This window comes from Candidatus Methylopumilus universalis, from assembly GCF_006365315.1.
In the GTDB taxonomy this organism is placed as follows: Bacteria; Pseudomonadota; Gammaproteobacteria; order Burkholderiales; family Methylophilaceae; genus Methylopumilus; species Methylopumilus universalis.
On the sequence record NZ_CP040968.1, the window covers coordinates 1,204,659 to 1,262,329 of the forward strand.

General features: G+C 38.4%; 56 protein-coding genes, 1 pseudogene and 1 riboswitch (2 of these 58 cut by a window edge). Of the genes and pseudogenes, 23 read left to right on the plus strand and 34 right to left on the minus strand.

What is annotated here, in order from left to right; all coding sequences use genetic code 11:
* Window positions 1-56, minus strand: the 5' portion of a protein-coding gene (locus FIT79_RS06340) for a protein-L-isoaspartate O-methyltransferase family protein (RefSeq protein ID WP_223259634.1). It extends 670 nt beyond the left edge of the window; the window shows 56 of its 726 coding nt (coding positions 1-56); the start codon lies at window positions 54-56; the stop codon falls past the left edge of the window.
* A gap of 24 nt (window positions 57-80) precedes the next feature.
* Window positions 81-176: riboswitch (TPP riboswitch) on the plus strand.
* Window positions 177-213: 37 nt separating this feature from the next.
* On the opposite strand from FIT79_RS06340, the gene thiC reads away from it, so the two are divergent.
* Genes thiC through mutY form a run of 4 tightly spaced genes read left to right on the plus strand, consistent with a single transcriptional unit; the run spans window position 214 to window position 4,579 of the window.
* Window positions 214-2,109: a phosphomethylpyrimidine synthase ThiC gene (gene thiC, locus FIT79_RS06345; protein WP_139876018.1), complete on the plus strand. Its 1,896-nt coding sequence runs from the start codon at window positions 214-216 to the stop codon at window positions 2,107-2,109.
* Complete coding sequence (locus FIT79_RS06350) at window positions 2,110-2,910, plus strand: undecaprenyl-diphosphate phosphatase (protein WP_139876019.1); 801 nt, start codon at window positions 2,110-2,112, stop codon at window positions 2,908-2,910.
* A 2-nt stretch (window positions 2,911-2,912) separates the two neighbouring features.
* Window positions 2,913-3,560, plus strand: a complete 648-nt coding sequence (locus FIT79_RS06355) for an exopolysaccharide biosynthesis protein (RefSeq protein ID WP_139876020.1) — start codon at window positions 2,913-2,915, stop codon at window positions 3,558-3,560.
* Window positions 3,557-4,579 carry an A/G-specific adenine glycosylase gene (gene mutY, locus FIT79_RS06360; RefSeq protein WP_139876021.1) on the plus strand — a complete coding sequence of 341 codons (1,023 nt, stop codon included), beginning with the start codon at window positions 3,557-3,559 and terminating at the stop codon, window positions 4,577-4,579. Before FIT79_RS06355 ends, mutY begins: the two co-directional genes overlap by 4 nt.
* Here mutY and FIT79_RS06365 read toward each other — a convergent pair.
* Window positions 4,568-5,002: a GNAT family N-acetyltransferase gene (locus FIT79_RS06365; RefSeq protein ID WP_139876022.1), complete on the minus strand. Its 435-nt coding sequence runs from the start codon at window positions 5,000-5,002 to the stop codon at window positions 4,568-4,570. The genes mutY and FIT79_RS06365 overlap by 12 nt on opposite strands.
* 72 nt (window positions 5,003-5,074) lie before the next feature.
* On the opposite strand from FIT79_RS06365, the gene FIT79_RS06370 reads away from it, so the two are divergent.
* Both FIT79_RS06370 and FIT79_RS06375 read left to right on the plus strand, forming a co-directional pair.
* Window positions 5,075-5,503: a DoxX family protein gene (locus tag FIT79_RS06370; protein WP_139868658.1), complete on the plus strand. Its 429-nt coding sequence runs from the start codon at window positions 5,075-5,077 to the stop codon at window positions 5,501-5,503.
* 167 nt (window positions 5,504-5,670) lie between these two features.
* The gene (locus tag FIT79_RS06375; RefSeq protein ID WP_139868660.1) at window positions 5,671-6,270 is read left to right on the plus strand and encodes a cytochrome b; all 600 of its coding nucleotides are present in this window, start codon (window positions 5,671-5,673) and stop codon (window positions 6,268-6,270) included.
* Between the two features lie 4 nt (window positions 6,271-6,274).
* Here FIT79_RS06375 and FIT79_RS06380 read toward each other — a convergent pair whose 3' ends face one another.
* From FIT79_RS06380 to FIT79_RS06435, 12 genes are all read right to left on the minus strand, one after another.
* Window positions 6,275-7,498, minus strand: coding sequence for an ABC transporter permease (locus FIT79_RS06380; protein WP_139876023.1), 1,224 nt, complete (start codon window positions 7,496-7,498; stop codon window positions 6,275-6,277).
* Window positions 7,499-8,203 (minus strand): ABC transporter ATP-binding protein, encoded by a 705-nt coding sequence (locus FIT79_RS06385; protein WP_139876024.1) that lies wholly within the window; start codon window positions 8,201-8,203, stop codon window positions 7,499-7,501.
* A 3-nt stretch (window positions 8,204-8,206) separates the two neighbouring features.
* Window positions 8,207-9,409 (minus strand): efflux RND transporter periplasmic adaptor subunit, encoded by a 1,203-nt coding sequence (locus FIT79_RS06390; RefSeq protein ID WP_139876025.1) that lies wholly within the window; start codon window positions 9,407-9,409, stop codon window positions 8,207-8,209.
* Window positions 9,410-9,415: 6 nt separating this feature from the next.
* Window positions 9,416-10,825, minus strand: a complete 1,410-nt coding sequence (locus tag FIT79_RS06395) for a TolC family protein (RefSeq protein WP_223259635.1) — start codon at window positions 10,823-10,825, stop codon at window positions 9,416-9,418.
* A 118-nt stretch (window positions 10,826-10,943) separates the two neighbouring features.
* A complete protein-coding gene (locus tag FIT79_RS06400) occupies window positions 10,944-11,378 on the minus strand; it encodes a DUF2147 domain-containing protein (RefSeq protein ID WP_139876027.1) in 435 nt (144 codons plus the stop codon).
* 8 nt (window positions 11,379-11,386) lie between these two features.
* Window positions 11,387-11,782, minus strand: a complete 396-nt coding sequence (locus FIT79_RS06405; protein ID WP_139876028.1) for an EamA family transporter — start codon at window positions 11,780-11,782, stop codon at window positions 11,387-11,389.
* Between the two features lie 3 nt (window positions 11,783-11,785).
* Window positions 11,786-13,030, minus strand: coding sequence for a beta-ketoacyl-[acyl-carrier-protein] synthase family protein (locus tag FIT79_RS06410; protein ID WP_139876029.1), 1,245 nt, complete (start codon window positions 13,028-13,030; stop codon window positions 11,786-11,788).
* Between the two features lie 6 nt (window positions 13,031-13,036).
* Window positions 13,037-13,273, minus strand: coding sequence for an acyl carrier protein (locus tag FIT79_RS06415; protein ID WP_139876030.1), 237 nt, complete (start codon window positions 13,271-13,273; stop codon window positions 13,037-13,039).
* 30 nt (window positions 13,274-13,303) lie between these two features.
* Entirely contained in the window at window positions 13,304-14,041 is a 738-nt protein-coding gene (locus FIT79_RS06420; RefSeq protein ID WP_420898286.1) for an alpha/beta hydrolase, read from the minus strand.
* Window positions 14,042-14,147: 106 nt separating this feature from the next.
* Window positions 14,148-14,525, minus strand: a complete 378-nt coding sequence (locus tag FIT79_RS06425; protein WP_139876032.1) for an EamA family transporter — start codon at window positions 14,523-14,525, stop codon at window positions 14,148-14,150.
* 12 nt (window positions 14,526-14,537) lie between these two features.
* Window positions 14,538-15,911: an aspartate aminotransferase family protein gene (locus FIT79_RS06430; protein WP_139876033.1), complete on the minus strand. Its 1,374-nt coding sequence runs from the start codon at window positions 15,909-15,911 to the stop codon at window positions 14,538-14,540.
* A gap of 24 nt (window positions 15,912-15,935) precedes the next feature.
* Window positions 15,936-16,607 (minus strand): MtnX-like HAD-IB family phosphatase, encoded by a 672-nt coding sequence (locus FIT79_RS06435; protein ID WP_139876034.1) that lies wholly within the window; start codon window positions 16,605-16,607, stop codon window positions 15,936-15,938.
* A gap of 124 nt (window positions 16,608-16,731) precedes the next feature.
* Here FIT79_RS06435 and FIT79_RS06440 point away from each other — a divergent pair, with 124 nt between their 5' ends.
* Window positions 16,732-17,403, plus strand: a complete 672-nt coding sequence (locus tag FIT79_RS06440) for a response regulator (RefSeq protein ID WP_139876035.1) — start codon at window positions 16,732-16,734, stop codon at window positions 17,401-17,403.
* Window positions 17,400-18,800 (plus strand): sensor histidine kinase, encoded by a 1,401-nt coding sequence (locus FIT79_RS06445; protein ID WP_139876036.1) that lies wholly within the window; start codon window positions 17,400-17,402, stop codon window positions 18,798-18,800. Before FIT79_RS06440 ends, FIT79_RS06445 begins: the two co-directional genes overlap by 4 nt.
* Here the strand turns inward: FIT79_RS06445 and FIT79_RS06450 are convergent.
* Window positions 18,797-19,705 carry a LysR family transcriptional regulator gene (locus FIT79_RS06450; RefSeq protein ID WP_139876037.1) on the minus strand — a complete coding sequence of 303 codons (909 nt, stop codon included), beginning with the start codon at window positions 19,703-19,705 and terminating at the stop codon, window positions 18,797-18,799. The genes FIT79_RS06445 and FIT79_RS06450 overlap by 4 nt on opposite strands.
* A 72-nt stretch (window positions 19,706-19,777) precedes the next feature.
* Here FIT79_RS06450 and FIT79_RS06455 point away from each other — a divergent pair, with 72 nt between their 5' ends.
* The 7 genes from FIT79_RS06455 to htpX all read left to right on the plus strand — a co-directional run bounded on the left by FIT79_RS06455 (window position 19,778) and on the right by htpX (window position 28,053).
* The gene (locus FIT79_RS06455) at window positions 19,778-20,737 is read left to right on the plus strand and encodes a sodium-dependent bicarbonate transport family permease (protein WP_139876038.1); all 960 of its coding nucleotides are present in this window, start codon (window positions 19,778-19,780) and stop codon (window positions 20,735-20,737) included.
* 44 nt (window positions 20,738-20,781) lie between these two features.
* Window positions 20,782-21,996, plus strand: a complete 1,215-nt coding sequence (locus tag FIT79_RS06460) for a TolC family protein (protein WP_189644857.1) — start codon at window positions 20,782-20,784, stop codon at window positions 21,994-21,996.
* Entirely contained in the window at window positions 21,997-23,139 is a 1,143-nt protein-coding gene (locus FIT79_RS06465; protein ID WP_139876040.1) for an efflux RND transporter periplasmic adaptor subunit, read from the plus strand.
* A gap of 2 nt (window positions 23,140-23,141) precedes the next feature.
* Window positions 23,142-26,237 (plus strand): efflux RND transporter permease subunit, encoded by a 3,096-nt coding sequence (locus FIT79_RS06470; RefSeq protein ID WP_139876041.1) that lies wholly within the window; start codon window positions 23,142-23,144, stop codon window positions 26,235-26,237.
* A gap of 18 nt (window positions 26,238-26,255) precedes the next feature.
* Window positions 26,256-26,591 (plus strand): P-II family nitrogen regulator, encoded by a 336-nt coding sequence (locus tag FIT79_RS06475; RefSeq protein ID WP_139868699.1) that lies wholly within the window; start codon window positions 26,256-26,258, stop codon window positions 26,589-26,591.
* 67 nt (window positions 26,592-26,658) lie between these two features.
* The gene (locus FIT79_RS06480) at window positions 26,659-27,153 is read left to right on the plus strand and encodes a glycine zipper 2TM domain-containing protein (RefSeq protein ID WP_139876042.1); all 495 of its coding nucleotides are present in this window, start codon (window positions 26,659-26,661) and stop codon (window positions 27,151-27,153) included.
* Window positions 27,154-27,171: 18 nt separating this feature from the next.
* Window positions 27,172-28,053 (plus strand): protease HtpX, encoded by an 882-nt coding sequence (gene htpX, locus FIT79_RS06485; protein ID WP_139876043.1) that lies wholly within the window; start codon window positions 27,172-27,174, stop codon window positions 28,051-28,053.
* Window positions 28,054-28,058: 5 nt separating this feature from the next.
* On the opposite strand, the gene hemE is transcribed toward htpX, so the two are convergent.
* From hemE to FIT79_RS06520, 7 genes are all read right to left on the minus strand, one after another.
* Complete coding sequence (hemE, locus tag FIT79_RS06490) at window positions 28,059-29,123, minus strand: uroporphyrinogen decarboxylase (protein WP_139876044.1); 1,065 nt, start codon at window positions 29,121-29,123, stop codon at window positions 28,059-28,061.
* Between the two features lie 36 nt (window positions 29,124-29,159).
* Window positions 29,160-30,587, minus strand: coding sequence for a glutamate synthase subunit beta (locus tag FIT79_RS06495; protein WP_139876045.1), 1,428 nt, complete (start codon window positions 30,585-30,587; stop codon window positions 29,160-29,162).
* Window positions 30,587-35,215: a glutamate synthase-related protein gene (locus FIT79_RS06500; protein ID WP_420898287.1), complete on the minus strand. Its 4,629-nt coding sequence runs from the start codon at window positions 35,213-35,215 to the stop codon at window positions 30,587-30,589. The genes FIT79_RS06495 and FIT79_RS06500 overlap by 1 nt, the downstream gene beginning before the upstream one ends.
* 74 nt (window positions 35,216-35,289) lie before the next feature.
* Window positions 35,290-36,570 carry a glutamate-1-semialdehyde 2,1-aminomutase gene (gene hemL, locus FIT79_RS06505; RefSeq protein WP_139876047.1) on the minus strand — a complete coding sequence of 427 codons (1,281 nt, stop codon included), beginning with the start codon at window positions 36,568-36,570 and terminating at the stop codon, window positions 35,290-35,292.
* 6 nt (window positions 36,571-36,576) lie between these two features.
* Window positions 36,577-37,203, minus strand: a complete 627-nt coding sequence (gene thiE, locus FIT79_RS06510) for a thiamine phosphate synthase (RefSeq protein ID WP_189644858.1) — start codon at window positions 37,201-37,203, stop codon at window positions 36,577-36,579.
* Window positions 37,181-38,020, minus strand: coding sequence for a bifunctional hydroxymethylpyrimidine kinase/phosphomethylpyrimidine kinase (gene thiD, locus FIT79_RS06515; protein WP_139872268.1), 840 nt, complete (start codon window positions 38,018-38,020; stop codon window positions 37,181-37,183). The genes thiE and thiD overlap by 23 nt, the downstream gene beginning before the upstream one ends.
* A 42-nt stretch (window positions 38,021-38,062) precedes the next feature.
* Window positions 38,063-40,270, minus strand: coding sequence for a primosomal protein N' (locus FIT79_RS06520; RefSeq protein ID WP_139876049.1), 2,208 nt, complete (start codon window positions 40,268-40,270; stop codon window positions 38,063-38,065).
* A 76-nt stretch (window positions 40,271-40,346) separates the two neighbouring features.
* Between FIT79_RS06520 and argS the strand changes: the two genes are divergently transcribed.
* The 6 genes from argS (at window position 40,347) to FIT79_RS06550 (ending at window position 45,113) form a co-directional block, all read left to right on the plus strand.
* A complete protein-coding gene (argS, locus tag FIT79_RS06525) occupies window positions 40,347-42,020 on the plus strand; it encodes an arginine--tRNA ligase (protein ID WP_139876050.1) in 1,674 nt (557 codons plus the stop codon).
* A 14-nt stretch (window positions 42,021-42,034) separates the two neighbouring features.
* Window positions 42,035-42,604: an SPOR domain-containing protein gene (locus tag FIT79_RS06530; RefSeq protein WP_139870786.1), complete on the plus strand. Its 570-nt coding sequence runs from the start codon at window positions 42,035-42,037 to the stop codon at window positions 42,602-42,604.
* 9 nt (window positions 42,605-42,613) lie between these two features.
* Window positions 42,614-43,246 carry a thiol:disulfide interchange protein DsbA/DsbL gene (locus FIT79_RS06535; RefSeq protein WP_139870787.1) on the plus strand — a complete coding sequence of 211 codons (633 nt, stop codon included), beginning with the start codon at window positions 42,614-42,616 and terminating at the stop codon, window positions 43,244-43,246.
* A complete protein-coding gene (locus tag FIT79_RS06540; RefSeq protein WP_139876051.1) occupies window positions 43,218-44,012 on the plus strand; it encodes an SDR family oxidoreductase in 795 nt (264 codons plus the stop codon). The genes FIT79_RS06535 and FIT79_RS06540 overlap by 29 nt, the downstream gene beginning before the upstream one ends.
* Before the next feature lie 72 nt (window positions 44,013-44,084).
* The gene (locus tag FIT79_RS06545; RefSeq protein ID WP_139876052.1) at window positions 44,085-44,438 is read left to right on the plus strand and encodes a helix-turn-helix domain-containing protein; all 354 of its coding nucleotides are present in this window, start codon (window positions 44,085-44,087) and stop codon (window positions 44,436-44,438) included.
* A gap of 270 nt (window positions 44,439-44,708) precedes the next feature.
* On the plus strand, window positions 44,709-45,113 hold the full coding sequence (locus FIT79_RS06550; RefSeq protein WP_139876053.1) for a hypothetical protein: 405 nt from the start codon (window positions 44,709-44,711) through the stop codon (window positions 45,111-45,113).
* Between the two features lie 86 nt (window positions 45,114-45,199).
* Here FIT79_RS06550 and actP read toward each other — a convergent pair.
* The 4 genes and pseudogenes from actP to FIT79_RS06575 all read right to left on the minus strand — a co-directional run bounded on the left by actP (window position 45,200) and on the right by FIT79_RS06575 (window position 48,121).
* Window positions 45,200-46,728, minus strand: a pseudogene (actP, locus tag FIT79_RS06790) (cation/acetate symporter ActP).
* Window positions 46,729-46,731: 3 nt separating this feature from the next.
* The gene (locus FIT79_RS06795; RefSeq protein WP_139876054.1) at window positions 46,732-47,046 is read right to left on the minus strand and encodes a DUF485 domain-containing protein; all 315 of its coding nucleotides are present in this window, start codon (window positions 47,044-47,046) and stop codon (window positions 46,732-46,734) included.
* Window positions 47,047-47,215: 169 nt separating this feature from the next.
* Complete coding sequence (locus tag FIT79_RS06565) at window positions 47,216-47,530, minus strand: Cache 3/Cache 2 fusion domain-containing protein (protein ID WP_139876055.1); 315 nt, start codon at window positions 47,528-47,530, stop codon at window positions 47,216-47,218.
* A gap of 264 nt (window positions 47,531-47,794) precedes the next feature.
* The gene (locus FIT79_RS06575; protein ID WP_139870795.1) at window positions 47,795-48,121 is read right to left on the minus strand and encodes a hypothetical protein; all 327 of its coding nucleotides are present in this window, start codon (window positions 48,119-48,121) and stop codon (window positions 47,795-47,797) included.
* A 106-nt stretch (window positions 48,122-48,227) separates the two neighbouring features.
* Between FIT79_RS06575 and FIT79_RS06580 the strand changes: the two genes are divergently transcribed.
* Together FIT79_RS06580 and FIT79_RS06585 are read left to right on the plus strand one after the other, a co-directional pair.
* Window positions 48,228-49,550: a UDP-glucose dehydrogenase family protein gene (locus FIT79_RS06580; RefSeq protein WP_139876056.1), complete on the plus strand. Its 1,323-nt coding sequence runs from the start codon at window positions 48,228-48,230 to the stop codon at window positions 49,548-49,550.
* Complete coding sequence (locus FIT79_RS06585; RefSeq protein WP_139876057.1) at window positions 49,551-50,552, plus strand: NAD-dependent epimerase; 1,002 nt, start codon at window positions 49,551-49,553, stop codon at window positions 50,550-50,552.
* A 1-nt stretch (window position 50,553) separates the two neighbouring features.
* Here FIT79_RS06585 and FIT79_RS06590 read toward each other — a convergent pair whose 3' ends face one another.
* The 8 genes from FIT79_RS06590 to atpG form a co-directional block, all read right to left on the minus strand.
* Window positions 50,554-50,877: a hypothetical protein gene (locus tag FIT79_RS06590; protein ID WP_139876058.1), complete on the minus strand. Its 324-nt coding sequence runs from the start codon at window positions 50,875-50,877 to the stop codon at window positions 50,554-50,556.
* Between the two features lie 72 nt (window positions 50,878-50,949).
* Window positions 50,950-51,297 carry a lipid-A-disaccharide synthase N-terminal domain-containing protein gene (locus FIT79_RS06595; RefSeq protein ID WP_139876059.1) on the minus strand — a complete coding sequence of 116 codons (348 nt, stop codon included), beginning with the start codon at window positions 51,295-51,297 and terminating at the stop codon, window positions 50,950-50,952.
* Window position 51,298: 1 nt separating this feature from the next.
* Window positions 51,299-52,027, minus strand: a complete 729-nt coding sequence (locus tag FIT79_RS06600) for a glycosyltransferase family 2 protein (RefSeq protein WP_139876060.1) — start codon at window positions 52,025-52,027, stop codon at window positions 51,299-51,301.
* Between the two features lie 46 nt (window positions 52,028-52,073).
* On the minus strand, window positions 52,074-53,906 hold the full coding sequence (gene glmS, locus FIT79_RS06605; RefSeq protein WP_139876061.1) for a glutamine--fructose-6-phosphate transaminase (isomerizing): 1,833 nt from the start codon (window positions 53,904-53,906) through the stop codon (window positions 52,074-52,076).
* Between the two features lie 4 nt (window positions 53,907-53,910).
* Window positions 53,911-55,275 carry a bifunctional UDP-N-acetylglucosamine diphosphorylase/glucosamine-1-phosphate N-acetyltransferase GlmU gene (glmU, locus tag FIT79_RS06610; protein WP_139876062.1) on the minus strand — a complete coding sequence of 455 codons (1,365 nt, stop codon included), beginning with the start codon at window positions 55,273-55,275 and terminating at the stop codon, window positions 53,911-53,913.
* 88 nt (window positions 55,276-55,363) lie between these two features.
* A complete protein-coding gene (locus tag FIT79_RS06615; RefSeq protein ID WP_139868752.1) occupies window positions 55,364-55,786 on the minus strand; it encodes a F0F1 ATP synthase subunit epsilon in 423 nt (140 codons plus the stop codon).
* A gap of 19 nt (window positions 55,787-55,805) precedes the next feature.
* Window positions 55,806-57,233, minus strand: a complete 1,428-nt coding sequence (atpD, locus tag FIT79_RS06620) for a F0F1 ATP synthase subunit beta (protein ID WP_139876063.1) — start codon at window positions 57,231-57,233, stop codon at window positions 55,806-55,808.
* A gap of 37 nt (window positions 57,234-57,270) precedes the next feature.
* On the minus strand, window positions 57,271-57,671 hold the end of the coding sequence (gene atpG, locus FIT79_RS06625; protein ID WP_139868756.1) for a F0F1 ATP synthase subunit gamma. 466 nt of this gene lie beyond the right edge of the window; 401 of the gene's 867 nt are visible here — the last part of the coding sequence; its start codon lies beyond the right edge, outside the window — the gene reads right to left on this strand; the stop codon is at window positions 57,271-57,273.

Here is a 57,671-nt window from a genome sequence, read left to right on the forward strand (position 1 = left end):
TAACCAAAGAAAAGTTCATCATTTTGATATAGATTAAATATAAATCTAACTTGCATTTCACAGGGGTTTCGCGTAATTTTATGGGGTGCTAGGGGTCCACTTTATAAAGTGGTGAGAAAAACCCTTTGAACCTGATGCGGGTAATACCGCCGTAGGGAATGCAGTCCTCTAAAAGACTCCTTACGGTATGACAAAAAATTTAAGGAGTAATTCATGAACGCGACCGATAAACAATTAAAAAAAAATATTGATCAATTTTTAAATGAAACAGCGTCTCTCGATCCTGAAGCGCTCAAATCTTTTGCAAAATCTAAAAAAGTCTATGTCGCGGGTTCACGTCCTGATTTAAAAGTTCCTTTTAGAGAAATATCTTTATCCGATACGCCTTCATCTTTTGGTGCTGAAAAAAATCCACCAGTCATGGTTTATGACACTTCAGGCCCTTATACAGATCCTGATTATCAAATTGATATTCGTAATGGACTTCCATCATTAAGATCCCAATGGATTGATGAAAGAAATGACACTGAATTTTTAGACGGTCCTACATCGGTCTTCGGACATGAACGCAAAACAAATCCTGATCTCACCAAAATGCGTTTTAATTTATTAAGGCAGCCACGACGGGCCAAGACAGGTAAAAATGTGTCGCAAATGCATTACGCTAAACAAGGGATTGTTACGCCTGAAATGGAATACATTGCCATTCGAGAAAATCAAAGACGCGAAGATATGTCTGCTTTATTACAAACACAACATGCAGGTCATGATTTCGGTGCAGCTATTCCTAAACTTATCACGCCTGAATTTGTAAGAGATGAAGTGGCACGCGGTCGCGCCATTATTCCTGCCAATATTAATCACCCTGAAACAGAGCCCATGATTATTGGTCGTAATTTTTTAGTGAAAATTAATGCCAACATCGGCAATTCGGCACTAGGCTCTAGTATCAGTGAGGAAGTTGAAAAAATGGTTTGGGGTACACGTTGGGGTGCGGATACCGTGATGGACTTATCAACAGGAAAAAATATTCATGAAACACGTGAATGGATTATTCGTAATAGTCCGGTACCCATCGGTACTGTCCCAATATATCAGGCGCTCGAAAAAGTAGATGGCAAAGCTGAAGATCTTACTTGGGAAATTTTTAAAGACACACTCATCGAACAAGCAGAACAAGGTGTCGATTATTTTACGATTCATGCGGGTGTGAGATTAAGTTATATACCGATGACTGCAAAACGTATGACTGGTATTGTGAGTCGCGGCGGATCGATTATGGCGAAATGGTGTTTAGCACATCACAAAGAATCTTTCCTCTACACACATTTCGAAGAAATATGCGAAATTATGAAAGCTTATGATGTCAGCTTTAGTTTAGGTGATGGCTTAAGACCTGGTTCTATTTATGACGCAAATGATGAAGCCCAGTTTGCAGAACTTAAAACTTTAGGTGAGCTCACACAAATTGCGTGGAAACATGATGTGCAATGTATGATTGAAGGCCCAGGACATGTGCCAATGCACCTCATTAAAGAAAATATGGATCTTCAGCTTGAGCATTGCGGTGAAGCTCCTTTTTATACATTAGGTCCACTGACCACCGACATTGCTCCAGGTTATGATCACATCACATCCGGTATTGGTGCCGCGATGATTGGCTGGTATGGATGTGCGATGTTATGTTACGTCACACCTAAAGAGCATTTAGGTTTACCTGACAAAGAAGATGTAAGAGTCGGCATTATCACTTATAAGATTGCAGCGCATGCGGCTGATCTTGCTAAGGGTCATCCAGGCGCGCAAATCCGTGACAACGCACTATCCAAAGCCCGTTTTGAATTTCGCTGGGAAGATCAATTTAATCTAGGATTGGATCCAGAAAAAGCAAAAGAATTCCACGATGAAACCTTGCCGCAAGAAGGTGCTAAACAAGCGCACTTTTGCTCCATGTGTGGTCCACATTTCTGTTCCATGAAAATCACACAAGATGTCAGAGACTATGCGGCATCTAAAGGCATGAAGGAAGATGAAGCCTTGAAAAAAGGTATGGAAGAAAAATCGATTGAGTTCATTAAAAAGGGTGTTGAGATCTACCAAAAAACATAAATGGACCTCTCACTTTATTTTTCGAGTTTCATTCTAGGCCTCATCGAGGGAGCTACCGAATTTTTACCTGTGAGCTCTACGGGCCATTTAATTATTGCAGCTGAACTTTTAAAATTTAACCAAACGTCTGCTAATGTTTTTGAGATCTTTATTCAGTTAGGATCGATTTTGGCAATTGTCGTCGAATATCGCAAAACACTTTTCAAAGTTGCAAGCAATGCACTTCATGATAAAACTTCAAAAAACTTTGTATTACGTCTCTTCATTGCATTTTTACCAGCAGCAATCTTAGGCCTTTTATTTCATAAAGCGATTAAAGCTTATTTATTTTCGCCACTTTATGTGTCACTCGCTCTCATCTTAGGTGGCATAGTGATGATGGCAATTGAAAAACGTCCCTTAAAAATCAATACAAAAACCACAAACGATATTAGCATGATGCAAGCATTTCAAATTGGTTGTGCACAATGTTTATCATTAATTCCTGGCGTATCAAGAGCTGCTGCAACAATCATGGGTGGCATGCTTACAGGATTAAATCGTAAAACAGCCACTGAATTTTCTTTTTATCTTGCGATTCCTGTCATTGCAGCAGCTTCACTATTTGATTTACTCAAAAATTTCCAAGATTTAACTTTGCAAGATTTACCTATTTTTGCAATTGGTTTTGTCACTGCATTTTTAAGTGCTTATGCTGTCATTAAACTTTTTATTCGTTTTGTCGCCACACATACCTTTATTGTTTTTGCCTGGTATCGCATTATTTTAGGTATCATCGTTTTTATTTATTTTAGTGGGTGATCATGTCTAACCATCAAGCACTCATTCAAAAACTCCATGGCATAGCCAAGAAAGCGGAACGTCAATCGGTTAGCATCGAAGAAGGATTATCAGCGCTCAATCATTTTGGATTTTCATTCATCAGTTTTTTATTGGCACTACCTTTTATGCAGCCCTTTCCAGTGGGGCCTATCAGTGTATTAGGGGGTGTTACTTTCGCTGCCTTTGGCTGGCAAATTATAAAGGGATATACCGCTCCGCATTTGCCTCAGAAAATAAACGAGATTGTTCTAAGTGCTGACAATTGGCGACGTATTACAAATGCTGCCATTAAAATTATTCGATGGACTGAAAAGTTTACAAGGCCTCGTTTAGCTTTATTAATTCGAGGCTCATTAGGCATTAGAATTGAAGCTTTCATTCTCATTCTCTCAGGTGTACTCATGGCAGTACCTTTTGGCATACTCCCTTTAAATAATTTTTTTCCTGGCCTTGCCATTGTATTTTGTGCATTAGGACAACTCCATAAAGATGGATTTTTTATTTTAATCGCATTTTTTTGGATTCTTTTTACCATCCTTTATTTTGCTGCATTTTTTATAGGTCTTTATCTTTTAGGGCTAGAAGGTATGCATAATTTTAGTCACTGGCTCCATCAACTTGTTTCATGAAATCATTTGCTGACCTTTTAATTGCTTGGCATGCCAAGTCAGGTCGGCACCATTTACCCTGGCAACAATCTAAAAATCCTTACTCAGTTTGGGTCTCTGAAATCATGTTGCAACAAACACAAGTTACAACCGTCATTGATTATTACAATTGCTTCATGAAAAAATTTCCGACAATCAAGGCATTAGCTCATGCCAATGAAGAAGAGGTCATGCAATTATGGAGTGGTTTGGGATATTACCGACGTGCACGTTTTTTATATGAAGGTGCACAAATGATTATGGAAAGGATGGAGGGTAATTTTCCATCTGAGTTTGACATGATGATGAAGATACCTGGGATTGGCCGTTCAACCGCAGGTGCCATTGCTGCATTCTCATTTAATCAAAAGAAAGCGATTCTTGATGGCAATGTAAAGCGCGTTTTAAGTCGTTATTTTTTAATTTCGGAGTGGACTGGCTTACCTAAAACAGAAAAAAAATTATGGCATTACGCAGAATCACTTCTTCCAAATAAAAACATCGACACTTACACACAAGCACTTATGGATTTAGGGGCGATCTTATGCAATAAAAAACCCCAATGTAACTTATGTCCTCTAAATAAAACATGCCTCGCATTTCAAAAGAGCAAAGTCCATCTCATACCCACCCCTCGCCCTCAAAAAAAGATACCTACAGAATCTACCCATATGATAATCATCAAACATCACGATGAGATCTTGCTTGTTAAACGTCCTCAAAGTGGCATATGGGGAGGGCTTTGGTCGCTACCTCAGTATGAAAATACATCAATCACACCTAAAACATGGGTGAAAAAAAACTTTGGATTAGAAGCAAGTTTGCTAGAAAAAGATTTAAAAGCCTCAACAACGTTCACGCATTTTAAACTTGATATTACTTATAGCATCCTTGAAACCAAATCGCAGCACTCCAAAATCCCACACACTTGGCTCTCGTTAAATCATATTGAAGGCGCAGCCATTCCCTCGATCATTAAGAAAATACTTTTAAAAATTTAATGTCATATCTCGATGTGGAATCTCTGCGTCCAAATAAATATCGCTCGTCACTTCAAATCCAAATTTTTTATAAAAATCGATCGCATGACATTGGGCGCTGATATAAATCGCTGAGAGTTGATTAAGTTTTGCTGTCGTCATAGCCTTTTCTATTAAGGCACTTCCAATACCATCTCCACGATATTCTTTTAAGACAGCGATGCGTCCTAATTGCATACAATATTCAATTACAAGAGCTCTCGCACATCCGATAGCCTTTTCATCTTTAAATGCTAAGAAATGAATCGCCTCTTTATCCATGCCATCCCACTCTAATTGAGACGTCACTTTTTGTTCCTCAATAAATACTTTTTCACGAATCATGGTGAGCGAATCATACCCATCTATCCATTTTACGACCTCAACTTTCAGATTATTTTCCATAGGTGAAATGCTTGCATCTTAATACTGTTAGAGGCATGATGTGTTTTCTATATATTTATATTTAAGGATTGTATGAATAAATTTTTACCTGCTATTGCACGTGTATTTATTGCACAAATTTTTCTTGTATCTATTCTCATTTCACTGAACGGCATTATGAATACACCGGATGGTTATATTGCTTACCAAAACGGATTGATGAGTCATGGTCTTCCAGGTATTTTTGCACCGATCTCAGTCATTGTGCAACTTTTAGGTGGTTTAGCTCTTTTTGTAGGCTTTAAAACAAGATTAACTGCGCTTGTGTTAACTATATATACACTCATTAACGCATTGTCTTATTTATATACATTCACCATCTTACCTTCTCCTGTATATCTCATCCCACTCCAACAAGCGCTTCAGTATTTAGCAATTACAGGCGGCCTGATTGTTTTAATGCAAAATCCTGTCACCACATTTGCACTTGATAATGTAACTAAAACAAAAAAGCGCAAATAAGATTCATTGATATTTAAAAAAGCAGCCATCAAGGCTGCTTTTTTTATATTGATCTATGTCACATATTGTTATCAATCATGGTTATCATTAAAATGATTTAAGTATGCTCAATATTTTTGAGTGCGTTAGAATAGAAGTTAAGCTTTACTAAATATAAGGAATTTATTATGGCAACAGCATCCACAAAATATACAAAGACCGCGATTATTTTGCACTGGCTTATTGGTTTTGGCATTATTTTTATGTTTTTATTTGGCTGGTATATGGAGGACTTGCCGAAAGAAGCTCCTAAAGCTATGAGTTTTGATTTATTTGATTTAGGTTTTTATACATGGCAATTGAGTGAAGAAGTCTCTCCTCGCACATTTTACTTTAATCTTCATAAATCACTCGGTATCACAATCTTAGGTCTAATTGCGTTTAGAGTTTTTTGGAGACTGACACATCCAGCACCAGCCCTTATTAAAACGATGAAGGCTTGGGAGAAAAAATTAGCGAATGCTACCCATCATGCTTTATACCTTATTATGATTTTAGTGCCTGTATCTGGTGCAGCGATGGCACTCTATAGTAAATATGGCATTAAGTGGTTTGGTATCCCATTAGCTGAAGGTTTGGGAGATGATGCTATGAGAGATATCTTTAAAAATGCTCATGAGATTATTGGCATTATTCTTCTTGTCTTATTGGGACTTCATATTCTTGCTGTCCTCAAACATACATTTGTGAATAAAGATGGCACTCTAAAACGTATGACGTTTAAATAAATTCTTATTGATATCTTAAGGCTTCAATTGGATGAAGCTTGGCGGCCTTACTTGCTGGATAATAACCAAAGAAGACACCTACACTTGCAGCCACTGAAAAAGCCAATATGATGGACTGCATAGAAATTAAAATTTCAGCGCCCACCATTTTTTTAACAAGAAGTGCGCCACCTAATCCAAGTGCGACACCAATCACACAACCTACAATAGAAATTACACACGCTTCTAAAAGAAACTGAAGCAGAATATCTTTTTCACGCGCACCTATCGCCATACGAATGCCGATTTCACGTGTGCGCTCAGTCACCGATACCAGCATAATGTTCATAATGCCGATGCCACCTACAAGAAGGGAAATGGACGCAATCGCACCTAACAACATTGACATTGTTTTTGCCGTATCACTTGCGGTCTTTGCCATCGCTGTTAAATTTCTCACTGAGAAATCACTTTCCGCATTTTCACGGATATTATGTCGCTGACGAATCAAATCATTAATCGCGTCTTCAGCAACCCCCATATATTTTTCTGATTTAGCTTGCGCCATGATCATGCGCACACTTCCTGGAATTTGATTGCCAAATAATTTTCTCTGTGCTGTTGTGATAGGAACAATAATAGTATCGTCCTGATCGCGACCATCGAAGCTTTGGCCTTTGCTTTCTAATACACCCAAAATTGTAAATGGGCTTTTTTTAATACGAATCGTTTTACCGATAGGGTCTATATCATCACCAAATAAATTTTCAGCAACTGTTTTTCCAATCAGAGCCACACGATTTGCAGAGCGGATATCAGCATCTGAAAATAATTCCCCGCTATCAACATTCCAGCCTCTAATAGAAAAATAGGTAGGAGAAGTGCCAATAATTGATGTATTCCAATTATTACCTGAAAAAATGATTTGCGCATTGCCAGTGCTTATCGGTGCAATAGCTGCAATATCTTCCAAATCCCCAATGGCATTCGCATCATTGATATTGAGCGCTGAAGAATTACCTGACCCACTTCTCGAACCTGAGGTGCTAGAAGAGCCTGACAAAATTACGAATAGATTACTACCCATCGAATCAATAGATCTTTTAATGGATTGTTGGGCACCCTCACCAATAGCCATCATCAATATCACAGCACCTACACCAATCACCATGCCTAACATAGTTAAGAAAGTGCGAAGGCGATTTGCACTCATGGCATGCCAGGCTTCACTTAACATAGAAAAAAACATTTAAGCTTCTACCTTTTCTTTGTTGCGAGAATCTTCTACAATTTTTCCATCTAAGAAGCGTACTTGTCGGCTCGCATGTTCTGCAATATCATTTTCGTGAGTGACAATAATGATGGTGTTTCCAATTTGATTAAGCTCATCAAATATTTTCATAATTTCATCGCTCGTTTTACTATCTAAATTGCCTGTCGGTTCATCGGCTAAAATTATGCGTGGCTGATTAACAAGAGCTCTTGCAATAGCGACTCGCTGCTGCTGCCCTCCTGAAATTTGACTTGGCTTAGAATCAAAATAATTGCCTAGCCCCATTCTTTCTAAAATATTCTTTGCTATCTTGGTTCTTAATTCTTTTTGATCTTCAGCATAAACTAATGGTAAGGATACATTTTCAACCAATGTTGAACGCGCAAGTAAATTAAAGCCCTGAAAAACAAACCCAATAGTTTTGTTTCTAAGCTTTGCTAGCTCATTACTACTTAAAGATTTAATGGAATGGCCATCGAGGATGTATTCGCCTTTGGTAGGTCGATCTAAACAGCCTAGGATATTCATAAAAGTCGATTTACCTGAACCTGAAGGCCCCATGATAGCAACATAGTCACCATCATCGATGGTGAGATTCACATCTTTGAGAACAGGAAAAACGCCTGCAGCAGTATTGTAATCTTTATAAAGACCCTGAATCTCAATGACTTTTTTTGTCATAGATTAAAACACTCGTGGCGGACGATTAGGGCCTTGTGCATTTGAGCCGGCTGGTTTTTGATCTGTTGCCATGTCAGCCGTAATCACAAATTCATTAGGTTTAATATCTGAAGTCACAATCTCGGTATATTTGCCATTGGTAATACTTGTCTTAACCCTAATCATTTCCGGCTTATTATTTCTTAAGACATAAACTTTGCCAGAACCTAAGCCATCATTTTTGGTTTTAGCTTTATTGTCATCTGATTTTTTATCTTTCTTCATGGCTAATTTCATTTCTTCATTTTTAGGTCGATAACGTAAAGCCGCATTAGGCACTAGTAACACATTGTCATGTTTTGCAAAATTAATATTCACATAAGCTGTCATGCCTGGTAATAAGAGTTGTTCTGGATTGTCCACTGAAATCACAACGTTATAGGTCACGACATTTGCTGTATTTGTTGGATTGAGTCTAATTTGCTTCACCACACCTTCAAAATTTTGATTAGGAAATGCATCCACATTAAATTTAGCTGTTTGACCTACTTGAATCCTGCCGATATCTGCTTCTGCATAACTTGTGTCGATTTGCATCTTGGATAAGTCTTGTGCAACTTTAAATAAGGTCGGTGTTTGTAAGCTTGCTGCCACCGTTTGACCGACATCCACCTCGCGATCTACGATAACGCCTGAAACAGGTGACTTAATAATTGAATAACCATAATTTGTTTGGTCACGTTTGAGCTGTGCTTTAGTCGTGCTTAATTGCGCTTCTGAAGATTTTAAAGCTTGGGTCGCTTGATCGAGCTCTTGTTTAGACACATATTCTTGTTGAAATAAGTTTCGCATTCTTGCTTCATTCGCTTTGGCTAATTCGACTGAGGCTTCATTATTTTTTACATTACCTAGAGATTGTGCAATTTGTGCTTTAAATAATTCATCTTCAAGCTCTAAAAGAATTTGGCCTTTTTTTACTTGATCGTTATAGTCCGCGTAAATTTTTCTAACGCGACCTGAAACTTGCGTACCCACATTCACAAGTGTCACAGGCTTGATCGTTCCATTTGCTGTGACATTTTGTTCAATGTCTCCCATCGTGACAGGCTGGAGTCGATATAAATCTTCAGGTTTCTTTTTATGCGAGAGTTGATACACATAATAAGCACCAAATAGAAAAGCTAAAATTAAAGCAATATTAATTAAATGGGTGGCTAGCTTTTTCATATGTTTTTATTGTCTTTTCTTTTCGGGTAATTTCTGAATCATTGCATTATCAAGGACGCCTATCGATTGGGCAAGAGTTGTTCTTGCAATATTCCAATTTAAAACCGATTGTATTTTTTGTTGTTTCGCATTAGCTAAAGCACTTTGTGCATTGAGCGTATCAATGATATTTCCAACACCTTCTTTGTAGCGACCTAATGCCAAACGCGATGACTCTTCGGCGCTTAAAAGTAGAATATTAGAAGCAGTAATCGATTCATTAGCTGTCTTTAGATTTTGATAAGCCGTCCAAACGTCTAGGGATACCTGCAGTTTTAGCTGGTCTCTTTTTGAGGCATTTAATTCTGCAGTAGCTTCAGCTGAACGAATAAGGAATGTAGGTTTGTATCCTTCAAAAAGAGGGATACTCAAGAAAATGCCAAGCTGTGAGGTATTTTGAGAAGTTTGTCCTAATAAATTTTCATCATATTGGTTGGAAGCATCAATTCTCACTTTAGGTTTAGCATCTGCTTTTACAGCTTCAATTTTAGCTAATGAAGCTTTTAATTGCGCTTCGCTAGCAATTAGGTCTGGTCTTTGGAGTCTCGCTTGCTCAATGAGAGCATCAATATCTTGATCTACTAATTCAGGAATATCATCAAGCTTGCTGTCAGCTATTTGAAAATTAATGTTTGCAGGGGCTCCCATGACGTTCGCAAGATTTCCATAAGCCACTTTTAATGTGCCTTCGTTTCTAAGTTTCGTAAGTGTGGCACTGGCAAATGAAGTTTGTGCTTGAAGTTTATCTGCAGGCGTTGCAACACCTGCGATATATTTAGCCTCTGCTGCTTTAAAACTTTCCTGAGAGAGACGCTCAGTCTCAATCGACGCATTGAGAATTGCACGATTTGCATGGACTTGATAAAAAGCATTCACTGCAGTTAATAGCACAGTTTGAACTGTTGCGTTTTGACTAGCGCTTGCTGCTCTTAAAAGCTGATTCGCATTTTCAAAATTAGCATCACGACTTCCAAAATCATACAAAAGATAAGATGCAACAATTCTATTGGTAGCATTCGAATAGTTCGTTGTCCGATTTTTATTTTCTGTCACGGATAACGTGTCTGTCACTGATGGAAAAAAGAGTGATCTCGCTACGCCAACTTGGGCTGATTGAACTTTAGCGTTTGCATAAACTTCTCTAGTTTGAGGATTATGACAAAGTGCCGCTTCAGTAACTTCAACCAAAGATAAAGGTTTGTCATAAGTCTTCTGACTGCATGGATCACTTACCGACGGATCAATATAACCTTGGGGAATAAGTTGAATATTATCTTCTTTTAAATCCTTATCTGAATACCATATGGATTCAAGCGCATAGGCTGGAATTAGGGCTCCCAATAAAGAAAAGGTAAGAAGAAAGCGAGGAAAATTCAAATGTAAAAATCTTTTTAAAAAACAGCTTGTTAAGTGCTTCATATCGACAAAATCTTAACATGGGACTATTAAGTATAGACTAGTTTCAAGCCTATTTAATTCAAAAAATTAGGGGTAATTATTTAGCTAAACTTAAATACCGGTCTTGCGTAATAAGTCGATTTACAATGACATGCAATTCAATACGATTATTAGGGAGTGGCTTTAACTCGCACTTATAAATTTTGCCGGAATCCGGGTCTAACACCTTGCCTACCAATTCTTTTTTGGCATTCATCTTAAGCTGTTTAAAAACAACCAAACCAATGATAGGTTTATTTTTATCTGGTCCTACGCATGGCTTACATACATCTACAGGATCATCTTCTGGGTCAGGAAAGACCTCGATAATCTTCCCTTCAAACCCCCCATTTTTTAAAGCGCTAATTTGAATAGTTGCCTCAGGGAGTTCTGTAAAATCATCCAACATGTTCCATTTTCCTACCGGCCACACATCGGCAGCAAAAAGCTTGGATGAAACAAGGATTAATATTAAAAATAAATATTTTTTCATTTTGGGTTTTAAGCAGATGCGATTAATGCACCTAAGCTAATGAGCAAAATACCAAACAGTTGTTGAATAACTATAGTTTCACCTAGAAAAAAAATTGATGCAAGAGGGACAGTCACATAGACCAGAGAATTCATAAGTTGGGCTTTAGATAAATCGACTTTTGATAAAATGGCAAGCCATGAAAAAAACGCAATCAACACAAATACCACACCTATTATGATGTTGGCGTTGGTGAGAATATTTAATACATAAAGAATAACGTGACTTAATTGATCTAAAGGAATCTCACCAAGATTGGTCGCCCCTTTTTTTAAGAAAATTTGGGTAGCCGTGTCACATAAAATGAAGAGCAGAAATAAAAAAAAGATTTCTACATTGTATTTGATTTTTAATTTCTGAAGCATGTTTTAAACCTTGCTCATAATAATGACGCCACTTGTTCCACCAAACGCAAATGAATTTGACATCACATGATTCAATTCATTGAGAACACGCTTTTGATTGGGCACATAATCTAAATCACACGCCGGATCAGATTCTTTTAAATTAATCGTCGGCGGTAATTCTTTTTTGACCAACGCCATGAGGGTTGCTGAAATTTCAATGGCACCTGCAGCACCCATTAAATGGCCATGCATCGATTTCGTTGAGCTCACAGGGATTTGATATGCATGACTACCAAATACATTTTTAATGGCGGCGGTTTCTGTCGCATCGTTAAGTAAAGTACCAGTCCCATGAGCATTAATATAACCAATGTCATTCGGATTTAATTTTGCATCAGTCAATGCTGCTTTCATGGCGCGCGATTGACCTTCAACGGAAGGTTGTGTAATGTGATCACCATCGTTAGTTAAACCATAACCTGTAATCTCACCATAAATTTTAGCCCCTCTCGTTTTTGCCATTTCCATCTCTTCTAAAATAAGAACTGCGGCTCCCTCACCCAACACCAAGCCTGTGCGGTTAAGTGAAAAGGGCTTGCAAGAAGCCCTGGGATTAGCCGGATCTTCTTCAGCTAAGGTTCGCAATGCTTCCCACGCTTTAATCGTTCCAAAAGTAAGAAGCGCTTCAGTGCCTCCTGCAAAAGCCGCATCGGCATAACCATGTTTGATTTGTCGATAGGCTTCACCAATAGCAACCGCCGAAGATGAGCATGCCGTCGTATAAGTTATATTAGGGCCTTTCAATTTAAAGTGCATCGCGATTTGAGATGCGGCTGCGCCATTCATGGCCATAAGCACTGTAAAGGGCTTTAGGCGTCTCGCTTTTTGATTAAATAAACGGTCGTAACCTTCTTCAGTGGAGCTCGCTCCTCCCATACCGGTACCAATAAAAGAACCGACACGATCTAAATTCATGGCAGTTAAATCTAAGTTGGAATCCTTCAAAGCTTCGCGTGCGGAATATAAAGCAAATTGACTCACACGATCAAGTAATGCTAATTCTTGTTTGGTGAAATATTGTGTGCCATCAAAAGTGGCTTGCGCTGCAAGCTTAGCCTCTAATTGATCAGTAAAATCTGAATCTAAATGTTTAATACCCGATTGGCCATTTAGTAATGCATTAAAAAAAGTATCGGGTGTATTGCCAACAGGTGACACTACCCCCATCCCTGTAACAACGACTCTTCTTAGTGAGGTGTTGCTCATTGATGTTTAAACTTTTTTAGCTAGCAATTGATCGAGAAGATTCGTCATATCTTGAATCGTTTTTACATCAACTTGATCGTTAGGTACTTTAATACCTAATTTATCTTCGGCTTCAAAAATAATATCGAACGTATCGAGTGAGTCGAGGCCTAATTCTTCAAGAGTGCTTTCAGGCTTAATAATCGTTACATCAATTTCTAATTTCTTTGCAATTGCATTTGACACCATTTCAAATGAATTCATTTTTTTATCCTTAAACGTCAATAGTACTTATTATAAACCTTGAATGGCATAACAAAATTCAGCCATGCGTTTACCAATATCATCTTTTCTTTTATCCAATGTCACAACATGGTAAGTATCATCGATATACATCGTTTCAATATGTGTAGATGAGACATGTTTTTCTACATAATAGGCATTTTTGATACTTGCCATTTCATCTTCAGTCGAATGCACAATAAGGAGCGGGCATGTCACATCCTTCATAATATTTTCTGTTGCTTTAATTAAATGAAAGCTTTCTAAAATTACAGTGGCAGGAGTTTTGAAGTAACCAATTTTATCAGCCGTTCTTGCATCTTTGTTTTGTAAAATAGAATGCACAAGCGCTCGCGTTCTTTCACATTTAATCCCGTAGGGTGATTTTTCTTCCCACTCTAAAAAATATTTCAACGGTGAATAAAGCACAATAGGTAAAAGTACTTTCTGTTGAAATTTAGAAATATTCCACCCGTCGTAAAAGAAGGTGGATGATAGAGGAATCACGCCTGCCACTTTTCCTGGTCGTTTAGCAGCAATCATCATCGCCATCAATGCGCCCATCGAAAGGCCTGTTATAAAAACATGTTCAAATTCTTCTCTTAATGCATCAAAAACTTTTTCAACGGAAATATACCAATCTTGCCACTTGGTTTTTTTTAAATCTTGAATCGATTTACAGTGGCCTGCCAATTCGGGACACGCTACTGAAATACCTTTTCGAGAAATGACGCGGCCTAAATGTTTCATTTCGGAAGGAGTGCCTGTCAAGCCGTGGATTAGCAGAACTATTGTAGTTAGGTTTTTACGCTCAATAAACCCGTTAGGGCCTAAAAGTGAATCAACTGTCGTCAATTTAAATATTGCCCCCTACCAAATAAATGCCCACGATAATTAAAGAAGCTCCCAACCAGCGATATCGATTGATATGTTCTTTTAAAATGATTCGAGATGCTACGAGTATTAAAACAATTTGAACGCTTGATAGTGGAAATGCTTTACTGATATCTACAGAAGCTAAAAAAGCAATCCATAATACATATTCAATCGCGTAGAGAAAAATACCAAAAGCAATTTCTTTAGTTCTTAAAGCATTAATGATGTTATCAATATGAGACAACCAGCCTTGACGGATTGAATTAGCTAATCGACTGGTACCTTTTTTAAATAGAACGGTTGCCATCACCTCCAAGATGATGGCAGACATAAATAACATTAAGGATTTAGCATCCATCAGTTGCCGAAATTATTCAGCACCACATCTTTTTAATAGTGCTTCAAAGAGCTGGATGCCTAAATCAATTTCTTCTTCCGAAATAAGAAGTGAAGGAGCGAGTGTAATCACATTTTTTTCGTAACCGCCAATATCAAGGACTAAACCATAGGTTTTGTCGCCAATTTTGATGTCGCCTTTGAGTCCTTCATTGAACATACGATCGGCTAACTTTCGACTTGCCTTAAAGCCATCATTTTCGCAAAGTTCAATTCGAAGAGCTAAACCTAAACCACTTACATCGCCCACGACTTTCCAACGTGATTTTAATTCTTGAATACGCTTTAAGAAGTAAGCGCCACGATCATTTACTTTTTTACCAAAATCATCTTCTTCTGTCATCTTCATTACTTCAAGAGCTACTGAAGTGCCCAACGGATTCGATGCAAAAGTTGAATGTGTAGAGCCTGGAGGAAATTTTTGTGGGTTAATTAACTCTTCTTTTGCCCAAATGCCGGACAATGGATTTAAACCATTGGTAATTGCTTTACCAAATACAAAAATGTCAGGAATGATGTCAAAGTTTTCCCAAGACCATAATTTACCTGTGCGGTAAACACCCATTTGAATCTCATCAGCCACAAGAAGCACTTTACTTTTTTTAAAAGATTCTGCTATTTTTTTCATGTACCCTTTAGGTGGCACGATATAACCGCCAGTCCCTTGCATAGGCTCAATATAGAATGCACCGAATTCACATTGACCTGCTTTTTCATCCCATACGGATTGATATTCAGTATCAAATAATTTTTCAAATTCCTTATGGCAGTAGGTATCACACGTCTCCACTTTCATGCTGTAAGGGCAACGGAAGCAATAAGGATAGGGAATAAATTGCGCACGATCGGCAAAGTTACCAAAACGTCGGCGATAGCGATAACTTGAAGTGATTGCAGATGCTCCCAATGTTCTGCCATGGTAGCCGCCCATAAAAGCAAATTGATGTGTTTTGCCTGTGTGGTTTCGTACAACTTTTAATGAGTCTTCAATCGCCTGCGCACCGCCTACATTGAAATGTACGCGACCTTTTACGCCATATTTATCTTCCATGTATTTACAAATGATTTCAGCAAGATCAACTTTTTCTTTATGTAAATACTGGCTTGCTAATTGAGGGAGTGTATCGATTTGTTTTTTTAGAGTGTCTGCAATCCGTTTATTTTTGTAACCGAAGTTAACGGCGGAGTACCACATCTGCCAATCAAGATAAGGAATACCTTTTTCGTCAAATAAAAAGCTGCCGTCACAATTTTCAAATACTTTTGGAGGGTCAGCATAATTTACCGTATCTCCATGTGAGCAATACTTTTCATTCTTATCTAAGATTTCAATGATTTTCTGATCCATCGTATAACCCTCTACTTTTAAAAATTAATTAAATACATAACCTGGAATATTTTGCTCTTCAGGCTTCCAAGTCTTCACAACCTTTAGGACATCATCAAACGTATTAAACGTATGATGTTTGACATTATTTTTTTCACAATGATTAATCAGCGATGACTTTGCAAACACAATGTCGGCATGAAGAGATAAACATGCATCTGATTTTCCATCCCCAATCAACACCACTGGTCCACCTACTTTTTTGCTCACATAATCAGCGACTGCACATTTACACATACCATTTCCCCCTTTACATTCAGGATCTCTTAAGGGAAATGTAATTTCAATACCACGTTCTTTGTAATTCAAGCGATTAGAGTATGTTGGAATTTCAGGCCAACCTGCCTGCCTTGTCGCGACTTTAATCGAATGATCTAACCCATCACTTGCAATCACTAATTTAGCAAACTGTTTCACATAATCATAAAAAGGTAAGAAAGTGTCGTCCAGCTGAATGCTACGGAAAAAATTTTCTAGGCTTAAAAGATCGGAATCCACCATATCGATTTGTTTGGACATGCATTCAAGCGCTGTCATCTTACCGTCAAGCCAGTCTTTTTCTAAAGCTTCCCAGCTAGGGTCTGCAAATTTTTCGAGCAATTGATCAATCGTATCGCGCTTTGAAATCGTTCCGTCAAAATCAACTACAAAAAGCATAAACATCCCTGGTGAAATGAGGCTTTGTAGCCTTTAAAGACTACGCATAATTTAAAACAATATATGCCTAAATCCTTTCAATTGACTTACAATTTTGGGTAAGTCATTAATTTAAAAGGTTGACATGAAGATTTTACTGATCGAGGACGATTCCATTATTGGTGACGCGATCAAAAGCTCGCTTGAAAAGGCCGATTATCTGGTCGAATGGGCTAAAAATGGTCTGGAAGGTGAAATTGCACTCACAGACTCTCAATTTGAAGCGGTCATTTTAGACTTAGGTTTACCTAAAAAACATGGCCTCGATATTTTGAAAAATTTACGCTCTAAAAAAAACCAGCTTCCAGTCCTTATCATTTCAGCCAATGAAAATATTGATAATAAAATTTTAGGTCTTGACTTGGGGGCGGATGATTATTTAGCTAAGCCTTTTGAGCTTCAGGAACTTCATGCAAGACTTCGCGCTGTGATCAGACGAACCAACCAATCAGCCGACAACGTCATTCAATTTGGTCCTTTAAGTTTTAATATTAAAGACCGCAAATTTTTAGCACAAAATAAACAGCTGAGCCTTTCGAAGCGTGAGCTTAATTTGTTAGAGCTTTTTATGCTGAAAAATAATCGCTCTATCTCCAAAGAAAATTTATTAGAAAAGCTCTATAGCTGGGATGAGGATGTTTCTGAAAATGCAATTGAAGTTTATATTCATCGCGTCAGAGCAAAACTTAAACCTTTTGGAGTTGAAATCATTAATCGTCGAGGCTTAGGTTACAGTCTAGGACTCCAAACGCCTTGAAAAAAGACTTATCCACAAAGAAACTGATTTTTCAGTGGATTCTCATTCCTATGGTCGTCATTATTTTGATCGACTCTTCGTTTCTTTTTTATCAAGGCGACAAATTAAGACAGGAAACCTTTGATAAAGATTTGGTAGATACAGCCAAAACACTTGCAGTGATCTTTAAAAAATCAAGTGCTAAAGAAATACGCGATATAGATCGCAACACTATTTCACTTCTCTTAAGTGAGCCTCATGATGAAATGTTTTATTCCATTCGAGACAATAAAGGTCAATTTATTTTTGGAAACCCGAAAGTCGCTTATCAAGAAGCCGATTTAGAAGATCTAGCAGATAAAGATTTTCTAAATGTTTTTTTTGATGAAATTGATGGAAAGAGTGTGCGTGTCGTATCCATTCCGATTGAACATACCATTCAGAATAAAACAGCCACTTTTCATATCCAAGTCGCTGAAACGAGAAATCAGCGAAAAGAGATCCAACGGCAAATTATTTTTTGGATCGTCATTCCACAATTGATTCTTCTTATTTCTGCCATGATCTTGGTAAGATTTGCAGTCACTAAGGGCTTAAGCCCGATTCTTTTTCTTAATGAAAAAATTTCCTCACTTTCATATAAGAATTTAACTCCTATCGATTTGCAGGGTGTGCCAAAAGAAGTCGATCGCTTAGTCGGCTCATTAAATAAACTCATGCAAGAATTAAATCTTTCCGTAAAATCACAAAATCGATTTGTCAGTGATGCGGCACATCAATTAAGAACTCCACTTGCTGGGATATTGGCACAAATTGAATTAGCGCTTGATACTAAAAATGCTGCTGAAATTCAAAAACGGCTCGAAAATATTAATGAAAGTTCAAAACGTCTCATTCATATCATCAATCAATTACTCTCCTTATCCAAGAGCCAGAGTGATGCGCTTCATCATGCTGAATTGCAACCTTTGGATTTAGTCTCTTTCACCAAAAAAATCACCTCAATTATGTTGCCTGCCGCTGACTTAAAACATATTGACTTAGGGTATGAAGGCTCTGAAGCTGCCATATATATCATGGCAGATGAAGCACGTCTTTATGACCTCATTCATAATCTTATCGATAATGCGATTAAATACACAGATGACTATGGAAAAATTACATTAGCTGTTGAATTGAAAGATAACAAAGTAAGACTTACCGTTGAAGATAATGGTGTTGGAATTCCTAAAGAAAATCAGACGATGATTTATGAGCGATTTTACCGAGGAGATAATGTTAATACTGCTGGTGCAGGTGTTGGTTTATCAATTGTCAAAGATATCGCAGAGTTTCATCAAGCGACAATAGAAATTGATAGTCGAAACAGCGAAGAGGGGACACGCTTTTATATTGATTTCAATTTGATGAAATCTTAATTTGAGTTTATGTAAAAATGTTTTGATTCGCTTAAAACATGTTCATGAAAAGCTCTTGCAATCGGTGACAATTGTTTACCTCTCAAATATACAAGATGCCACTGCGAATTAATTGGAAAATCCTGTAACTTTAAGACTGAAATTTCATTATCGTAATCAAATTGGTCTAAAGCATGGATTGAAATTACCGCCACGCCTAAACGACTTGCGACTGCTTTTTTAATAGCCTCATTATTTCCCAGTTCTAATAAAAGACTAGGGGTGAATTTCTTTTGTTTAAAATGAATATCTACGCTCATCCGCGTGCCTGATCCTAGCTCTCTTAAAATAAATCTTTCATGCTTTAAATCTTGCAATCGAAGATTTTTTTTGCTTGCTAATGGGTGATCTTTACAAGCAATCATACAAAGAGGGTTAGGCATAAGTATTTGGTCTTCGAGATCAATATGCATGGGCGGCCTCGACATGACATAAAGGTCGTCACTATTATCTTCAACTCGTCTTATAACCCCGTCCCGATTTAATATTTCAAGGGAGATATCTACTTCTGGATATTTACTACAAAAAGAACCTAGTAGTTTTGGAACAAAATATTTCGCAGTACTCACAACCGCAACTCTTAATCTGCCTTTTGTTAACCCCTTCATTTGTGTCGCGTGTTGCTCAAAAGCTTCCCATCGATTCGTCATCTCTCTTGCTGTTTTTGCGAACTCTTTACCTAATCCTGTTAAATGAATTTTTTTTGAGATCACCTCAAATAAGGGAGATCCAATATTTTCAGTCATCTCTTTCAATTGCATAGAAGCCGTAGGCTGGGTGATATGCATCATGCGCGCTGCCTTGGTAACACTCTCTGTTTGTTCGAGTGCTAGAAATAATCGTAACTGTCTAAAGGTTATATTCATAGATTAAAGTCTATATATATAGTATTAATTATTGATTTTACACTATGTAATTATATTCATACAATCTCGACTATGAGTAATTTTCTTGACCCAGCAATTTTATTTTTTATATTCGGTGTGTTGGCTGGATTTGCTAAATCTAATTTAGAAATTCCTCAGCCGATTGCTCGATTTTTATCGCTTTATCTATTAATGGCCTTAGGCCTTAAAGGTGGCTTTGCGCTCTATGAATCAGGCATTACATCAGAAGTCCTGACAAGTCTAGGTGGCGCTATTTTTATGGCTATACTTGTTCCCTTATTGGGATACTTAGTTTTAAGTCAAAAACTTAAAAAATTAGACGCGGCTGCGGTAGCTGCTACTTACGGATCTATTAGCGCTGTAACGTTTATTACCGCATCTCAGAATTTAGACGACTTAGGCATTCATTACGGCGGCCATATGGCGGCGGCTATGGCGCTGATGGAATCTCCCGCAATTATTTTTGCCATCATCATTGCAAATAAAATAAGAAGCCATCATCAACCTGAGTCTGAAACGAGACCAACGCTTGGTAAAATTTTTCATGAGTCTTTCACTGACGGTGGTCAGCTTTTACTTTTAGGCTCCATGATCATTGGTATCATCAGTGGCGATGTTGCTCATGAGGTATTGGCTCCTTTTTCAATTGATTTATTTAAAGGCATCTTGTCTTTCTTCTTACTGGACATGGGACTTCATGCCGCTCGAAATATTTCTGAACTAAAAAATAAACCTACAATATGTTTTTATTACGCCGTATTGGCTCCTGTGACACATGCAATTTTGGCACTTCTTTTGGCAAAATTACTCGGGCTTGAATTGGGCAATACAATTTTATTAATGGTCTTAGCTTCAAGTGCATCTTACATTGCAGTCCCCGCAGTTTTAAGGCAAGCCTTGCCAGAAGTAAGTCCTGCGTTATATATGGGTATGTCGTTAGGACTAACATTCCCATTAAATATTATCTTTGGTATTCCTTTTTATACGTACCTCGCGCAACAGGGGATATAAAGTATAATTTTAAGATGCGCAGCGTATTTATATTATTTTTGTTTATGTTAGAACTAGCCTCAAAAAGTGCATGGGGCGAAGCTCAATACGGCCTTCAAGATCTTATTGATATTGCAAAAAGAGAAAATCCTATTTTAGATGTTCTGAAAGCCAAGGAGGATGCAGCTAGATCAAGTGTTGTAACTGCTGAATCTTATCTTAATCCTGAAATTGAGGTCGGTACAGGACCCTCCCGATTCAGAACTCCAAATACGAGCACCAATCAACGCAGAAATTATGGGGTCAATATATCCCAACCTCTCGAGTTTCCAAATGTGCGTGGTGCAAAAAAAGCGGTTGCTGAATCAAGAGTTAATTACGCTTCATCTGTCACTGAGGCAACAATGATTAATTTGTCATTGCAAATTAAAAAGGCTTTCTATGATGTGCTTCAAAATGAAGCTGTCTTAAAAATTGCTGAGGGAGACCGTGATGCATTGAAAAATATCCGCGAAAAAGTTGCGCTCCGAGTAGAAGTTGGTGAAGCGCCGAGATATGAATTAATTAAAGCAGATACAGAATTAGTTGCAGCTCAAAGAGATGCAGATGCAGCTTTATTAAGAATCTCTGAGAGTAAGTTTTATCTTAGGGGCTTGGTCAGTAAATCACTTACAGATTCATTTGGTTTAGTAGGCTCGCTCCCTCCAAGCGATATAAACCTTAATGCTGATTTTTTAAAAAATGAGATTTCCAAAAGTCCTAAATTAAAACAAATTAAAGCCTCCGCAGATGTTGCGGAAAATCGATTGCGCCTAGAGGAAAAACTTATTAATCCAGGATTAACGCTTAATGCTGGAGTGGATCAAGATCCAGATATTACTAGCTACCGTTTTGGCATAAGCATTCCTATTCCTATTTGGAATCGAAGACAAGGTCAAATAGGAGAAGCGGCGGCTGGATATAGGGAACTGCAGGCTCAATATACAGACCAAGAATTAGCTCTAAAGCGAGATATTGAGTCTGCTTTTCAGCGCTACCTCATCGCTCAACAACAGGTAAAAACTTTTGAGTCGGGTCTTCTGGAGCAAGCAGAGTCAGTCTTAAAAGTTGCTGAGTCAGCTTATCGCTATGGGGAACGAGGTATTCTCGAATACTTAGATGCACAAAGAACTTTCCGTTTGGTTCGTAAAGATTATCTAGCATCAAAATATGATTACGTTGTAGCTATTTTAGAAATTGAACAATTATTAGGTATGGATATCCTGGAGAATAAAATTTAAATGAAAAAACTAGTTACCCAATTATTTTTGATCCTCGTGAGCATATGCTTACTTTCAGCTTGTTCGAAATCGGATAAAGTCAGCGAGCAAAAAAAAATAGATCCGTTAGAGATTATTATTACCCCGGAAATCCAGAAACAAACTAAAAATGAAGTCGTTAAATATCAAGATATCGGAGAAACGCTTATGATTCCCGGTCGCCTTGAAACACAAAATCGAAAACTTGCAAAAATTGGCTCCCCTATTACAGGTAGAGTTAGCGATCTTTATGTCAGCCTTGGTGATGTGGTAAAAAAAGGCCAGGTGCTTGCAAAAGTAAATAGTATTGAACTCACTCAAACACAACTTACACTCATTAAATCAACTCAGCTCATTGGACTTAAAACAAAAGCGGTTGAGCGCGCTAAGCTTCTATTCGAAGCAGATGTCATTAGTAAAGCTGAGATGTTACGTATTGAAAACGAGCTTGAAGCAGTTAAAGCAGATTACAGAGCGAGTCGCGACCAGCTTGTAGTATTAGGTATGAATGAAAAAGCGTTAGAAAAATTAGAATCTTCAGGTCAAATCAATTCATATGGTGACGTGATTAGTCGGTTTGACGGCATCATCATTTCTCGCACAATTAATTTAGGTCAAATTGTGAATCCTCAAGATAATTTATTCCATGTAGCTGATCTTACAAAATTATGGGCTGTTGCTAACATTCCTGAACAGCAAGCATCTTTTATTCAAAAAGATGAACTGGTGACCATTGAAATTCCTGCACTAGATCATAAAAAAATTGACGCAAAGATTATATTTGAGGGAAGTATTGTTGATCCAGAAACTCGTACTGTGATGGTTCGCGCTGAAATAGATAATCAAAATTTGTCTTTAAAACCCGATATGCTCACTTCGATGTATATCCAGTCAAAAAAAGTTTCAAAGCTTGCTGTTCCTGTCTCAGCTGTTGTGAGAGAGAACGATCGAAATTATGTTTTTATCCAGAACAGTCCAAAAACATACAGACTGAGAGAAGTTCAATTAGGACATAAAGATGGAAATCTCATTACTATATTAAGTGGCATAGCTGAGGGCGAAACCATTATCTCAGACGGTGCTTTTCATTTGAATAGTGAACGCAAGAAAAAAGAGCTTGAATAAATATGATTGAAAAAATTGTTAGGGGCTCTCTCCAGCAAAGACTTGTAGTTTTAGTCTTTGCCATTGCATTACTCGTCGCAGGATTTTTTGGTGTCAAAAAATTATCTGTAGATGCTTTCCCCGATGTGACAAATATTCAGGTACAAATTGCAACACCAGCCCCGGGTAAATCACCTGAAGAAGTGGAACGGTTTATTACCATTCCTATTGAAATTGCAATGACTGGCTTGCCAGGCGTGACCGACATGCGCTCGCTCAATAAAAATTCACTTTCTCTTATCACGCTAGTTTTTAATGACCATACAAATGTCTATTTTGCAAGACAGCTTGTCATGGAAAGATTAATGGAAGTCATGGAGAAAATGCCTGATGGCATTGTCCCTGTTTTGGGTCCAGTTTCTACAGGTTTAGGTGAAATATTTCAATATACTCTTGATAAACCAGGGGATGAAAATAAAGAAATTTCTCAAGAAGAGCTTACAGAGAGAAGGACGATTCAAGACTGGGTAGTTCGCCCCATGTTAAGAAGTGTCCCAGGCGTTGCTGAAATCAATTCATTTGGTGGCTTCATCAAACAATATCAAGCCCTCGTAGATCCTGATCGTTTAAATCATCACGGATTAAAACTACATGATGTTTATGTGGCTTTAGCCAAAAATAATGCCAACAGTGGTGCAGGCGTTCTGCCGCAATTTGATGAACAGTTTCTCATTCGCGGTGTAGGTCTTATTCAAAGCTTAGATGATATTCGCTCTATTGTTTTAAAAGAACGTAATGGCGTCCCTGTCTACATGAAGGATGTTGCGGAAGTCAAACTTGGTCATGAAGTGCGCGTAGGTTCTTTAGTTAAAAATGGTAACACCGAATCAGTCGGGGCTATCGTCATGATGATTAGAGGGGGTAACGCAAAAGAAGTTGTGACGCGTATCAAAACTAAAGTTGATGAAATTAATCAAAAACAATTACTCCCTGGTGGTCTTCAAATCAAATCATTCTATGATCGAAGTCAGCTTGTGGATTCTGCATTATTTACTGTGGTTAAAGTACTTATCGAAGGTGTGATCCTCGTTATTGCAATCCTATTTTTATTTTTAGGCGATGTGAGATCAAGTTTAATTGTAGTCATGACTTTACTTTTAACGCCACTTATCACATTTATTGCGATGAACTATTTAGGTATCTCAGCGAACCTTATGTCGCTTGGGGGTCTGACGATTGCAATCGGTCTCATGGTCGATGGCTCGGTGGTGGTGGTAGAAAATACGTTCCATCGGCTAGGGCACGATAAATCCAATAGTAAGCTTCGCGTTATATTAGAATCTGCCACAGAAGTTGGTAAGCCAGTTCTGTTTGGTGTAGGCATTATTATTCTCGTATTTATTCCGCTCATGACATTAACTGGCATGGAAGGAAAAATGTTTAGTCCTTTAGCGGTCACAATCGCAATAGCACTTTTCATTTCACTCGTTCTTTCTTTCACGCTCACTCCCGTGCTGTGCTCATACTTCTTAAAAGGAGGGAGTGGTGAGGACACTAAAATTATTCAAATTATCAAGGCGCCTTATCTTAAGCTATTGGATCTATCATTAAATAATGAAATTAAAACCATTACGATTGCTGTAAGTGTTTTCGTATTATCTATTGTGGTTTTACCATTTTTAGGCACTTCCTTTATTCCTGAAATGAAAGAAGGAACGCTTGTAGCGAGCATTACTCGTATGCCCAATATTTCTTTAGACGAGTCTATTGATATGGAGAAAAAAGCGACTAAAGAAATCGTAAGTGTTCCAGGTGTTTTAAGTGTTGTTTCTAATATAGGTCGGGGCGAAAGTCCTGCGGACCCTCAATCGCAAAATGAATCACAAGCAGTGGTAAGTTTAAAAGATAAGGATGAATGGCCTAAAGGCTGGACACAAGACACCATCTCTAAAGAAATCCAAAGCAAATTAAAAACATTGTTAGGGGCACAAATTGTCATGATGCAACCTATTTCTGCAAGAGTTGCTGAGCTGTCCACTGGGGTGAGAGCTGACGTAGCCGTTAAAATATTTGGTGAAGATATTAAGCTTCTTAAAGCTAAAGCAGATGAAACGGCAAAATTAGCAGGAAGTATTAAAGGTGCGGCAGACATTAAAATTGAAAAAGTATCAGGACAAGGATATTTAAATATTAATTTAGATAGACAAGCAATCGCGCGCCATGGATTTAATGCTTCTGACATTAATGATCTGATTGAAACTGCTATTGGCGGGAAGATTGCAACTCGCGTTTTTGAAGGCCAAAGAAGCTTTAGTGCTGCAATAAGATTTCCTGAAGATCATCGTAGCGATGTTGAAACTATTAGTAATACACTTCTTACTTCTCCTAACGGATCTAAAATTGCACTAAGAGATTTAGCTTCGATTGAAATTAAAGATGGCCCAGCTCAAATTAGTCGAGAGTATGCGAAAAGAAGAATTGTCGTTGCTATGAACGTTAGAGATAGAGATCTTGGCGGTTTTGTAGCCGAGTTGCAAACTAAATTAGAATCTAAATTAAAACTGCCTGATGGTTATTATTTTGTTTATGGCGGACAGTTTGAAAATATGCAACGTGCATTAAATCACCTCGCGCTCATTGTGCCTGTGACTATTCTTGCCATCTTTTTCTTGCTGTTCATTTTATTTAATTCCATTCGTTATGCCACGATGATTATTACTGTTCTTCCTTTTGCCGCTATTGGTGGCGTATTTGGGTTAGCTGTCACAGGGGAGTACCTCTCAGTGCCTGCGTCTGTTGGTTTTATTGCCTTATGCGGCATTGCCGTGTTAAATGGTGTTGTTTTAATCACCTGCATTCAACATTTACGAACAGAAGGTATGTCACAAATAGATGCTATTCGTGAGGGCTGTAAACAAAGATTAAGGCCTGTGCTCATGACGGCAACAGTTGCACTTCTAGCGCTTGTGCCATTCTTATTTTCTACAGGCCCAGGTTCTGAAGTTCAAAAACCCCTTGCTATCGTTGTCATTGGGGGTCTTATTACTTCAACGTTATTAACGCTACTTGTTTTACCTACGCTTTATAAAAGATTTGAAGAAAAAAATATTGAAGCTTAAATTAATAGGATCTCGACTATGAAAGAAATTAAAGCCATCATTCCCCCTCATCGGTTACCTAAAATTCGCTCAGCCATGAGAAACCTTAAAAATTTCCCTGGCATGACGGTCACTAAAGTTGATGGTTGTGGCCACGGTTTAAAAAAAGTCACTGATGATTTAAAACAAGAGTTAACAGACTACACACCAAAAATTCTCATTCAAATGCTAACACCTGATGATCTAGTTGAAGGTATTTTACAAATTATTGTCGAAGTTGCACATACAGGACAACAAGGCGATGGACTGGTATGGGTGACTCCCATTGAGCGTATGATTCGTCTATCCGAAAAAATTATTGTTGAAGAAGCTTAATTTTTTGTAGAATTGAACTTAAGATCTTAAAAACTCATCTAATAATTATTTATCAATAGGATACATCATGAAAAAGCTATCGATCGCTCTTATGGTTTTAGCTTCAAGCTTTGCGAATGCAGCTGAATTTTCAGATATGGCAACCGTAAAAAGGGTGACGCCTCGTTATATTGAAGTGAATCATCCTATTTCTTCATGCCAAACTTCGACTGAAGCTGCGCCCCCAAAAGAAAAAGGTATTGCAGGTGCCATTATAGGTGGTGTCGCTGGAGGCTTACTTGGAAGCCGAGTAGGAAAAGGGAATGGAAAAGTAGCCGCGGGTGCAGTTGGTGCAGCAGTAGGTGCCGTCGTTGGTGACCGTATGCAAAATGACGATACAACTGCGGACACTCGCAATGTAGAACGTTGTACACAGCGTGATAATTACCAAAGAGTTCAAGAAGGCTATACCACTGTATTTTCATATAATGGCCATGAGTTTGAAGAAGAAACACAAACAAAGTACCGTGTAGGTCAGAAGGTATCAGTCCAAGTAAATGCAGTTGTTGATCAACCTAACTAAAGAAAGTGTATTTTTAAGATGAAGCGTATCTTTTATTTTCTTGTTACAAATCTTGCAATCGTTTTAGTTCTTTCTATCACCATGCGACTGCTTGGTGTAGAACCCTTTCTTAACGCGAACGGACTTAACTTAAATAGTCTATTAATTTTTGCAGCGGTGATGGGCTTTGGCGGGGCTTTCATTTCTCTCGCCATTTCAAAATGGTCAGCCAAACAAATGTCGGGCGCTGTGACGATTGAAAACCCAAAGACGCCTGATGAAATTTGGCTAATGAATATAATCAAAAAACAATCTCAAGCCGTTGGAATTCAGATGCCGGAAGTGGCTATATTTAATTCTCCTGTGGTCAATGCGTTTGCAACAGGCATGAGTCGCAATAGCTCTCTTGTAGCAGTTTCCTCGGGTTTACTTGAAATGATGACAAAAGACGAGGCAGAAGCAGTTATAGGTCATGAAATATCACATATTGCAAATGGTGATATGGTCACACTGACTTTAATTCAAGGTGTCGTGAATACATTTGTATTATTCTTTTCTCGTGTCATTGGTTATACGGTAGATAAAGTCGTTTTCAAAACTAGACAAGGCACTGGCCCTGCATTTTTTATTACAATGATTATTTCGGAATTACTGTTGGGTGTTCTAGCTTCAATCGTTGTCATGTGGTTTTCTCGTCAACGTGAGTATCGAGCTGATTTTGGTGGTGGGCAACTCGCAGGAAAACAAAAAATGATTGCAGCCCTTCAGCGCCTTAAAACACAATATGAAACAAGCGCTTTACCAAAATCAATAGCAGCATTGGGCATTTCGGGTGAACAAGGAATAGGGCTCAAGGAATTATTCTCGACACATCCAAGCCTAGATGATCGTATCGCTAGACTTCAACAAAGCACAAATTAAATTTATTAAGCGTGAAACTGTTGGCTATATTCACGCACAGTGTTGAGCATCACATCGACATGCTCGGGTGGTGCGTGCTCTGTAATGCCATGACCTAGATTAAAGATATGCCCTGATCCTTTGCCATATCTATCTAATATTCTTTTTACTTCTTTTTCAATTGCTTCAGGTTTAGATAACAGAATCGCAGGATCTAAATTACCCTGAAGGGCGACTTTTTCACCCACTTTTTGGTGTGCCATTCCAATATCGGTTTGCCAATCAAGTCCTAATGCATCAGAACCTGCTGTTAATTGATCCTCTAACCAAAGGCCGCCGCCTTTAGTAAACATGATTGATGGAATTTTTTTAGTATTCATCATTTTCAAATTGGATAAAATCACTTTCATATAAGGCAATGAAAATTCTAAATAGCCTTGATGAGATAGTGCACCACCCCATGAATCAAAAATCATAATCGTATCGACACCAGCTTCAATTTGCGCGTGCAAATATTGCGTCACTGCTTCTGTTGTTGTTTTTAAAATATGATGAAGTAAATCAGGACGGCTGTAAGCCATTTTTTTGATCGTTAAAAAATCAGTCCCGCCTTGACCTTCCACCATATAAGTCGCAAGCGTCCAGGGGCTTCCAGAAAATCCAATCAAAGGCACACGCCCTTGTAATGCTTTTTTGATTTGTGAAACTGCATCAATCACGTACTTTAAGTCTTTATCTATATCAGGTATTTTTAATTTCTGAATATCTGCCTCAATACGTAAAGGTCTTTCAAATTTAGGGCCTTCACCGGCTGCAAAGTATAAGCCTAATCCCATCGCATCGGGCACTGTCAAAATATCCGAAAATAAAATGGATGCATCTAAAAGCGGGTAACGATCAAGCGGTTGCAATGTCACTTCAGTTGCTAAATTTGGATTCTTACAAAGGCTTAAAAAGTCACCTGCCTTTTGACGTGTGGCACGATACTCAGGTAAATATCGTCCTGCTTGACGCATCATCCATACAGGTGTGTATGGTGTGGGTTCTCTATGAAGTGCTTTTAAGAAGTTATCGTTTTTGAGTTGTGTCATAGGTGATTTTAAAACTTAAAAATAAAGTTTTAAAAATTAACGTGGAAGGGTAGATATTCCCATCAAGAATTCATCCACTGCGCGTGCGCATTGACGACCTTCGCGAATCGCCCATACAACTAAAGATTGACCACGACGGATATCGCCTGCTGCAAAGACTTTAGCTTTCGATGTAATATAAGCATCTTTACCTTCTGTAGAAGCTTTCACATTACCGCGCTGATCTTTATCTACACCAAAAAGGTCTAACATTTTTTGTTGTGGGCTCACAAAACCCATTGCGAGCAATACAAGATCAGCTTTCAATGTAAATTCTGAATTGGGTACTTCCACCATCTTGCCATCTTTCCATTCAACGCGAGCTGCAATGATTTCTTTAACCTTGCCGTTTTCACCTACAAAACTTTTTGTAGTGACTGACCAATCACGATCACAACCTTCTTCATGAGAGCTTGATGTGCGGAGCTTAAGTGGCCAATTCGGCCATACCATCTCCTTGTTTTCTTTCACTGGGGGCTGTGGCATCAATTCGAATTGCGTGACTGACGTTGCATGATGACGATTTGATGTGCCCACACAGTCAGAGCCTGTGTCACCACCACCAATGACAACGACGTGTTTATCTGTCGCTAAAATTTGATTTTGTAATTTGTCGCCTGCCACCACTTTATTTTGTTGTGGTAAAAAATCCATCGCAAACATAACACCATTAAGTTCACGTCCAGGCACAGGTAAATCGCGAGGATGCTCTGCACCGCCAGCCAAAATGACTGCATCGTAGTTATTTGTAAGTTCTTCAGGCTTAACATTTTCACCGATGTTTTGGTTTACTTTGAAAAGAACGCCTTCAGCTTCCATTTGTTTAACCCTGCGATCGATATGTGTTTTTTCCATTTTGAAATCAGGGATACCATAACGAAGAAGCCCGCCAATGCGATCATTTTTTTCATATACAGTGACTGCATGTCCGACGCGAGCGAGCTGCTGTGCCGCTGCCATACCTGCTGGACCGGAACCCACAATGGCAATTTTTTTATTAGTTTTTGATGTTGAAATTAAAGGTTTTACCCAATTATTTTCCCAAGCCTTGTCAATAATGGCATGTTCGATCGATTTAATTCCGACAGCATCATCATTGATATTAAGTGTACATGCAGCTTCACATGGAGCGGGACAAATACGGCCCGTAAATTCTGGAAAGTTGTTTGTAGAATGTAAAACTTCTATCGCTTCTTCCCAATTTTGGTTATAAATTAAATCATTCCAGTCAGGGATGATGTTATTAATTGGGCAGCCTGTTGTGCAAAATGGAATGCCACAATCCATGCAACGCGCACCTTGTTTTTTAGCTTCGTCATCACTTAGATGAAGCACAAACTCTTTATAATTTTTTAAACGTTCTTGTGGTGGTATGTTTTGTTCGCTGATGCGATCAAATTCCATGAAGCCAGTGACTTTACCCATTATGCAGCTTCCTTTGTAAGTGACGCATGAAGTTCATTTAATGCACGTTTATATTCGTTTGGCATGACTTTAATAAATTGAGGTCTTACTTTATCCCAGTTATCTAGAATAAATTTAGCACGTTCACTCTCAGTGTATTTGAGATGTTTTTCGATGAGTGCTTTTAAAATGACTTCATCAGGTTGGTTTAAATGTTGAGGCACTTTGGGTTGTGCTTGTTGTGTCTCTACTTTTTCTAATGACACCATAGATGGATTGCAACGTTTGCTAAACAAACTATCTTCATCATATACGTAGGCTACCCCTCCTGACATACCTGCTGCAAAATTTTGTCCGGTATTACCTAAAACTACGACAGTACCTCCTGTCATGTATTCGCAACCGTGATTACCAACGCCTTCTACCACTGCGGAGGCTCCTGAATTTCTCACACAGAATCTTTCCCCTGCCACGCCACTAAAATAGCTCTCTCCTGTTGTTGCACCATACATCACAGTGTTACCTACAATAATATTTTCATGTGATTTCGCTTTAAATGCTTTAGGAGGTTTAATCACGACCCTGCCGCCACATAAACCTTTAGCAACATAGTCATTACCTTCGCCAATCAATTCCAAGGAAATACCTTGTGCTAAGAATGCTGCAAAACTTTGTCCAGCGGTACCATTTAAAGTAATTTGAATGGTATCTTGCGGTAAACCTTCATGACCAAAACGTTTTGCAATTTCATGCGACAACATGGTACCCACAGTGCGATTTGTATTGGTAATCGGTAAATTAATCGATACTTTTTGACGTTTATCTAATGCAAGTTTTGATAATTTAATAAGTTCGTTATCAAGCGCATGTTCAAGACCATGGGATTGTTCTTCTGTATGACGACGTGAAACTTCTTTTTCAACATTGGGTTGATAGAAAATTTTACTGAAATCAAGTCCTTGAATTTTCCAGTGCTCAATACCAGCTTGTGTATCAAGCAAATCGGTGCGACCAATTAGATCATCAAATTTTCTAATGCCAAGTGATGCCATCCACTCACGCACTTCTTCAGCCACAAAGAAGAAATAGTTCACGACATGTTCAGGTTGACCAGTGAAACGTTTACGTAATTCTGGATCTTGAGTTGCCACACCGACTGGGCATGTATTCAAATGACATTTACGCATCATGATGCAACCTTCAACCACAAGCGGTGCTGTCGCAAAACCAAATTCATCTGCACCTAACAGGGCGCCGATGACGACATCGCGACCTGTTTTCATTTGTCCGTCGACTTGAACAATGACGCGTCCGCGTAAACGATTTAATACTAACGTTTGTTGTGTTTCAGCGAGTCCAATCTCCCAAGGCGTGCCAGCATGCTTAATCGATGAAATAGGCGAGGCTCCTGTACCACCGTCATGGCCTGCAATCACAATATGATCAGATTTGGCTTTTGCAACACCGGCAGCGACAGTTCCTACACCTGTTTCAGATACAAGTTTGACTGAAATACTTGCACTTGGATTTGCATTTTTTAAATCATGAATGAGTTGAGCTAAATCTTCGATCGAATAAATGTCGTGATGCGGTGGTGGTGAAATAAGACCGACACCAGGAACAGAGAAACGAAGTTTTGCAATGTAAGGGCTCACCTTGTGACCTGGTAATTGGCCGCCTTCGCCTGGTTTTGCGCCTTGTGCCATCTTGATTTGAATTTGATCGGCTGAACTTAAATATTCTGCAGTCACGCCGAATCGACCGGAAGCGACTTGTTTAATTCGCGAGCGAAGTGAATCCCCTTTTTTAAGTTTAATATCACTTTCAATTAAGTTAAGGCCAATCACATTTGCAACGGTATTGTCTTTATCTAAAGTTAAGAAGCGTTTTGCATCCTCACCACCTTCGCCGGTATTCGATTTGCCACCAATACGATTCATCGCGATCGCTAATGTTGTATGGGCTTCTGTTGAGATTGATCCTAAAGACATCGCGCCTGTTGCAAATCGTTTAACGATTTCTTTCGCCGGTTCTACGTCATCTAAGGAAATTGCTTTGTCATTCGTTTTTAATTTAAATAATCCACGTAAAGTCATTTGACGTTTCGTTTGATCATTAATGAGGGCTGCATATTCTTTATAAGTACTATATTGGTTCGTTCTTGTCGCATGTTGTAATTTTGCAATCGAATCGGGTGTCCACATATGTTCTTCGCCTCTGACTCTAAAGGCATATTCACCACCTGCATCTAATGCATTAACTAAGACTGGGTCAGCTCCAAAAGCGGATTGATGAATACGCATGGTTTCTTCTGCGATTTCTTCAATGCCGATTCCTTCGATATTGGTGGCTGTTCCTTTAAAGTAAGCATTAATGAGCTGAGAGTTAAGGCCCACTGCTTCAAAAATTTGTGCGCCACAGTAAGATTGGTAGGTTGAAATGCCCATCTTAGACATGACTTTGTAAAGACCTTTACCAATCGATTTTATAAAGTTCTTGTGAGCAAGAACATGGTCATTTGTCATGGCATGCATAGACTCATATGCCAACCAAGGACAAATTGCCTCCGCACCATAACCACCTAAAAGGGCAAAGTGATGCACTTCACGAGCAGAACCTGTATCCACCACTAAGCCTGTATTGGTGCGCAAACCTTCACGCACTAAATGTTGATGTGTAGCCGAAGTGGCTAACAATGCCGGGATCGCCATACGATCTTTGGATTGATTGCGATCCGATAAAATCAGAATATTGTAACCATCCTTCACTGCTTTATAGACATCTTGACGAAGAGTGTCGATTGCTTTTTTCATACCATACGCGTCGTCTTTTTTAAGGCCCTTCACATTGTATGTAATATCAAGTACTAAAGATTTGTAAGCATCTTTTGTGAGTTTAGAAATATTTTTTAATTGTTCTAAATCATCAAGCGTTAAAACAGGCTGACTTGTTTCAAGTCTTGTAGTTGGTTTTGTTTCATCGACTGCTAATAAATTAGGCTTGGGTCCAATAAATGTCACAAGTGACATCACTAACTCTTCACGGATTGGATCGATCGGTGGATTAGTTACTTGTGCAAATAATTGTTTAAAGTAGTTGTAAATAAGTTTTGGTTTTTTTGAGAGTACTGGAAGTGCAGCATCATTACCCATCGAACCTGAATTCTCTTCCCCATTTGCCACCATTGGTTGCAAAATAAATTTAATATCTTCTTGTGTGTAACCAAAACTTTGTTGTGTATCGAGTAAGGTCGCTTTAAGTTCAGTCTTGCTATTTGTTTTTGGGAAGTCACCTAAGAAGTAACGAGAACTATCAATCCACTCGCGATAAGGCTTATGTGTTGCGAGTTCTTTTTTCACTTCTTCATCATCAATGATGCGGCCTTTTTCCATATCGATAAGAAGCATTTTGCCTGGTTGCAAACGCCACTTCTTAATAATTTTTTCTTGTGGGAATTGCAGCACACCCATTTCAGATGCCATCATGACGACACCATCATCGGTCATTAAATAGCGTGCGGGACGTAATCCATTTCGATCTAAGGTGGCACCAATCATACGACCATCGGTAAATGCCACTGCTGCTGGACCATCCCATGGTTCCATCAATGCAGCGTGATATTCATAGAATGCACGACGATTTTCATCCATCATAGGATTACCTGACCATGCTTCAGGAATTAACATCATCATTGCGTGCGGTAGACTGTAACCACCTGCAACTAACAATTCTAAACAATTATCAAAACATGCGGAGTCAGATTGGCCTTCGACAATGAGTGGCCATAACTTTTCTAAGTCATCACCTAATAATGCGGATTGCATACTTTCATGTCGTGCACGCATCCAATTGACATTGCCTTGTACCGTATTAATTTCTCCGTTGTGCGCAATCATTCTAAATGGATGTGCTAAATCCCATGCAGGGAACGTGTTCGTTGAGAAACGTTGATGAACTAAAGCTAATGCCGATGTCACACGCTCGTCTTTTAAGTCTGGGTAGTAAGTATCCACTTCGTTTGCAAGGAGCATGCCCTTATACACAATGGTGCGACTTGAAAGAGATGGAATATAAAATTGTGCAGGATCGTCAAGCCCTAACTTTTTAACGCTATGTTCAATGCGTTTACGAATGACAAATAGTTTTCGTTCGAAATGATTTTGATCTTTGATGTCGCCGCCTTGACCAATGATGACTTGTTTGATTTTAGGCTCTAGTGCTTTCGCAGCATCTGCGATATTAGAATTATTGGTAGGTACATCACGCCAAGCTAAAAATGTTTGGCCTTCTTCTTTGATAATGTCAGTGATGATCTTTTCACATTGAGTGCGATGCGAATTTGATTGTGGAAAGAAAATAAGACCACATGCATATTGACCAGATAGAGGTAAATCAACAGATAATTTTTTAGCCTCATCTCGAATGAGACCATCTGGCATTTGAATGAGGATACCAGCACCATCACCTAATTTTGGATCATAGCCTGTCGCACCACGATGCGTTAGGTTGGTTAAGATCTGAAGACCCTGAGCCACAATGGTGTGACTTTTGGTGCCATGAATGTTAGCCACAAAGCCAACGCCACAGGCGTCATGCTCATTTTTAGGGTTATAGAGACCTTGTTGCTCAGGTCTTTCGAATTGAGTCATAAACTGCATTAAAAAGATTAAACGGAACCTTCAATAATAAAGCCTAACGCCCTGTAATTCAACAATTATTGAGCCTATTTAAGGACTTGAAAAACTTCTTTTGCGGCTTCAACCGTTTGATGAATGTCCTGATCTGTATGGGCTATAGATACGAAGCCTGCCTCGAATGCTGATGGGCCAAAGTAAAAACCTGACGTTAACATGTGATGGAAGAATTGATTGAAATGTTCTTTATTGCTTTTCATGATTTCATCGAAGCTTGTGGGCGCTTTTTCACTAAAATAAATGCCGAACATACCGCCTACGGATTGCGCACTAAATTTCACATTCAATTCATGTGCGGCTTTGGTGAGTCCGTCCACGAGTGATTTGGTTTTTTTCGTTAACTCTTCATAGAAATTTGGAGCTTGCACGAGTTTGAGGGTAGCTAAACCTGCCGCTACTGCCACAGGGTCTCCAGACAATGTGCCCGCTTGATATACCGCACCTATGGGGGCCAAACATTGCATAATATCGCGTCGTCCACCAAAAGCACCCACGGGTAACCCACCACCAATCACTTTACCAAGTGTCGTTAAATCAGGCGTAATGCCATAAAGCGCCTGAGCGCCACCTATATTGACTCTGAAGCCTGTCATCACTTCATCAAAAATGAGCACGGCGCCGTGTTTAGTACATAACTCACGAAGTGTTTTTAAGAATTCCATGTGGGGAATAATGAGGTTCATATTACCTACGACTGGCTCAATAATGACAGTCGCAATCGTGTCGCCTTTTTCTTTAAATAGCGCTCTTAAAGCTTCGACATCGTTATAAGGTAACGTTAAAGTATGTTTTGCGACATCTTCTGGAACGCCTGCTGAACTTGGTTCTCCGAAGGTTAAGAGTCCTGAACCTGCCTTAACTAATAGCGCATCTGCATGACCGTGATAACAACCTTCGAATTTAACTAAAGTATCTCGCTTCGTAAATCCACGTGCGACACGAATCGCACTCATCGTAGCTTCAGTGCCTGAACTCACAAGTCGCACTTGTTCAATACTGGTGACGAGTTTCACGAGTAATTCCGCCATCTCGAGTTCTCGTTTTGTGGGAGCACCAAATGACAAACTATCGAATGAAGCTTCTTGAACTGCTTTTAAGACTTGTGGGTGTGCGTGGCCTAATATCATGGGGCCCCAGGAATTGATGTAGTCAATATATTCGCGCCCATCTTCATCCCATAATTTGCTACCTAAGCCTTTTTTGAAAAAAATTGGCGTACCGCCGACAGACTTAAATGCACGAACGGGAGAATTGACGCCACCTGGAATGACTTTTTGTGAGCGTTCAAATAGCGTTTTATTTTGACTCATATCGATTTAATGAAACATCTTTAAAAATGTTTCTGCAGTTTCCTTTATTGATTTAGCTTCGTAAAGACTTGTAATGACAGCGATCGCGTCGATTCCTGTTTCAATAACATCATGAGCATTATTCACGGTGATGCCCCCAATTGCAACGATGGGAATATGAATCTCACGTTTTGCTTCACTTAGAAGTTCTAACGTGGCTCTCGGAGCGTTAGATTTTGTAGGCGTTGGGAACATGGCACCAAAAGCAACATAGCTCGCACCCTCTTTTTGGGCCTGTTTTGCACGACTTAACTGGTCATAACATGAGCTTCCAATGATGGCATCTTCGCCTAAAATGAGCCTAACTTCGGCGATATTGTCATCATTTTCACCTAAATGAACACCATCTGCCTCTAAATTAAGACACATCTCCACATCGTCATTTACAATGCATGGCACACCATATTCACGACATAGACGTAAAATAGCAGCACATTGCTGTATTTTAACGTCACGATCTTGTATTTTACTGCGATATTGCACCATAAAAGCGCCACCTTCAATGGCTAATTTCGTTTTGTGGATAAGTGTATTTAAGTCCGTCATATCAGTAGTGATGACGTATAAACCTTTAATGATGAATGAATCGCGCATATTCCAATTCATCATCATGAGCCCAGAAGAGTCGATCTGGAATAAATTGGCCCATGCCAGGCTTATATCCATGCTTTAGAGACTGCCAAGTAAAGCGCTGTCCTTCTTGTATCGCCTCTTCTAATGTGGATCCTAACGCCATACAACCGGCAATCGCTGAAGCCAAAGTGCAGCCTGAGCCATGATAACTCCCTGCCAATCTTTCCCAGTTGTAACTCTTCACTTTGCCATTCTCATTATATAAAGTGTTAATGACTTCAGTCGTCACTTCATGGGTACCTGTAATTAAAGCCAATTGGCAACCCGTATTAAGAAGTCGTTCCGCGCATTCATCCAAACTCGCTTCACCAAAATCGTCTCCATCTTTAAATGCTAAGCGCCTTGCTTCAATACTATTCGGGGTAATAAGTGTTGCTTGCGATAACAGCAAGTCTGACATCGCATTAATCATTTCATTGGTGACTAACGCATCACCTCGACCCGAGGCTAATACAGGGTCGATGATGAGTGGAATTGTGGGATAGTCCGCCACAATTTCTGCAATCATCGCGATCGTTTCAACACTCCCTAATAAACCTAATTTAAATGCGGAAACTTCCATGTCTTCTAATAAAGTGCGCGCTTGATCATTCACCCAGTCAGCATCAAAAGCCATCATGCTTTCAACGCCGGAAGTATCTTGCACGGTAATGGCTGTGGTGATTGATAAAGGGTGACAACCCAAACTGGCTAGCGTTAAAACGTCAGCTTGAAGTCCAGCGCCACCTGTTGGGTCCGTCGCAGAAAATGTCATGACGCATGGAGGATTTTTTTTCATATCTTTATTTTAGTGGGATTAGAGATTCGGTCATAGTGAAAATTAAAACTCTAGCGGATCAACATCAACAACCCACTTTACTTTCTGGGCTAATTTATTTTCACGTAAATAAGGCACCCAATCATTAAGTAATTTTTGCAATGCTACGCGAGAACTTGCTTGAAGGACTAACTGCGCTCGCTCCATGCCCTTTAAGCGCTCCATAATAGGTCGAACTGGATTATAAACAGTCACGTGAGCACTTAAATTTTGTGCATGGATCATGGCATCATTGAGGAATTGCATCACATGCGCCAATTGATGCGCCTCTCCCTTCAGAAGAACGAGAAAGGCAAAGGGGCTTAGTTCTGCTAATTCTCTTTCTTTTAAAAGCTCATTCGCAAAGTGTTCATAATCATGTGTTTTTAATGCTTCAAATATGGGGTGATTTGGAAATGCAGTTTGTATATATACTTCGCCTTTTGTCTTTGCGCGTCCTGCACGGCCGCTTACTTGCATCAATTGTGAAAATAAACGCTCACTCGCTCTAAAGTCGGGACTATATAAAGCCTGATCCGTATCCAATACACCAACTAAACTTAAATATGGAAAGTCGTGACCTTTAGATAGCATTTGAGTGCCAATCAAAATATCAATCTCACGATTTTTCATTTTTAAGAATAAATCGTTGAGCGCTTCTTTAGTTTTTGTGGAGTCTCGATCGACTCTTAAAATGCGGGCTTCAGGGAAAAATTCTTTTATTGTTTCCTCAATACGCTGCGTCCCTAATCCGGTTGGATAAAGATCAGTATTGCCGCATGAGGGACATTGCAGTGGCATTTTTTCATCATGGCCACAATGGTGACAACGTAATCGTTTTTGATTTAAATGCACCACTAACTTACTACTGCAACGATGGCAACGACCTGTCCACTGACATGATGAGCATAAAAGAACCGGTGCAAAGCCTCGACGATTAATAAAAATAAGGCTCTGTTCTTTTTTGTTTAAACGATCACGAATCGCTTCAACAAGATAAGGTGAAAAACCTTTTGTGACCGTCGACTTCGAAATATCAATACACTTAATTTCGGGGAGTGTTGAATCTACAACCGCACGCGAAGTTAATTTTAAAAACCCAAATTTTTTGGTGTCTTTGGTTTTAGTCGCATTAAACCAAGTTTCAAGAGATGGCGTTGCAGTCCCCATCACGATCGGAATGTTTTCTGATTTGGCACGGAAAATTGCGACATCCCTTGCGTGATAACGTAAACCTTCTTGTTGCTTAAAGGATGCATCGTGCTCTTCATCAATGATGATGAGAGATAAATGTGGCATGGGTGTAAAAACACTTAAACGTGTCCCAATGATAATTTGGGCTGCCCCCTCTTTAGCAAGTCGCCAATGGGTTAAACGTTCGTTATCCGTTAAGTGGCTATGAAGTGTCACGAGTGTATATTTTTCAAAACGTGCTCTAAAACGGCTTTCTAATTGCGGTGTTAAATTAATTTCAGGGACGAGGACTAAGAGTTGTGCATGTTCTTTTTTTAACGCTTCTTCAATTAAACGAATATAGACTTCGGTTTTACCACTTCCTGTAATGCCATAAAGTAGCCAAGCTGCAAAAATTTTATTTGTTTTTGAAATTTCATCGAATGCTTTTTTTTGTTCATCATTCAATGATGGAATAGGCGCTTGTATATAGACTTTATCGTCTAAGGTGATCTCTTCTTTTTCAATCCAACCCATCTCATCCAGTGTTTCTATTGATTTTTTCCAAGTACTACTGATCGAGCGAAGACTTGCTTCATCAAGAAGTGTCGCATCAATTAAGGCCATCACAATGCGTTTTAAAGTCGTTTGTCGAGGTGGTAATTGATCGACCCCTAACTCTATAGCCTTGGGTGTTAAACGATATAGATATTTTTTCGCCATCGCCTTTGTATTTATCTTTTTTAATCTGGATGGCACGGCGGACAAAATAGTTTGCCCTAAGGGATAGTGATAATACTGACTGCAGAATTGAAAAAGCTTAAAGCTTTGCTCATCAAAAATCACTTCAGGATCTAAACGGATAATAGACTTTAATTTTTTAGATTCGATTGAGCTGGTATCAGAAACACCGACCACGACACCGATCATTTTACGAGCACCAAAAGGCACTACCACATACTGTCCAATTTGAGTATTAGGTTTATCCGTCCTATAGTCAAACACCCGATCGAGGGGTACATCGAGGGCGACTTTGAGAATATAAAGTGCGTCAGTCATGGTATTAGTTTTTAAGGGGAGTCCATCAATTCTAAGTTAAAATAAACGCTTTAATCCTTACCTATCATTCTAAGACGTGAAATCACATCTTCTACAATTATTGTTGCCCGTCGCACAATCGATACATCCTGAGATTTTAGCGAATTCTATTCAATTAGATCGTCCCAGATCGATCGAACATGGAGATTTTTCGAGCAACTTGGCGATGGCGCTTGCAAAGAGTTTAAAAAAAAATCCGCGTGAATTAGCCACCCTCATTATTGAAAAGCTACCCGCCTCACCTTTAATTGAAAAAGTTGAAATTGCCGGTGCAGGTTTTATAAATTTCTATTTAAGTGATAAAGCACGTACCTTCATTATCCATGAGATTTTAAAAAGTCCGGATAACTTCGGACAAAATACTTCGGGGCACAATGAAAAAGGTCAGCCCCAAAAAGTCCAAATTGAGTTTGTATCAGCCAATCCCACAGGCCCGCTTCATGTAGGCCATGGTCGAGGCGCTGCTATTGGCGACTCATTAGCTAGACTTCTAAAATTTAATGGCTGGGATGTGACGCGCGAATTTTATTACAATGATGCGGGTGCGCAGATTGATAATCTTACAAAATCAGTGCATGCCAGATGTCACAATATGGATCCTTCGGATCCTGCATTTCCTGAAGATGGTTACCGAGGTGAATACATTGTCGAAATCGCTAATGCTTTTTTAAACAAAAGCAGCATTGAATGTGAAGGTAAAACAATTCATGCGTCTGGCCTCATTGATGACTTAGAATCTATTCAACAATTCAGTGTCGCTTATTTAAGACATGAACAAGATCAAGATTTAAATGCATTCCAAATTAAGTTTGATGTGTTCACTTTAGAATCTTCGTTCTACCAAAATGGTCACATTGAAAAAGTAGTTGCGTCTCTCATCAAAAATGATTTTACTTATGAAGAAGACAATGCGCTTTGGTTAAAAACGACAGAGTTTGGTGATGACAAAAATCGTGTTATGAAAAAGTCTGATGGGAGCTACACCTATTTTATTCCTGATGTGGCCTATCACTTCAATAAATGGGAGCGTGGATTTAAACGCGTCATCAATGAACAAGGTTCAGACCACCACAGCACAATTACAAGGGTCAGAGCAGGGCTTCAAGCTTTAAAAGCTGGCATTCCTGAAACTTATCCTGAGTATGTGTTGCATCAAATGATCACAGTCATGAAGGGCGGGGAAGAAGTTAAGCTTTCTAAGCGCGCAGGAAATTATGTCACATTGCGCGATTTGATTGATGAAGTCGGTTGCGATGCCACACGCTACTTCTTAGTTGCTCGTAAACCTGATTCACAACTCGTCTTTGATATTGATTTAGCTAAAACACAAAATTCGGATAACCCTGTCTATTACATTCAATATGCGCATGCCCGTATTGCAGGGGTTTTAAGACAATGGGGTGGAGATATCAATCAATTAAATCACGTTAATATTGATGATCTTAAATCGACACAAGAACTGATCCTTATTAAACGCTTAAACGAATTTCCAGAAATAGTTTTACATGCCGGTGTTGAATTAGCACCACATACGATTGCAACTTATTTAAAAGACTGTGCGGCCGATCTTCATAGCTATTATAATGACACTAAGTTTTTGGTTGACAATGAAAATGAAAAGTTAGCGCGCTTAAGTCTCATTCGTGCCACACAAATTGTATTAAAAAATGGTCTATATCTTCTCGGTGTCAACGCTCCGGAAAATATGTAGCTTAAAAGGTAAATATGGAAAAAGGTAAATCAGGTAGCTCTTTTATGAACGGCCTTTTTATGGGCATTCTTGTAGGTATTGGCTTATCTATTGGTATTACCGTCTTTATTACTAATGGTAAAAGTCCTTTTGTAAGTAAAGATACGAATGGAGCCTGTATTGAAATTCAAGGCGCTAAACCTGAGGGAGAAAACTCAGCAGATAATGCCATCCAAGATCAACCGACTAAATTTGATTTTTATAATATCCTGCCTAATAACGATAAAGATATCTCAGATCGAGAAGCAACACAGGCTTTAAAAAATCCAGCTAGTATTCCACAAAAAGAAGTGTACTTTTATCAAGTAGGTTCATTTAATACAGATAAAGACGCTGATAATACGAAAGCAAAATTGGCACTTTTAGGATTTGAAGCGGTCGTACTTACAGCGCCTTCACAAAATAATGAAGTGGTCCATAAAGTACGAGTAGGTCCTTTGACAGATGATGCACAAATTATGAAAACAAAAAACGATCTCGTTAAAAATGGCTTTAAACCTATTTTAGTGAGGGCAACACTTAACAATACGAATACAAATAATTAAGGATATTTTATGAAAAAAATCTTAATCACTTTTTTAATGCTTTTTAGTTCACTTTCGTTTGCGATAGAACCTCAAGTGGGAGTCAATTTTGATAAAACAGTACAAGTGGTCCCCACAGATAACAAAGATAAAATTGAAATCACGGAACTCTTTTGGTACGGATGTATTCATTGCTACCAAATGGATCCCATGTTGAGTGACTGGGTAAAAAAATTACCTAAAGATATTTACTTTAAACGTATGCCTGCCATTCCTCGTCCTGATTGGGCACCGATGGCACGAGCCTTTTACGCTATGGAAACATTAGGTGTAGCTGACAAGCTTCACATCGCTATATTTGATGCAGTTCATAAGGACCGCACACTTAACCCGAGTGACGAAAAAGCGATTCTTCAATGGGTCACATTAAAATCAGGGCTTGATCGTAAAAAAGTGGAGGATGCTTTTAATTCGTTCTCTATGAATGCTTCCTTAAATAAAGCTGCTCAAGTTTTTAGAGCATCAGGTGCTACGGGTGTGCCTACACTCATGATTGATGGAAAATACATTACTTCAAGTACGATGGCAGGTGGCAACAGTGAGGCGCTTCAGATCGCTGATTTCATCATCAATAATGTCAGAAAAGATCGCAATAAAAAATAAAGCTTTAAAAGTTTTTATCACCGGTGCCACGAGTGGTATCGGTGAATCATTAGCTAATCAGTATGTGAAAGAGGGCGCTATCCTAGGATTAGTGGGGCGTCGGCTAGTGCTTCTTAAAAAAATAAAAGCAAAGATTCATGTGCCTTGTGAAATTTATGCAGTGGATGTCTCAGATCAAAAAGGCCTTCAAAAAGCTGCTTCTCATTTCATAAAAAAATACGGGGCGCCTGATATTGTCATTGCGAACGCAGGGGTGAGCACTGGGACACTTGCGGGTGAAAAAGAAGATCTTCATACATTTAAGCGTGTCATTGAGATTAATTTATTTGGTGTAATTCACACCTTTCTTCCTTTTATTAAAGTTTTTAAAAAACAGAAATCAGGTCAACTAGTAGGGATTGCAAGTGTTGCTGGTATTAGAGGCTTACCTGGATCTGGCGCTTATAGCAGTTCAAAGGCGGCTTTAATCAATTATCTAGAAAGTTTACGTATTGAGATGAAGCCTTTTGGTATTCATGTGACAACCATTGCACCAGGCTACATTCATACACCTATGACAAAACATAATCGTTATGTCATGCCTTTTATTTTGGATGTAGATGACGCGGTTTTACGATTTATGCGAGCCATCAAAAATAAAAGGGGGTTTATCATCATTCCATGGCAAATGAATATTGTGGGTACCCTTATGAAGTTTTTACCTCCGCCTATTTGGGATTTTTTAGCTAAAGGCGGGCCTAAAAAAATTAGGGAAATGATTCAATAATTGTCCATATCACGTATATCCATTAAACGTAAAATAAATTAAAATGCTACTTATTTCCTACACTTTTAATTTATGTCAAACCTCGAATACAACGGCCAAGTGCTTACAAATACGCGTCGTGAACTAAAACTTAAAATAGATGATATCGCAACAGAATTATGTTTATCTGTGCAACAAGTTCAAGCGATTGAGAACAACCTAGGTGCTTTTTTTCATTCAAATAAATTAAAGCAAGCAGTCATCAAACGTTATTGTCGGTTTCTTAATATCGATATAAATACTGTTATCACGCAATATGAAATAGATACAACGGATAATAGTTTTCAAAAAGCTAAAAAAGATAATTTAGGGAAAAGCTTTAAAAAATATCTTTATATTTCGATTGCAGCATTTATGACAACCCTCGCTTGGAAACTCTTTGCATAATGTTCCAAAAGTTAAAAGAAGTAATTTTTCGATTTAGAACGCGACATTTTAAGTTTATAGAGTGCAGAAAGTCATTGCGTTTCGATACCTCTGGCTACTATCCTTATCAAATCATGGCGATTGGCGAGAGTTTTTTAATTGATAATGCCAATATAGAGACAATTCATAAAAAACATAAAACGATTAATAAAGAGTTAAGTAAAACTTTTTTAGCTAAAATAGAAGCTGAGAGTGTACGAATAACCCGTATTAAATAATAAGGAAAACAAAATGGAATTTGATCAAAAAGAAGAAACGCCTTTTAACATCCCTGAGAAAAAGAAAACAAATAAAAAAACATTAGCGATTTATATTGGTACCGGCGTGATAACGATCAGTTCACTCATTTATGGTTATGCAAGTTATCAAGCGACTTATTTTAAAGATTTAGAAATTAAAAATCTTAAAGTGCAATTAGATGATGCAAACACTAAATTACAGCGTATTGATGTACTTGAAAATCAAGTCAAGGCATTAGAAGCGTCGTTAGTTGCTAAAAATACTGCTAAACCAGCAGCAATCAAGAAAACAAAGGTATTGTCTAAAAAAGAAACTAAAAAAGTAGCCCCTTCCAAAAAGGCGGCTAAGAAAACAAAGCTATCTAAAGCCAAAGAAAAAAAGCCAGTTAAAAAGTGAGTTAATCAGTGAAGTTTTTTTGACATTAAAATCTGCGAGCACTCCCAGGCACATCACGCATAAAAAAGCCACGGTTGAATGTTGATTTATATACCGATTATAGATTGTTTTTTTTGGTCCTGAAACTTTTTACGTTCAATTTTTGCTTGAGTCGATGAATCGGTAATTGAAAATATGTAAGTCACAAAAAAAGTAACCGTCATTGAAAATAAAGCAGGGTATTTATAAGGGAAAAAAGGTTCTGGAAAATGCAACATATCAACCCATACTGTTGAACTAAAAATTACAAGCATAATGGCAGTTATTAATCCTAAACCTCCACCAATAATTGCTCCCCTTGATGTTAAATTCTTCCAGTAAATTGAAAGTAATAACACAGGAAAATTTGTACTTGCAGCTATGGCAAAAGCAAGGCCGACCATAAATGCAACATTCTGATTCTGAAAAACAATCCCTAGTAATATGGCCAATAAGCCTAAAATTAGTGAGGCAATTTTTGATACTTTCATTTCAATTTTCTCATCTAATTTCCTTTTAAGAAAAAAATGTGGGAATAAATCATGAGAGATTGCAGACGCACCAGCTAACGTTAGTCCAGAAACTACAGCTAAAATAGTAGCAAATGCTACAGCTGAAATGAAACCCAGAAGCATATTGCCACCAACAGCATGTGACAAATGTACAGCAGCCATATTGATGTCTCCTATTAACTTACCATCTTCAGTCATATAAGCTGGATTATTTGTAAGAAAAATGATTGCTCCAAATCCGATAATGAAAGTAAGAATGTAAAAATATGCCATGAAACTTGTGGCGTAGATGACAGATTTCCTTGCATCTTTTGCATTTTTTACTGTGAAAAAACGCATCAGTATATGTGGTAGTCCAGCCGTTCCGAATAAAAGTGCAAGTCCTAAAGATATAGCAGAAATAGGGTCAGTAATAAGCCCGCCTGGGGCCATAATTGCTATTTTTTTGGGTGCAATTGAATTGCTTGATTAAAAAATGCTGTTAAATCAAAGTGAAAATTAAGTAAAACTAAAAATGCAATAATAGAAGCGCCCAATAAAAGTAATACCGCTTTTATAATTTGCACCCAGGTTGTGGCAATCATTCCACCAAAGGTCACATATAACACCATCATTGAGCCCACAATTATTACTGCAAGACTGTAGGGTATATGAAATAACATCTCTATTAACTTTCCAGCGCCCACCATCTGAGCGATTAAATAAAAAATAATTGTGGTGAGAGCGCCACATGATGACAAAATGCGTATAGGCTTTTGTTTTAATCTAAAAGATACACAATCAGCAAAAGTGTACTTACCAAGATTCCGAAGTGGCTCTGCGATTAAAAGTAAGACTATTGGCCATCCAACCAGGAAGCCAATTGAATAAATTAATCCATCGAAACCAGCGCTAAATACCAATCCTGAAATACCTAGAAAGGAAGCGGCTGACATAAAATCTCCAGAAATTGCTAATCCATTCTGAAGTCCAGTTATGTTTCCACCTGCCGCATAAAAAGTCTTTAAATTTGATGTACGCCCTGCGGCCCAGTATGTCACTATCAATGTGAGTGATATAAAAATAAAAAACATAAATATAGCCATAGTTTATTTTTGCGATTTCTTAATTAAATAATTTTTAGTAGGCTTTCTTAGCTGATTAATAAGAGGTTCAATCAATTTGTTAGTCAAAACTGCATATAACGCCGTCACAAATAAGATAATCAAAATTAAACATATCCCTAGAACTAAGCCTAGAGAAATAACAGAAGTTCCAAGTGATTGTGAAAGAACCTGTGGCTTATATGCAATTAATAATATAAATCCCATGTATGCAGAAATAGTAACAATTAATAAGGGAAGTTTTATATATAAACTTCTCCGAATAAGTTTTCTATAAACAGTCTGTTTTGTAATGTCCATCAATGACAAATAGCTTACTTTCTTAAATTAAGTCTTATCAACCAGTTGTGTTATATACCAGATTTGTGTTGTACCTTTAACGCCTTGCTCAGACATCATGGTCTTTAGATCTTCCGAAAAAAAGCCACTCATTACAGTGGCTTTTTATGAAACAAACAAAGTATGCACTTTACTCAGCATCCTTAAAAACAGCTAAAGCACCTATTAACTTCCCATCTTTATCAGTAAGTGGGGCTACCTTAGAATCAACTAGTTTCCCAAATAACATCAATCTACCATTGTAAGATTTTTTCTTAAGCAACGCTTTGTATCCTGGATAGTTCCGATCCATCTTAGTATTGATTGCAGGATTACCATTTTCATCGATCAAGGTGGTATCAGTACGAATAAAATCTTGGCCGTCAAAAGAAAATATAGAGCTGCCTAATTCTGCAAGACTGAATGTTGAAAAACAAAACAAACAGATAAAAATAATTTTTTTCATGATGCTTACCTCAATATATAGGATATAAAAAAGAATACGATTGACACTACAACAACATAATCAATACTGCGCTTTAAAAATAAAGAGTTCAAGAATTTTAGAGCTTATCTATACTTTTGTCGTATGCCATTGCTCCTAATGCTCCCCCAATAAGAGGCCCAATAATAGGGACTAAAAAAATAAATGATCCGTCAGTAAGCCCGATCAAAAAACATTTTACGGTGGCACAGAAAAAGGTTATACCGATTACCCTTTTTATAGCAGTTAGATAATTTTCTTTTTTGTAGGCGTTTTTTCTGAAGATTTTTTAGGGTCGTTACCTAGATGAAGATCGACGCCTTTGACTAAATTTTTAAACTCGTCTGTATACGTAATTTTTTTATTTTGGGGTTGTCTGCCGTAAAATGAAATCGCAGAAAAAATTAGGGCATATAAAAGAATCACTGTAGCGACCACTGTAGTCTCAAAAAAGTAATCACGTACTAAAGTCAAAACAGGGTCTAACCACACCCAGCCATCTTTCACCTGATACTCAAGATTGTCTACCCAAACCGATTGAATGGTATGCAAATATTCAAATAAAGCCGTCATGATGAACTCCTCTTATATAAATCAAATTATAAGTGAAATCCGCATCCATAAAAGACAAGCCTTAACCAAAAGAGGTAAAATATAGCTTTAAATACAACGAATTATTATGAAAATTACAGTTGTTGGGACAGGATATGTGGGTTTAGTGGGTGCGGCATGCTTAGCCGAGGTGGGTAATCATGTCTTAGGTCTTGACGTAAACGCAGAAAAAATCCGGATTCTAAAAGAAGGTGGCATTCCTATTCACGAACCAGGACTTTTGGAAATTGTGCGTCGTAATGTTGAAAATGGTCGTCTTTCTTTTACCACTAATATCGAAGAAGCTGTTCACTTCGGTGAAGTGCAATTTATAGCCGTTGGAACACCCCCAGATGAAGATGGGTCTGCTGATCTTCAATACGTGACAGAAGCTGCGCGAAATATTGGTCGCTTTATGACTTCAGAAAAAGTGATTGTGGATAAATCAACTGTACCCATTGGTACGGGAGACAAAGTCACAGCAGCTGTAGCAGAAGAATTAAAAAAAAGAAATGTCGATATACATTACAGTGTTGTTTCTAATCCGGAATTCTTAAAAGAAGGGGCTGCAGTTGAAGATTTTATGCGTCCTGACCGAATTGTCATTGGAACTGAAGATCCAAAAGCAATCGAAGTCATGAAACAAGTTTATGCTCCCTTTCAAAGAAATCACGAAAGACTGGTAGTCACTAACCTAAGAAGCGCTGAACTCATTAAGTACGCAGCTAATTCAATGTTAGCTACACGAATTAGTTTTATGAACGAATTAGCTAATTTAGCTGAAATTATAGGCGCTGACATCGAGATGGTAAGACAAGGCATTGGTTCTGATCCGCGTATTGGCTATCACTTTTTATATCCAGGTTGTGGTTATGGCGGTTCATGTTTTCCAAAAGATGTGAAGGCTTTAATTAAAACCGCTAAAGATGTGGCTGGTTTCGATTTGAAGTTACTTAAAGCCGTTGAAGAAGTGAATGATCTTCAAAAATTTGTATTGCCTAAAAAAATTAAAAAGCAATTTGGTGAAAGTTTAAAAGGCAAACATTTTGCATTATGGGGCTTAGCATTTAAACCGAACACTGATGATATGCGAGAAGCTTCAAGTCGCGTGCTAATTGATGAATTAATCAAAGTAGGAGCTACTATCACAGCCTACGATCCTGTCGCAATAGATGAAGGAAAACGTATTTTTAAAGATGAAAAAAATATAACTTTTGCTGATACACAAGATGAAGCACTTAAAAATGCAGATGCACTCATCATCGTCACAGAGTGGACGGAATTTCGAAGTCCAGATTTTGCTTTAATTAAAGCCTCACTTAAATCTCCTATGATTTTTGATGGTCGCAATCTTTATGATCCAAAAGCCGTTCGTGCACTTGGATTTAACTACTTTCCTATTGGACGTTAAATGAAAATATTGGTGACGGGTGTAGCCGGTTTTATTGGCATGCATAGCGCCAAAAAACTTCTTGATGATGGTCATGAAATTATTGGTATTGATAATCTGAATGATTATTACGATGTCACTTTAAAAAAAGATCGGCTTAAATTATTAGAAAGTTATAAGCATTTTCGTTTTATAAAGATTGATATTAAAGATCAAAAAGATGTACTCGAACTTTTTAAAAAAGAAATGCCTCAACGAGTCCTTCATCTTGCAGCACAAGCAGGTGTGCGTTACTCCATTGAAAATCCATATGTATATATTGATTCCAACATTCAAGGATTTATTAATATTTTAGAAGGTTGTCGCACAATTAAACCTGAACATCTTGTATTTGCAAGCAGCTCGAGTGTATATGGCGGAAATGAGAAAGTGCCTTTCAGCGAACATGACAATGTCGATCATCCAGTAAGTCTTTATGCGGCGACGAAAAAAGCTAATGAACTCATGGCTCATACGTATAGCCATCTTTATCAAATCCCTACAACAGGTTTACGTTTTTTTACGGTGTATGGTCCATGGGGAAGACCTGATATGTCGCCTATGTTATTTACGAAAGCTATTTTAGCTAATGAGCCTATTCTAGTATTTAATCATGGTGATATGATGCGTGACTTTACTTATATTGATGACGTCACAGAGTCTGTCAAAGAAACATTATTTAAATCTGCAACACCTAATGCCAATTTTGATACAAAAAATCCCGACCCAGCTTCAAGTCATGCGCCTTATCGTATTTTCAATATCGGCAATAGTCAACCTGTCCCATTAATGCAATTCATCGAAACGCTTGAAAATGCTTTAGGCAAAAAAGCAATTAAGAAAATGATGGATATGCAAGCGGGGGACGTTAAAGAAACTTCAGCAGATACTTCTGAACTTAATCAGTGGGTCAAATTTAAACCTAACACCTCCATTAAAGAAGGCGTTAAGCGATTTGTTGACTGGTATAAAATCTACTACTAAGTTATTTCTTTTTTGAAGCTTTATGCGCTTTATGAGCTTTTTTACTCGCTTTAGTTTTAGCTGAAGCTTTTGCTGGTGCAGATGCTTTTGTTTTTGTTGCTAACTTTACTTCTAAATTTTTCACTTCCGTTTGAAGTGCCTTATTTTGATTGATCAGCTCTTCATTTTGAGCAGCCTGATCAGTTAATACTGCTACTTGATTTTGTAATACTTTAATTTCACTTGCCTGATCGGTAATTTTATCTTGTGCATTGTAAGCCACGAATAATGAGCCTACTACAATAACGCCAGCAACTGCATACTGCACAATAGTTTTGGTTTCCATTTAAGTTAATGTCCTTTTTGATATAAATAAATTTCTGATTAATATATTATCCTTTTTACGCAGCCCTTTAAATCACTTTTTGATCTTTTTTGATTTCTCATTCTTAATGAGCATCAAGTTTCTTACATAAACAAGTGTGCCAGGAAGTTGCCCTACGATAATAACAAGTTCAGTTTTATGAAGGCCATAAGCTAAAACAATGACACTTCCTAACAAACTGAAATACCAAAAACTAATAGGTATAAGACTTTTTTGATGTCGTTCACTATGAACCCATTGAACGATAAAACGCATCATAAAAAGTACTTGTCCTAGTAAGCCCACGAGAAGCCAAGTAAAGTCTGGGCCCGACATAGCGTTGAAATAATTTTGAGTAGCTTCAACAATATGCCAAAAAAAATAACTAAAGCCTTGATTCATCCTAATCCTTTTTGATTTGAGGAAATTTAGATCTACGTTGCAACCATGCCACACCGAATAAATCGACGATACCTACCAATAAGCGATCAATAGTGCCGTAATTTGATTGTCCGTGTGTTCGAGGTCGATGGCTAACAGGTACTGATACAATAAGTCCACCTCGCCGTTTTATGAGGGCTGGCAAGAAACGATGCATATGATCAAAATAAGGTAAATCTAAAAAAGCTTCTTTTGAAAAAAGCTTTAATCCGCATCCTGTATCAGGTGTGTCATCCTGAAGCATCCATGAACGAACGCTATTAGCGATCACAGATGAAATTCTCTTAATCCAAGTGTCCCGTCTACTATGACGACGATTTCCACCAACCAACTCAACACCCTCTTTAAGCGCATTCAATAATTGAGGAATATCCGCTGGATTATTTTGTCCATCGCCATCGAGGGTTGCAATCCAATCATATTTGGCATGTTTAACCCCTGTTCTAACGGCTGTACTTTGACCGCAACTTCTTTGATGTCTAATGACGTGAAGCTCCTTATATGTTTTTTGTAGAGCAATTAAATTTTGATGTGTGTGATCTGTGCTTCCATCGTCAATATAAATAATTTCATAGGTAATTTTATTTTTGAGAGACTTTCGAATTTCAAAAATTAAATCAGCAACGTTGTCTTCCTCATTTCTGACAGGAACTACAACAGATAAAGATTTAGGTTTAATGAGTTGAGCCATGAATAAGACTGTTTAAATTTTAATTGACGATATTTTAAACGGTTTATTACTCAACTGTGACAGACTTTGCTAAATTTCGAGGTTTATCAACATCCGTGCCCTTAATCAGCGCAACATGATAAGCCAATAATTGAACAGGAATAGAGTGAATAATTGGAGACAAAACACCCGTATGTCGTGGTGTTCTTATCACACGAACTCCAGGACTTTCCATAAAATGGCTGTCCGCATCTGCAAATACAAAAATCTCACCGCCGCGCGCTTTGACTTCTTGCATATTTGACTTTACTTTTTCAAGTAAATTATCATTTGGTGCAATGACTACGACTGGCATATCGTTATCCACTAATGCCAAAGGTCCATGCTTTAATTCGCCTGCAGGATAAGCTTCTGCATGTATATATGAAATCTCTTTTAGTTTTAATGCGCCTTCCATAGCAATTGGGTAATGAATACCTCTGCCTAGGAATAGGGCGTGGTGTTTATCAGCAAATAATTTTGCCCACTCTTTAATTTGTGGTTCTAAATTAAGTGCTTGTTGAATGCTACCTGGTAACTGTCTCAAATTCTCCAGATAATTTTTATCCTCTGTTTTATTAATCAGTTTTTTAAAAGAAGCAATCGTAACGGCTAAACTAAAGAGAGATACCAGTTGTGTCGTAAAAGCTTTAGTTGATGCCACACCAATTTCAGCCCCCGCTCTTGTATATAAAACAAGTTTAGATGCGCGAGCAATCGCACTCTCTTGGACATTGCAAATTGCTAAACTTAAATGTTGACCTAAAGATTGGGCATGCTTTAAAGCTTCCATCGTATCTAAAGTTTCGCCAGACTGCGAAATAGTGAGTATCAACTGATTAGGATTAGGCACTGAATCTCGATACCTGTATTCGCTAGAGATTTCAACAGTGGTTGATATTTTTGCAATACTTTCTAACCAGTACTTAGCTGTTACTCCTGCGTAATAACTTGTCCCTGCCGCTAAAATTAAAATACTATCTATTTTAGAAAATACATCTTTGGCGTCTTGTCCGAAAAGACTTACATCAAAATGACCTTCATCAATAATGGCTTCGATCGTGTCTGTCAATGCACGAGGCTGTTCATAAATTTCTTTTTGCATAAAATGATCATATGGGCCTAGCTCCATGGAAGACAAAGTGACGTCGCTGATATGTATTTTGCGTGTAATCACTTTTTTATCTTTATTAAAAATTTGGATGCTATCTTTTTTAACTTGGACAACATCGCCATCTTCAAGGTAGATCACTTTTTTAGTGACCGCTAAAAGTGCTGAGATGTCAGATGCAATAAAATTTTGTGTATCACCTAGTCCAATAATCAGTGGGCAGCCTAATCGTGCGCAAATCATTTCATCAGGATTTTTGAGAGAGATCACCGCAATCGCAAATGCACCCCTTAATTCCTGGCCTAACATTTGCGTCGCTTCTAAAAGAGATTGATTTTTATGTTTAACAAAATAGTGAATGAGGTGGGCAATAACTTCAGTATCTGTTTGTGATTCAAACTTGTACCCTAAATTCTTAAGTCGCTCGCGCACTTCTTCATAATTTTCGATAATACCGTTATGAACAACCGCAATTTCATCTTCTGAAATATGAGGATGTGCATTAAGTTCAGTGACGCCGCCATGTGTTGCCCACCTTGTGTGACCAATCCCTAAAAATCCTTCCAGTTTTTGATCTTTCACCATAGTTTCAATTTCAGCCACACGGCCTACAGATCGAACACGCTCAATACCGTTTCGTAATACCGCAATACCTGAAGAATCATAGCCACGATATTCGAGTCGACTTAATCCTTCGATTAAATGTGGAACGATATTTTTATTTGAAATTGCACCTACAATGCCGCACATATATTTAAGTCTCTTTATTTTTTGTAGGTTTAGTCCAACCAGAAATGCTGGTTTGTTTTGAACGAGACACCGTAAGATCTCCCGGAGGAGCATCTTTAGTGATGGTCGATCCTGCCGCAATCGTGGCACCCTTGCCAATTTTCACTGGAGCCACCAAAGCAGTGTTTGATCCTATAAACACATCATCTTCAATCGTAGTGGGATGTTTATTAGCACCATCATAATTACATGTAATAGTCCCGGCACCGATATTCACTGATTTGCCGACAAGGCTATCACCCACATAGCTTAAGTGATTGATATTGGTGTGATCATTAATTTCACTATTTTTAATTTCAACAAAATTCCCAATGTGCACATGACTTTGAAGCTTCGTACCTGGTCTCAATCTTGCAAATGGACCAATACGACAGTGGCTACCCACTTTACTTTCAACAATATGTGAATAAGGTTCAATCGAGGAGTGATCTCCGATGAAGCTATCTTTTATATGTGAGTAAGCTGCAACTTTCACGTGATTACCCAGAACAACCTTACCTTCAAAAATGCAACCTACATCAATCGTCACATCTTGTCCTGCTGAGACTTCACCTCTAATATCAATGCGGCTTGGATCTATAATAGTGACACCCTGGTCCATCAATGTTTTTGCTGTCATAAGTTGATAGTTTCTTTCCATAGTTGCTAATTCAGATTTCGAATTAATGCCGGTAACGGATACTTCATTATCCGCAGATTCACTTAATACTTCAATGTTATCTTCAATAGATAGTCCTACAATATCTGTTAAATAATATTCTTTTTGGGCGTTCTGATTAGTTAGTCTTTTAAGCCAATTTTTTAAGAGATGATTGGGCGCACACATAATGCCCGTATTAATTTCTTTGATATTTTTTTGTGATTCATCACAATCTTTTTCTTCTACAATTTTTTGTATTCGGTCGTCTTTCCTTATAATTCTGCCATAGCCTTTTGGATCCTTTTTTGAGTAAGTTAGAACAGCTAAATTTTTTTGACCTTTTATTATTAGGCGTTCAATCGTTTTTTGGTCAATTAACGGTACATCGCCATATAAGACGAGTGTATTACCTTCATCTTTTATTAAAGGAGCGGCTTGTTGCACAGCATGGCCTGTGCCTAATTGTTCTTTTTGCTCTACCCATTGAATATGGGGAGATGGAAATGTTTTTTTGACGAGATCACCACCATATCCATAAACCACCACAAGCGCTTTAGGCTTGAATGACATAGAAGCATCAATGACATAACCGAGAAGAGGTTTATGAGCAAGCGGTTGCAAGACTTTGGGCAAATCAGAACGCATGCGCGTCCCTTTGCCTGCAGCTAAAATCACAATAGATAAAGACATCTTCGCTATTTTATCGTTTATTTGTCATCACATGACATAAAAAAAGCAGCTTAAAAGCTGCTTTTAATAGTTTTGTAAGTTTTATATCTTAGTGTTTTTGTCGTAGTTTTTGAATCGCTTGAATTTGAGCAATCGCTTCAGCTAATTCAGCTTGTGCTTTTGCATAATCCACATCAGATGAACGATTTTTCATTGCTTCTTCAGCCGCTTTTTTAGCTGCATTCGCTTGCGCCTCATCAAGATCATGACCACGAATTGCAGTATCCGCTAACACGGTAACTACCCCTGGCTGTACTTCTAAAATACCACCTGAAATATAAATGAGCTGCTCTTCATTTTTATCCGCTAATTTAATACGCAGTGCACCTGGTTTAATCGATGTAATCATCGGTGCATGATGCGGATAAATACCCACTTCACCCATTTGTGCCGGTGCCGCGACGAATTCAGCTTCACCTGAAAAAATAGATTCTTCAGCACTTACTACATCAATATGAACCGTTGCAACCATGTCGTTTTTACCTAATCAATTAAGATAATGTTTTTGCTTTTGCTACAGCTTCTTCGATGCTGCCTACCATATAGAATGCTTGTTCTGGTAAGTGATCATATTCACCATTCACGATCGCTTTAAAACCTTTGATTGTATCTTTCAGTGTCACATATTTACCAGGAGCGCCTGTAAAGACTTCAGCGACGTGGAATGGTTGTGATAAGAAACGTTGAATTTTACGTGCACGACTCACTGCTAATTTATCTTCTGGTGATAATTCGTCCATACCAAGAATTGCAATAATGTCGCGTAATTCTTTATAGCGTTGTAATGTCGATTGGACAGAGCGTGCCACTTGATAATGTTCTTCGCCCACGACTTGTGGATCAAGCTGACGTGATGTTGAATCTAATGGATCTACCGCTGGATAAATACCAAGGGATGCAATATCACGAGATAACACAACTGTTGAGTCCAAATGTTGGAATGTCGTTGCAGGTGATGGGTCTGTCAAGTCATCGGCTGGCACATACACCGCTTGGATCGAAGTAATTGAACCTGTTTTTGTTGAAGTGATACGTTCTTGTAAACGACCCATTTCGTCAGCGAGTGTTGGTTGATATCCTACCGCTGAAGGCATACGTCCAAGAAGCGCTGAAACTTCAGTACCTGCGAGTGTGTATCGATAAATATTGTCTACGAAGAAAAGAACATCACGACCTTCGTCACGGAATTTTTCAGCCATAGTTAAACCTGAAAGCGCTACACGTAGTCGATTGCCTGGTGGTTCGTTCATTTGGCCAAACACCATCGCTACTTTTGATTCTTCCATGTCATCTAATTTAATCACGCCTGCATCTGACATTTCATGATAGAAGTCGTTACCTTCACGTGTTCGCTCACCTACACCTGCGAATACAGATAGTCCTGAGTGTTGTTTAGCAATGTTATTGATGAGTTCCAACATGTTCACAGTCTTACCTACGCCTGCGCCGCCGAAGAGGCCCACTTTACCGCCTTTAGCAAATGGACAAACTAAGTCAATCACCTTAATACCTGTTTCAAGTAGATCGACAGATGGTGATAGATCTTTAAATTCTGGTGCTTTTTGGTGAATGGAACGGAATTCTTTAGATTTAATTGGGCCTAATTCGTCAATCGGACGACCAAGCACATCCATGATACGGCCTAGCGTGCCTGTACCCACTGGCACATTGATCGCTGCACCCGTAGATTTGAATGCAGTGCCGCGTGCAAGTCCGTCAGACGAACCCATCGCAATCGTTCTAACAATCCCGTCACCTAGCTGTTGTTGCACTTCAAGTGTCAACCCTGCTTCAGCTTGTGAGTCTTTGTCATCTATGATTAATGCATCAAATACTTTTGGCATTTGATCGCGAGGAAACTCGACGTCAACCACCGCTCCGATACATTGCACTACTTTTCCGATTTGTTTGCTAGCCATTTTTTTTCCTTGAAGACTCTAAATAATTAATTCAATGTTATGCAACCGCAGCTGCACCACCCACAATTTCCGAAATTTCTTTTGTAATTGCCGCTTGACGCGCTTTGTTATAAATCAATTTCAATTCGCCAATCACATTCTTCGCATTATCTGAAGCAGACTTCATTGCAACCATTCGTGCGGATTGTTCTGACGCCATATTTTCTGTGACGCCGTGATAAATCAAAGATTCGATATAACGCGTTAATAATTGATCGATCACACTTTGTGCATCCGGCTCATAGATATAATCCCATGGACCTTCTGGACTTCCGATTTTATCCCCTGAGAGTGGTAACAATTGATCCACAACAGGCTCTTGCTTCATCGTATTAATAAATTTGGTATAGCAAATAAAGAGCTGGTCAACTTCACCATTCACATAGGCATCTAACATCA

Bases quoted from the DNA above. Each gene is read 5' to 3' on its own strand.
- thiC (WP_139876018.1), top strand. From the start codon at position 214: ATGAACGCGACCGATAAACAATTAAAAAAAAATATTGATCAATTTTTA.
- FIT79_RS06350 (WP_139876019.1), top strand. From the start codon at position 2,110: ATGGACCTCTCACTTTATTTTTCGAGTTTCATTCTAGGCCTCATCGAG.
- FIT79_RS06355 (WP_139876020.1), top strand. From the start codon at position 2,913: ATGTCTAACCATCAAGCACTCATTCAAAAACTCCATGGCATAGCCAAG.
- mutY (WP_139876021.1), top strand. From the start codon at position 3,557: ATGAAATCATTTGCTGACCTTTTAATTGCTTGGCATGCCAAGTCAGGT.
- FIT79_RS06365 (WP_139876022.1), bottom strand. From the start codon at position 5,002: ATGGAAAATAATCTGAAAGTTGAGGTCGTAAAATGGATAGATGGGTAT.
- FIT79_RS06370 (WP_139868658.1), top strand. From the start codon at position 5,075: ATGAATAAATTTTTACCTGCTATTGCACGTGTATTTATTGCACAAATT.
- FIT79_RS06375 (WP_139868660.1), top strand. From the start codon at position 5,671: ATGGCAACAGCATCCACAAAATATACAAAGACCGCGATTATTTTGCAC.
- FIT79_RS06380 (WP_139876023.1), bottom strand. From the start codon at position 7,498: ATGTTTTTTTCTATGTTAAGTGAAGCCTGGCATGCCATGAGTGCAAAT.
- FIT79_RS06385 (WP_139876024.1), bottom strand. From the start codon at position 8,203: ATGACAAAAAAAGTCATTGAGATTCAGGGTCTTTATAAAGATTACAAT.
- FIT79_RS06390 (WP_139876025.1), bottom strand. From the start codon at position 9,409: ATGAAAAAGCTAGCCACCCATTTAATTAATATTGCTTTAATTTTAGCT.
- FIT79_RS06400 (WP_139876027.1), bottom strand. From the start codon at position 11,378: ATGAAAAAATATTTATTTTTAATATTAATCCTTGTTTCATCCAAGCTT.
- FIT79_RS06405 (WP_139876028.1), bottom strand. From the start codon at position 11,782: ATGCTTCAGAAATTAAAAATCAAATACAATGTAGAAATCTTTTTTTTA.
- FIT79_RS06410 (WP_139876029.1), bottom strand. From the start codon at position 13,030: ATGAGCAACACCTCACTAAGAAGAGTCGTTGTTACAGGGATGGGGGTA.
- FIT79_RS06415 (WP_139876030.1), bottom strand. From the start codon at position 13,273: ATGAATTCATTTGAAATGGTGTCAAATGCAATTGCAAAGAAATTAGAA.
- FIT79_RS06420 (WP_420898286.1), bottom strand. From the start codon at position 14,041: ATGAAACATTTAGGCCGCGTCATTTCTCGAAAAGGTATTTCAGTAGCG.
- FIT79_RS06425 (WP_139876032.1), bottom strand. From the start codon at position 14,525: ATGGATGCTAAATCCTTAATGTTATTTATGTCTGCCATCATCTTGGAG.
- FIT79_RS06430 (WP_139876033.1), bottom strand. From the start codon at position 15,911: ATGGATCAGAAAATCATTGAAATCTTAGATAAGAATGAAAAGTATTGC.
- FIT79_RS06435 (WP_139876034.1), bottom strand. From the start codon at position 16,607: ATGCTTTTTGTAGTTGATTTTGACGGAACGATTTCAAAGCGCGATACG.
- FIT79_RS06440 (WP_139876035.1), top strand. From the start codon at position 16,732: ATGAAGATTTTACTGATCGAGGACGATTCCATTATTGGTGACGCGATC.
- FIT79_RS06450 (WP_139876037.1), bottom strand. From the start codon at position 19,705: ATGAATATAACCTTTAGACAGTTACGATTATTTCTAGCACTCGAACAA.
- FIT79_RS06455 (WP_139876038.1), top strand. From the start codon at position 19,778: ATGAGTAATTTTCTTGACCCAGCAATTTTATTTTTTATATTCGGTGTG.
- FIT79_RS06460 (WP_189644857.1), top strand. From the start codon at position 20,782: ATGTTAGAACTAGCCTCAAAAAGTGCATGGGGCGAAGCTCAATACGGC.
- FIT79_RS06465 (WP_139876040.1), top strand. From the start codon at position 21,997: ATGAAAAAACTAGTTACCCAATTATTTTTGATCCTCGTGAGCATATGC.
- FIT79_RS06470 (WP_139876041.1), top strand. From the start codon at position 23,142: ATGATTGAAAAAATTGTTAGGGGCTCTCTCCAGCAAAGACTTGTAGTT.
- FIT79_RS06475 (WP_139868699.1), top strand. From the start codon at position 26,256: ATGAAAGAAATTAAAGCCATCATTCCCCCTCATCGGTTACCTAAAATT.
- FIT79_RS06480 (WP_139876042.1), top strand. From the start codon at position 26,659: ATGAAAAAGCTATCGATCGCTCTTATGGTTTTAGCTTCAAGCTTTGCG.
- htpX (WP_139876043.1), top strand. From the start codon at position 27,172: ATGAAGCGTATCTTTTATTTTCTTGTTACAAATCTTGCAATCGTTTTA.
- hemE (WP_139876044.1), bottom strand. From the start codon at position 29,123: ATGACACAACTCAAAAACGATAACTTCTTAAAAGCACTTCATAGAGAA.
- FIT79_RS06495 (WP_139876045.1), bottom strand. From the start codon at position 30,587: ATGGGTAAAGTCACTGGCTTCATGGAATTTGATCGCATCAGCGAACAA.
- FIT79_RS06500 (WP_420898287.1), bottom strand. From the start codon at position 35,215: ATGACTCAATTCGAAAGACCTGAGCAACAAGGTCTCTATAACCCTAAA.
- hemL (WP_139876047.1), bottom strand. From the start codon at position 36,570: ATGAGTCAAAATAAAACGCTATTTGAACGCTCACAAAAAGTCATTCCA.
- thiE (WP_189644858.1), bottom strand. From the start codon at position 37,203: ATGCGCGATTCATTCATCATTAAAGGTTTATACGTCATCACTACTGAT.
- thiD (WP_139872268.1), bottom strand. From the start codon at position 38,020: ATGAAAAAAAATCCTCCATGCGTCATGACATTTTCTGCGACGGACCCA.
- FIT79_RS06520 (WP_139876049.1), bottom strand. From the start codon at position 40,270: ATGACTGACGCACTTTATATTCTCAAAGTCGCCCTCGATGTACCCCTC.
- FIT79_RS06530 (WP_139870786.1), top strand. From the start codon at position 42,035: ATGGAAAAAGGTAAATCAGGTAGCTCTTTTATGAACGGCCTTTTTATG.
- FIT79_RS06535 (WP_139870787.1), top strand. From the start codon at position 42,614: ATGAAAAAAATCTTAATCACTTTTTTAATGCTTTTTAGTTCACTTTCG.
- FIT79_RS06540 (WP_139876051.1), top strand. From the start codon at position 43,218: ATGTCAGAAAAGATCGCAATAAAAAATAAAGCTTTAAAAGTTTTTATC.
- FIT79_RS06545 (WP_139876052.1), top strand. From the start codon at position 44,085: ATGTCAAACCTCGAATACAACGGCCAAGTGCTTACAAATACGCGTCGT.
- FIT79_RS06550 (WP_139876053.1), top strand. From the start codon at position 44,709: ATGGAATTTGATCAAAAAGAAGAAACGCCTTTTAACATCCCTGAGAAA.
- FIT79_RS06795 (WP_139876054.1), bottom strand. From the start codon at position 47,046: ATGGACATTACAAAACAGACTGTTTATAGAAAACTTATTCGGAGAAGT.
- FIT79_RS06565 (WP_139876055.1), bottom strand. From the start codon at position 47,530: ATGAAAAAAATTATTTTTATCTGTTTGTTTTGTTTTTCAACATTCAGT.
- FIT79_RS06575 (WP_139870795.1), bottom strand. From the start codon at position 48,121: ATGACGGCTTTATTTGAATATTTGCATACCATTCAATCGGTTTGGGTA.
- FIT79_RS06580 (WP_139876056.1), top strand. From the start codon at position 48,228: ATGAAAATTACAGTTGTTGGGACAGGATATGTGGGTTTAGTGGGTGCG.
- FIT79_RS06585 (WP_139876057.1), top strand. From the start codon at position 49,551: ATGAAAATATTGGTGACGGGTGTAGCCGGTTTTATTGGCATGCATAGC.
- FIT79_RS06590 (WP_139876058.1), bottom strand. From the start codon at position 50,877: ATGGAAACCAAAACTATTGTGCAGTATGCAGTTGCTGGCGTTATTGTA.
- FIT79_RS06595 (WP_139876059.1), bottom strand. From the start codon at position 51,297: ATGAATCAAGGCTTTAGTTATTTTTTTTGGCATATTGTTGAAGCTACT.
- FIT79_RS06600 (WP_139876060.1), bottom strand. From the start codon at position 52,027: ATGGCTCAACTCATTAAACCTAAATCTTTATCTGTTGTAGTTCCTGTC.
- glmS (WP_139876061.1), bottom strand. From the start codon at position 53,906: ATGTGCGGCATTGTAGGTGCAATTTCAAATAAAAATATCGTTCCACAT.
- glmU (WP_139876062.1), bottom strand. From the start codon at position 55,275: ATGTCTTTATCTATTGTGATTTTAGCTGCAGGCAAAGGGACGCGCATG.
- FIT79_RS06615 (WP_139868752.1), bottom strand. From the start codon at position 55,786: ATGGTTGCAACGGTTCATATTGATGTAGTAAGTGCTGAAGAATCTATT.
- atpD (WP_139876063.1), bottom strand. From the start codon at position 57,233: ATGGCTAGCAAACAAATCGGAAAAGTAGTGCAATGTATCGGAGCGGTG.